This is a genomic window from Streptomyces sp. NPDC031426, from assembly GCF_055581585.1.
Genome location: NZ_JBVIJE010000021.1, coordinates 1 through 56,623, shown reverse-complemented (window position 1 = coordinate 56,623; position 56,623 = coordinate 1). Strand labels below are relative to the sequence as shown.

Here is a 56,623-nt window from a genome sequence, read left to right as displayed (position 1 = left end):
ACGAGGGCCTGGTGGCCCGGATCGTCGCCGACTTCGCGGAGGACCACGACCCGCATCTGGAGCGGGTGTGGATCGCCGAGCTGGGCGGGCGCCCGGTGGGCTGCGTGATGTGCGTACGGGACGACGCACCCGGTACCGCGCGGCTGCGGCTGCTGCTCGTCGAGCCGGAGGCACGCGGGCACGGCATCGGCGACCGGCTGGTGCGGGCCGTGGTCGACTTCGCGCGCGGGGTCGGCTACCGCGACCTGGTGCTGTGGACCAACGACGTGCTCAGCGGCGCCCGCCGGATCTACCAGCGACACGGCTTCGTCCTCGTCGCGGAGAAACCGCACCGCTCCTTCGGCAAGGATCTCGTGGGCCAGGACTGGCGACTGGATCTGCACGAATCGGACGGCTGACAAGTCACGAATCGGACGGATGACGAGTAGGGTCCGGGCCATGAAGCTGGCGTTCTCCACTCTCGGTGTCCCCGGCCTGCCCGTCCCTGAGGTCCTGTCGCTCGCGACCGCGCACGGCTACCACGGCGTCGAACTGCGCGCCCATCCGGAGGAGCCGGTCCATCCCGGCCTCTCCCCCGCCGAACGCGCCGCCACTGCGGCCCGGTTCAAGGAGGCCGGGGTCGAAGTGCTGGGCCTAGCCGGGTACGCGCGCGTGGCCGCGCCCGGTGACGACGCACCCGTACTGGCGGAGATCCGGGATCTCCTCCATCTCGCCCACGACCTGGGCGCGCCCTTCGTCCGGGTCTTCCCCGGCGCCGACCCCGACCGCCCCCGCGAGGAGTCCGACGCGCTGGCCGCTCGGCGGCTCGGCACCGCCGCGGAGGACGCCACCGCGCTCGGGGTGCGGATCCTGCTGGAGACGCACGACTCGCATCGCACCGGCGCCGACGTGATCCGGGTGCTGGGCCCGGTCGGGCACCGGCAGGTGGGCGCGCTGTGGGACGTCATGCACACCTGGCTGGGCGGCGAGCAGCCCGCCGACACCTATGCGGCGCTCGCTCCGCATCTGGGGTATGTGCAGGTCAAGGACATCGCGTCGGCCGACGACACAGGGCCGCTGCCGCTGGGCTCGGGGGTGCTTCCGCTCACCGAGTGCGTGGATGTGCTGTGCCGGCACGGGTGGGACGGGTGGTTGTGCTGGGAGTACGAGAAGCGGTGGTACGGGTCGGCCGCGCCGCTTGCGGGGTTGTTGGGGGCGGGGCGGGAGCATTTGCTGCGCCTGCTGGGTGAGGCGGCGTAGGTTCACTGCGGCTACGGGCTCGGGGGGTGTCGGCCGTTGCCGGGTGCGGGCGCGTGGTGGCTGGTCGCGCAGTTCCCCGCGCCCCTGACGGGGCGCTGCCCCGCCCCGGTTAATTCGGTGGCCGGAGTTCAGGTGCCCGGTTAGCCTCCCCCGGTGATCCAGCCGCTCATCGACATACGGCCCCTGCGCGCCTCGTCCCTCTTCCGGCGGCTGCTGGTCGGGCGGACCGTGTCCACGCTCGGTGGGTTCATGACCATGGTGACGGTCATGTACCAGGTGTGGGACATGACCCGCAGCACGGCGTGGACCGGTGCGGTGGGGCTCGCGCAGGCGGTGCCGCTGGTGGTGTTCGGGCTGTTCGCGGGCGCCTGGGTGGACCGGGCGGACCGGCGGCGGATCTTCCTGACGGCGACCGTGGGCCAGGCGGCCTGTTCCGCGCTGCTGGCCGTGCAGGGCTTCACCGGGCATGTCCCGGTGGCGGCGGTTCTCGCGCTGGTCGCCGCGCAGTCGGCGTTCGGTGCGCTGGGCGCCCCGGCGGCCGGGGTCTTCGTACCGCGGCTGCTGCCGAAGGACCAGGTGGCCGCCGGTCTGGCCCTGAACCAGGTCACCGGCCAGTCGATGATGCTGCTCGGCCCGGCCCTGGCCGGTGTGCTGCTGGGCTGGCTGGGCATGGGCACCTGCTATCTGCTGGACGCCCTCAGCTTCGGCGTCGCCTTCTACGGCGCCTTCGGACTGCCCGCGCTGCCGCCGCAGGGCGAGCCGTCGCGGGCGGGCCTGCACGGGGTGCTGGACGGGCTGCGGTTCCTGGCCGGGCACCCGGTGGTGCGGGGCGCGCTGATCACCGACCTCGCCGCGACCGTGCTGTCCTTCCCGGTGAGTCTGTTCCCGCTGGTCAACGCCGAGCGGTTCGGCGACGACCCGCGCACGCTCGGCCTGTTCCTGTCGGCCCTGGCGGTGGGCGGTGTCATGGCCACCGCCCTGTCGGGGGCGGTGACCCGGCTCGGCCGGCCGGGTCCGGTCATGCTGGGCGCGGCCGCCGTCTGGGGTGCCTCGCTGGTGCTCTTCGGGCTGACGACCAACCCGTGGCTCGGTCTCGCCCTGCTCGCCGTCGCGGGCGCCGGGGACGCCATCTCGGTCGTCTCCCGGTCCACGATCGTGCAGACCCGCACCCCGGACGCGCTGCTCGGCCGGGTCACGGCGGCCGAGCAGATCGTCGGACAGGCCGGCCCCAGCCTCGGCAACGTGCGCGGCGGCCTGGTCGCCGGCTGGACCGACGGCGCGACCTCACTCATCACCGGCGGCCTGCTGTGTCTGCTCGCGGTGGGCGCGGTCGCCACGACGACACCGGAACTGCGGGACCGGGCACCGGGTCCGGCCGAAGAGGCCGCCGCCGAGCACGCCTGAACGGGGCTCACATGCCGGTTCCGACGTGCCGTGAGCGGCGTCGTGCCGGGTCACGGCGGCCGAGCGGATCGTCGGACAGGCCGGCCCCAGCCTCGGGCGGCCTGCTCGCCGGCTGGACCGGCGGCGCGACCTCACCGATCACCGGCGGCCTGCTGTGTCACATCCCCGGTTCCGGGCGCGCCACGAGGGGAGTCGTGCCGTTCAGGCACCACTCCAGCGCCGCCGGCCAGGGGCCGTACCCGGCGTCGAGGTCGAGGGGGGCGGCGCCGGGGATGATGTCGGCGCGGAGGCCGAGGGGCTCGGCGTGGCGGCGCTGGGCGCCCTCCGCGCAGTACGGGTCGGCGTCACCCGCGTCCCGCTGCGCGAACTGGCCGCCGGACCATGGATCGTGGGCGCGGCCGAGAGCTGCTGCGGCGCGGTGGCCCGCGCGGCGTGCGCGGCGGCGGGCTTCGCCCCGGACATCCGCCACGCGGTGAACGACTGGAGCGCCCTGACCGCCCCGGTGGAGACGGGCGCCGGGGTGGCCCTGGTCCCGCGCCTGGTCCGCCCGCTGTACGCCCACCGCCGCCTCGCCGTACGACCGGTGGCGGGCCGACCGCCGTCCCGGAACGTGTTCGCGGCGGTGCGGACGGGGGCCGAGGGGGATCCGGTGCTGGGCGCGGTGTGCGATCAACTCCGGCTGTCTGCGGCGCGGTTGACCTCGGTCGACGGACCGGTGCCGACGACGGACTGAGCGCAGGCGGCTCCCCTTCCTTCACAGCCGCCGCGCACAGCCCACCGGCCTGCTCCCGCCCAGTTGGACGTACAAAGCCGTCGACGCCGGGCAGTCCACCCGGTCGGGGACGGCCTTCGTGATCCGGTAGGCGGGTTTCCGGCGGCCCGAGCCGTCGCACGCCGTCTCGCGGACCTGGCCCTTGCCGGAGTCGTACACGCAGTCGCCGGGGATCGTGCGGGGGCCGCCCCCGCCGCCGGGGTCGCCCGGGTGCGGGGGCTCCAGGTTGCGCATGCAGGCGTAGCCCTGGGGGACCGCGCCGTCGCCGTCCTCGTCGGCGGTCGCGGACCGGGCGCTGATGTGCAGCACGAAATCGGTGGTCGCCGGGCACAGGGGGCCGTCGGCGGAGGCGCCGTCGTAGCGGGCGACGACCCTGGCCACCGCCCGCTCGCTCGCGCAGGGCACCTCGGTGAAGCCGGTCGTGCCGAAGGAACTGCACTCGCCGACCGCGAGGAACTCGGCGCCGTAGCCGCCGCTCGCGGCCGGCGTGGGGCGGGCGTCACCGACGGGGGTACCCGGCGTGCCCCGGCAGCCGGACAGCAGCGCGGCCGGTAGCAGGAACGCGAGGCACGCGGCCCTCACGGCACCTTTCCCACGCATGGCCATCCCCCCTGACACCCCGGTCCAGCGTGGCCCTTGGCGGCGCGGCCACGCCAGGCATGCGGGAGGGTTTCCCCCAGTTGGGGGTATTGCGCCCGGTGTGTGGCGTACGGCTAGTACGTCAGTCCGTACCCGATCGGGTACAGCACCTGCGTGGGGTCGTCGGCCCGCTGCACCGGCACCGGCAGCTTGCCGCGCGGGGGCACGCGTCCGGCGATCACCCGGGCGGCGGCGCGCACTTCGACGTCCGTCCAGCCGTAGGAAGCCAACGCGGCCTTGACGGAGGGGTACTGGGCCACGTCGTAGGGGTTGCGGACGGCCAGTGCGGCCAGTGGCTTCCCCGTGGACAGCAGCTGTTCCACCAGGGTGCTCTGGGCGTTGCCCGCCGTCACGTTGTAGGTCGCGACGACCACCGCGTCCGTGTTCTGCGCGGCCGTGACCGCCTGGGCGATGGTCGCGGCGGAGGGTGCGGTGCCGGTGGACAGGGCCGTGGTGGTGAAGCCCAGCTCGGTGAGGGCGGCGGCCAGCACGCGGGTGGGCGGGCCGGTGGTGCCGGAGGGGGAGGCCGGGTCCGCACCCACGACCAGGAGGCGAGGCTCGGTGCGCGGGGAGAAGGGAAGGACGTGGTCCTCGTTGACCAGGAGGGTCGTGGTGCCTTCGGCGATCCTGTCGGCGGCGGCCAGGTGCGCCTCGGTACCGACCCCGCGGAGATCCGTCCGGCCGCCGCGCCGGTCGTCGAAGAGGCCGAGCCGGGCCTTCAGGCGCAGGATACGCAGGATCGATTCGTCCAGGCGGGACTCGGTCAGCTCGCCGTTCTGGACGGCCTTCAGTACGGCGTTCCAGGCCAGGTCGAGGGACGGCGGGTTGAGCAGCTGGTCCACGCCGGCCTTCAGCGCGAGCACCGGCACCCGGTCGTCGCCGTACTTGGTGCGCACGCCCTCCATGCCGAGGGAGTCGGTGATCACGACCCCGTCGTAGCCGAGTTCGCCGCGCAGGATGCCGGTGAGGATCGGGTGGGAGAGGGTGGCCGGGTCGCCGGAGTCGTCGAGGGCCGGGAACTGGATGTGCGCGGTCATGATCGAGTCGATGTCCGCGGCGATCGCGGCCCGGAAGGGTACGGCGTCCAGCTTCTCCCACAACTCGCGGCTGTGGGTGATGACCGGGAAGCCGGTGTGGCTGTCGGTGGCGGTGTCGCCGTGCCCGGGGAAGTGTTTGGCGGTCGCCGCGACCCGGGCGGCCTGATAGCCCCTCACCTCGGCGGCCACCAGCGCGCCGACGGCGTCCGGGGCGGCGCCGAAGGACCGTACGCCGATGACCGGGTTGGCCGGGTTGACGTTGACGTCGGCGTCCGGGGAGTAGTCCTGGTTGATGCCCATCGCGCGCAGTTCGGCGCCGGAGATCCGGCCGAGGGTGTGCGCGTCCGCGTGGGAGCCGCCGGCGCCGATCGCCATGGCACCCGGGAAGAGGGTGGCGGGCTTGCCGACCCGGCAGACCGCGCCGTGCTCCTGGTCGGTGGCGATGAGCACCGGCAGGCCGCGCGGCTGGGACAGGGAGGCCTGCTGGATGCCGTCGGAGAGGTCGGCGATCTGGTGCGGGTCGCGGGTGTTGTGGGCCCAGGCGAAGTAGATGATCCCGCCGACGCGGTACTCGGCGATCAGCTCGGCGGCCGTGCGGACGCCGATCTCGTTGAGGTTGGCGTCGATGTCGGCCTGGTCGGGGGCGGTCGCGGAGTGGCCGTAGACCCGCATCACGAAGAGCTGGCCGACCTTCTCCTGAAGCGTCATCCGGGAGATCAGGGCGCGCAGCCGGCGGTCGTCGCCGGGCGTGGCGGCGCGGGCGGCCGTCGGCACGGTCAGCGCGGCGGTGAGGCCCGCGGTCGCGGCGAGGACGGCGCGTCTGGAGGGCCTTGCGGTGCCTCCGGTGCTTCCCGTGCTGTTGTCGCTTCCCGTGCTGGTGTCGGGCACGTGCGCTCCTTCCGGAGGAGAACCGCTGAAGGAAACTTCCGAGGAGTCACCAATATCCAGGAAGTTTCTTTCCGTCAAGGGAATGCACGGTAACCGCGAAGGGGCCGCCACCGGCGCAAGGGAGGGGGGCGCGCCGGTGGCGGCGGGCGGCCGGCCGTGCCGCGGCGAAGAGGGTGGGTCGGCGTTCGCGGTCAGTCGCGAGGGGCCGACACCACGGCACGGAAGACTCGTCCGGCAACCCGCGCGTTGGACGAGCGGCGATACGGGGCGGTTCCCCGCGAAGCGAGCCGAGCGGCCGGCTTGCCGTCAGCAGAGGATCCAGCCGGAGCTGACCGAACCATGCGGCCCCACCGCGCCCTTGACCCACACGCAGCGGTGGCCGGCGTGGACCGTCACCGGCCCCGCGTGGTGCCGGTAGGTGCCCTCGTCGACGACCGGGCGGTTGCCACGGGCCTGGACGCTGACGGACATCGTCTGGGCGGGGCCGGGATGCCGGGCCACGGTGACGGCGCAGACGTACCCGTCGCTCTTGTAGACATGGGTGACCCCGCTGCTGAACGGCAGGGCCCGCACCTCGTTCCCGGCGCAGCCGCCGACCGTGCTCGCCTGGGCGGTGCCTGACGTCACGAGGGCGAGCGTCCCGCTCGCCGCCAGCAAGGCCGTACCGAGCGCCAGACGTCGGCGTATCGCACCAATGTCCACTGTCGTCCTCCCCGTACCACGGTCGTGTCTCATCTTGCGGCCGTACTGATGTACGGACGCACGACGTATGCCGGATGGTTGCACGACCGTCAGCGGGACGCGGTGACCGGCTCCTCCGGTTCGGGGCGGCCGACGAAGGTGCGCCACAGTTCGGCGTACCGGCCGTCGCGGGCGAGGAGTTCGTCGTGGGTGCCGTCCTCCGCGACCCGGCCGTGGTCCATCACCACCACCCGGTCGGCGCGTGCCGCCGTGGTCAGCCGGTGGGCGACCACCAGTGTCGTGCGGCGGCCCGCCAGGCGGTCGGTGGCCTGGTTGACCTGGGCCTCGGTGGCCAGGTCCAGAGCGGCCGTGGCCTCGTCCAGCAACAGGATGTCCGGGTCGACCAGTTCGGCCCGGGCCAGTGCGATCAGCTGGCGCTGGCCCGCCGAGAGGTTGCGGCCGCGCTCGGCGACCTCGTGCAGATAGCCGCCCTCCAGCGTGGCGATCATCTCGTGCGCGCCGACCGCCCGCGCCGCCGCCTCGACCTCGGCGTCGGTGGCCTCCGGTCGGCCGTAGGCGATGGCGTCCCGGATCGTGCCGGGGAACAGGTACGCCTCCTGCGGGACGACCCCGAGCCGGTGCCGGTACGACGTCAGGTCCAGGGCGCGCAGATCCGTGCCGTCGACCGTGACCCGCCCCGCTGTGGGGTCGTAGAACCGCGCGGCCAGCTTGACGAGGGTCGACTTGCCGGCGCCCGTCTCGCCGACGAAGGCCACCGTCTGCCCGGCGGGAATCGTCAACTCGATGCCGGTGAGCGCCTCTTCGTCGTCACCGTACGCGAAGTGCACGTCCTCGAAGGCGATGTCGCCCCGCAGGGACCGCACTTCCCGGGGCTCGTCCGCCGACCTCGTGGACGTCGGCTCGCGCAGCAGCTCCTGGATGCGGCCCAGGGAGACGGTGGCCTGCTGGTAGCCGTCGAAGACCTGGGACAGCTGCTGGACCGGCGCGAAGAACAGGTCGATGTAGAGGAGATAGGCGACCAGGGCGCCGGTCGTCAGGGTCGCCGCCTCGATCCGGTGCGCGCCCGCGATCAGCACGCTTGCCGCCGCCACCGACGACAGCAGCTGCACGAACGGGAAGTAGACGGAGATCAGCCACTGGCCGCGGATGCGGGCGTGCCGGTAGCTGTCGCTGCGCTCGGCGAACCGCCGCCCGCCGTCCCGCTCGCGCCGGAAGGCCTGCACGATCCGCAGGCCGGCGACGGACTCCTGCAGGTCGGCGTTGACCACCGAGACGCGTTCCCGGGCGAGTTCGTACGCCTTCACGCTCGCTCGGCGGAAGAAGAAGGTCGCGACGATCAGCGGGGGCAGGGTGGCGAAGACGACGAGCGCGAGCCGGAGGTCGATCACCAGCAGGACGCCCATGATGCCGAAGAAGGTGACGACCGAGACGAACGCCGTCACCAGCCCCGTCTGGAGGAAGGTGGACAGGGCGTCGACGTCCGTCGTCATCCGGGTCATGATCCGGCCGGTCAGCTCGCGCTCGTAGTAGTCGAGCCCGAGCCGCTGGAGCTGGGCGAAGATCTTCAGCCGCAGCGTGTACAGCACCCGCTCGCCGGTACGGCCGGTCATCCGGGTCTCGCCGATCTGCGCCGCCCACTGGACGAGCACGGTGACCAGGCCCAGCAGGGAGGCCGCCCAGACCGCGCCGAGGGCCATCTTCGTCACGCCCGCGTCGATGCCGTGCCGGATCAGCACCGGCAGCAGCAGGCCCGCGCCCGCGTCCGTGGCGACCAGCAGCAGGCTGAGCAGCAGGGGCAGGCCGAAGCCGTGGAGCAGGCGGCGCAGGCCGTAGGAGTCCTCCGGGAGGACCGCCCGGGCCTCGTCGATGCCGGGGGTGTCGATGGCCGGGGGCAGCGCCTCCACCTGGGCGAGGAGTTCGGGGGTGGCGGGGGTGCCGGAGAGCGCCTGGTCCTTGGGCGTGCGGTCGCCGGTCCACAGCCGGGGGGTGACCCCCCGCTCGGCGTCGAACTCCGCGTCCAGCTCCTCGCGGACGGAGGTGTCCTCCTGGGGCAGGGCGGGCTCGGCGTGGCCCGGGGAGACCCCGCCCAGCTCGTCCGGGTCGGTGAGCAGCCGGCGGTAGAGGGCGGACCGCTCCTGGAGTTCCTCGTGCGTGCCGAGGTCGGCGAGCCGGCCGCAGTCCAGGACGGCGATGCGGTCGGCGAGGTTGAGGGTGGAGCGGCGGTGCGCGATGAGCAGGGTGGTACGGCCCTCCATGACGTGCTTGAGGGCTTCGTGGATCTCGTGTTCCACGCGGGCGTCGACGGCGGAGGTGGCGTCGTCGAGGACGAGCAGCCGCGGGTCGGTGAGCAGGGCGCGGGCGAGTGCGACGCGCTGGCGCTGGCCGCCGGAGAGAGTCAGGCCCTGCTCGCCGACCTTGGTGTCGTAGCCCTCGGGGAGCTCGGCGATGAAACGGTCCGCCTGGGCGGCGCGGGCGGCGGCCTCGATCTCCTCCTGGGTGGCGTCCGGGCGGCCGTACGCGATGTTGTTGCGCACGGTGTCCGAGAAGAGGAAGGAGTCCTCCGGGACGAGCCCGATCGCGGCCCGCAGGCTGTCCAGGGTGAGCTCACGGACATCGTGGCCGCCGATCAGGACCGCGCCGTGGGTGACGTCGTAGAAGCGCGGCAGGAGCAGGGAGAGGGTGGACTTGCCGGAGCCGGAGGAGCCGACGACGGCGAGGGTCTCGCCGGGCCGGATCTCGAAGCTCAGCCCGTCGAGGACCTTGGCCCCGCTGCCGTAGCCGAAGGACACGTCGTCGAACTCGACGGTCGCGGGCGCGTCGGCCGGGAGGGTCCTGGTGCCCTCCCGGAGCGTCGGCTCGGTGTCGATCAGCTCCAGCACGCGCTCGGTGCCGGCGCGGGCCTGCTGGCCGACGGTGAGGACCATCGCGAGCATCCGGACCGGGCCGACCAGCTGGGCGAGGTAGCTGGAGAAGGCGACGAAGGTGCCGAGCGTGATGTGCCCGCGCACGGCCAGCCAGCCGCCGAGGGCGAGCATGACGACCTGGCCGAGGGCGGGGACCGCTTGGAGAGCGGGGGTGTACTTGCTGTTCAGCCGGATCGTGCGCAGCCGCCCCGCGAACAGCCTGCGCCCGACCTCCCGGAGCTTGCCGGTCTCCTGCTCCTCCTGCCCGAAGCCCTTCACCACGCGTACGCCGCTGACGGCGCCGTCGACCACGCCCGCCACGGCGGCGGCCTGGGCCTGGGCGTACCAGGTGGCGGGGTGGAGCTTGCTGCGGCTGCGCTTGGCGATCCAGCCGAGCGCGGGCGCGACGGCGAGGGCGACCAGGGTCAGCGGCAGCGACAGCCAGGCCATGATCACCAGGGACATCAGGAAGAGCAGGACGTTCCCGATGGTCATCGGGAGCATGAAGAGCAGGCCCTGGATCAGCTGCAGGTCGCTGGTGGCCCGGCCGACGACCTGGCCCGTGGACAGCTCGTCCTGGCGGCGCCCGTCGAGGCGGGTGATCGTGCCGTACATCTCGGTCCGCAGGTCGTGCTGGACGTCGAGGGCGAGACGGCCGCCGTAGTAGCGGCGGATGTAGGTGAGGGCGTAGACGAGCAGGGCCGCGCCGATCAGGGCGCCGGCCCAGGGAGCCATGGAGCGGGTGTGGTTCCCGATCACGTCGTCGATGATCACCTTGGTGATCAGCGGCACGACGGCCATGACGGCCATGCCGGCGAGGGAGGAGCCGAGGGCGAGGATCACGTCCTTGGGGTATCGCCAGGCGTAGCTCGCGAGTCGTCTTGCCCATCCCCGTTGCGGTGACACGCGGGTGCCTTCCTGTCGACCTGCTCTACCGGAAGGCACCAACGCGCAGGTGTGCGGATTTCATCCCTCCGCAACAAAACGAAGGGGAAGCTCAGACCCGTACCCGGAGGTAATAGAAACGGGTCGTCTGGGCCGGGTTCTGGTTGTCGTCGCTCACCAGCAGTACCCGCAGGCGGCCGGCACGGTCACGGCCGGTGATCGTCATGCCCTCGATGTTGTCCAGCAGGGGATTGGGCTGGGGCTGCCTGGCCGTGGCGCCCAGCGACGGGCAGGTGGCGATGTCCGTCAGCAGGGTCTTCTTGATCAGGTGGACGGACGGCTGTCCGGTCAGGTTCTCGATGCCGCGGGTGTCGGTCGCGTGGCGGAGGTCGGCCAGGTAGAGGCGGACGGTGTTGCCGACCCCGGAGGTGAAGCCGCGTTCCAGGACGAGGAGGCCGCCGTCGGGCGTGGCCTGGACCTCGGGGACGCCGAGGCCGGCGTCGGTGCGGTAGGCGTACTGGGCGGAGAGGCGGAAGTGGCCGCCCTTTGTGCGCTGCCAGGTCTGGAAGCGGACGATCCCTGTGGAGTCGCCCGAGATCGCGTCCTCCATCGAGGCCAGCAGGGTGTGGCCGCCGGGCAGCAGGGTCAGGCCCTCGAAGGTCTGGTTGGCGGTGGCGCGGCCGGCCGGGGCGACCAGGAGGGAGGAGGGGACCGGGAGCCGGTCGAGGATGCGGCCGTCGCGGGAGTAGCGGCGGACGGACGGCTCGGTCTCGGAGGTGACGAGGCGGGTGCCGTCCCTGTCGATGACCAGGCCCTCGGAGTCGAGGTCGGCGCCCTTCTCGTCGGCGAGGTGGACGGCGGACCTGGGCTGGAGGGTCCGCGGGGCCAGGCTGAAGAGGGAGGAACGGTCCTCCAGGGCGGCCAGGGAGCCGTCCCGGTCCACCGCGAGCGCGGAGAAGTTGCCGACGAAGGTGCCGTCGTACGTCGTCTTGTCGAGCGCGTCGGAGAAGCGGTCGATGGAGACGGTGGGCGAACAGGCGTTGTCACTCGTCGTGTCGGCGCTTGCGGGCCCGGCGGCGGTCAGGGAGGTGGCCGCCGCCAGGCCGGCGGTCAGGGCGGCGAGTACGGTTCTCAGGCGCATGCCCGTCACCGTAGGCCGGGCGGGTGTCCTGCGCGAGACCGGCTCGTGAACCGGCTTTCGCGGGTCAGCCCTGCGGCGGCACCGGGACCAGGGCCTCGCTGGGCCGGCTGGTCGGGGCGTAGAGCGCGGTCGCGGAGGTGGTCGGCACGAGGTCCTTGTGGATGACCTTGGCGACGTTCTGGATGGTCGTGACGCCGTAGTCCATGGTGCTGTTGTCCTGCGTCAGCACCGAGATCATGTAGTCGTGGCCGGCGCCGTTGAAGGTGCCGAGGCTGTGCACCCGCCAGCCGTGCGTGGCGCGCTGCAGCCAGCCGTTCTTGACGTGCACGGAGACCGTGGACGGCGCGCCCGCCGGGGTGCCCCAGCGCTGCGCGGAGATGACCTCGCCCATCAGCTTCAGGATGTAGGCGCGGGAGTTGTCGCTCAGCACGCTGTTCTTCGCGGTGACGAGCTTGAGCAGCTTCTGCTCGTCGGTGACGTTCTCCTGGGTCAGTCCCCAGTAGCCGTTCGCTCCGGGCACGGTCTTCGTCATCCCGGCGGCGGCGAGGAAGCCCTTGATCTTGGTGAGGCCGAGCTGCTTCCACAGCGCGGTCGTCGCGTCGTTGTCCGACCGGGTGATCATGGCCCTGGTGAGCGTGACCTCACGGTCGGTCAGATGGCGGTTGTGCTTCTTGGCGTCCCACAGCAGCGTGGCGAGCACGGTGACCTTGACGGTGCTGGCCGAGTCGTAGGAGCTGGTGGCGCGCAGGGTGCAGGTGGTGCTGGTACTGCGGTCGTACAGGCCCAGCGCCACGGTGCTTCTGCGGTTGGTGAGGGCGGCCGTGATGTCCTTCTGCAGCTTGGCGGCAAGGCCCGCCTTGGCGGACGTACAGCTGACGGTGGGCGTGGCCGCGGCGGCGGGGGTGACGGCGGTGACGGCGGTGACCGCCGGTATGAGCAGGGCGGCGGCAAGCGTGCCGGCACGCCTTGATGTCCGGGGATTCATGCACCAGTTGACGCACCAGACTGGCCGAAAGTTGTACGCCTGTTCCGGCGGAGGGAGTTCGAGAGGCCCGGCACGTGGCAATGATTCGCTCATGCCGGAGAAGAAGGAAAGCGGATACGTACGGTCGGGGCGGCTGTTCGCGGCGCTGACGGTGCTGCGGTTCGCCGCCGGGGAGGACAACGAGCTGCTCACCCCGGACGGTTACGCCCGGAAACACCACCCACAAGGACGCATGGACGAGGTGAACGGGGACTTGTACAGGATCCTGACGAAGGCTCGCAAACGGGGCGGTGAGCACTGGAAAGTCGCAGCCGCAGCACTCCGGTCGATACCGGACTTCCTGGAAGAGGGAATCGTGCCGCCAGGCCCCATGGCCAACCGGGCACTGGTCGAGCACAAGGCGGGCTACGACGCTCAGATCGCCGTATTCCGCGACAGGTTCTCCCAGCTCCTTGCCTGACTCTCACCGACCCACAGCTTCCCCCCAGGTGCACCACAGCGCGCGCCCATCGCCGCTCTGCATGGTGCAGTGGTGACATCCGCCACCCATCCCCTCCCCCACACGACGACCGCTACCCCGCCTCCGGCGGCGCCGGACACCGTACCGCCGGAGCGCGCGCCCCGCTGGTCACCGCCCGCGCTGCTCGCGATCCTGCTGCTGGCCGCGGTGCTGTACACCTGGAATCTCTCCGGCTCCGGCCTCAACAGCTTCTACAGCGCGGCCATCTACAGCGGCACACAGAGCTGGAAGGCGTGGTTCTTCGGCTCGCTCGACGCCGGGAACTTCCTCACCGTCGACAAACCGCCGTTCGCCAACATGGTCATGAGCCTGTCGTGCCGGATCTTCGGCTTCGGCACCTGGCAGATGATGCTGCCGGAGGTCGCGGCCGGGCTCGCCACGATCTGGATCCTGCACTCGTCCGTGAAGCGGGCGTTCGGCCATGCGGCGGCCGCGGTGGCCGCCCTGGTCCTCGCGCTGACCCCGATCACGGTCGCCATCAACCGGGACAACAACCCCGACACGATCCTCGTCCTGCTGATGGTCGGCGGCGCGGCGCCGGCCCTGCGCGCGGTGACGAACGGCCGGCTGCTGCCGCTGCTCGGCTCAGCGGTGTGCTTCGGCCTCGCCTTCAACACGAAGATGCTGGCGGGGTACATCGCGGTGCCCGCCGTCTGCGCGGTCTACCTGCTCGCGGCACGCCCGAAGCTCGTGCAGCGGATGGTGAACCTGCTGATCGCGGGCCTGGTCCTGGCGGTCTCCAGCTTCTGGTGGGCGATCGCCGTGTCCCTGGTCCCCGCCTCCGAGCGGCCGTACATCGGCGGATCCACGGACGGCACCGCCTGGAACCTGATCACGGGCTACAACGGCCTCGGCCGGATCTTCGGCGGCGAGGGCAACGGCGGGGGCGGGGGCGGCGGAGGCGGCTTCTCCGGCTCGGCGGGTCTCGGCCGGATGTTCAACGACATCCTCGGCGGCCAGATCTCCTGGCTGCTCCCCTTCTCCGCCGTGGCGTTGGCCGCCGGCCTGATCCTGTGCGGCCGCGCCCCGCGCACCGACCTCACCCGGGCCGCGCTCATCCTCTGGGGCGGCTGGACGGTCCTGCACTACGTCACCTTCGCGACCGCCGAGGGCACGATGCACCCGTACTACACGACCGCCCTGGCTCCCGGCATCGCGGCGCTGTGCGGAGGCGGCGGCGTCATGCTGCTGCGCGCGTTCCGCACCGACAAGCGCTGGACGTGGGTGCTGCCGGCGGGCCTCGCCGTAACGGCCGCCTGGTCGATCGTGCTGCTGCGCCGGGCGTCCGGCTGGCACACCTGGCTGTGGCCGACCGTCGGTGTGGTCATGGCGGCGGCGATCGCCGGCCTGCTGGTCCTCCGCTCCGGGGGCCGGGTACGGCTGCTGGCGGCCTCTGTCGCGGCGGCGGTGGTCGCGGCGCTCGCGGGCCCGGCGGCGTACGCCTGGTCGGTGCCGTCCGGTTCGGTTGGCGGCATGGGCGGGACGAACCCGACGGCCGGCCCCTCGACGGGCGGCGGCTTCGGCGGCGGCCCTGGCGGGGGCGGCTTCCCCGGCGGTGAGCTGCCGCGCCAGAACGACGCCCAGGGCGGCGGGAACGCCGAGGCGGGCGGCGGCATGCCCGGCGGCGGAACCGCGCCCGGCGGATCGGCGAGCGGCGCGCCCGGTGGCGCCCCCGGCGGGGAGATGCCGGGCGGCGGACAGGCCGGTGGCTTCCCGGGCGGCGGCCAGAACGGTGAACTCCCCGGCGGCCAGGGCACATCGGGCGGTACGACGGCCCCGGGCGGCACCGGCGCCCCGAACGGCGGCTCGGGAAGCACGAGCGGCCGTATGGGAGCGGGCATGCGCGGCGGCATGATGGGCGGCGGCTCCGGAGGCGCGAACAGCGAACTGATCGCGTACCTGAAGAAGCACCGGGACGGCGCCACCTGGCTGCTCGCGGTCTCCAACTCGCAGAGCGCGGCCCAGATCGAGCTGAGCGCGAGGGTACCGGTCATCTCCATGTGGGGCTTCACCGGCACGGACAAGGCGATGACCGTCGCCAGGCTCGAAGAGCTGGTGAAGAAGGGCGAACTGCACTACATCCAGCTCGGCGGCGGCATGATGGGCGGCGGCCCCGGAGGCGCCACCAACAGCGTGTCGTCCCAGGTGACGGCCTGGGTGAAGAAGCACGGGACGAAGGTGAAGGAGAGCGCGTACAGCAAGACTTCGAGCTCTTCCTCCACCACCGACCAGTCCACGATCTACCGCCTGGACCCGTCGGACGCCAGCTGAGCCGCACGCCCACCCAGCGCGCCAAGGGCCTCGACGACCTTTGGCGCGCTGCGCCGTCGACGCCAACGGCGACGATTGGCAGATCCGTTCCACCCCAGCCGCTCGGTCACCTGCACTTTCACCTGACGCCCCTGGCACAAGCCTGCCAATCACGGCGTCCCGTACCTGCTCGGCAAGCGGGTGTCGCCAGAAGTACTCCTTCTCCGCCTGCCGCGCACGCCCGACGGGCCTGGGGTACTCGTCTGGGAGAACTCCGACCAGGCGGTGTCCCTTCGGGCAGGTCTTCGTCAGTGACGGACGAGCCCGGGCGGCGCCGCGCGCTCACTGGCCCAGGTGCGTCGGTGCGAACATTCGCAGCACCGCCGGGAGGACGACCACTGAGGGGCCCGGGGCCGCCAGCGCCTTCGCCAGGTCCTCTTCCAGGGTGTCCGGGGTCGTGCGGACCCCGGGCACGCCGAAGGACTCCGCCAGGGCCACGTAGTCCGGGCGGGTCAGTTCCGTCGCCGTCGCCTGGCCGAAGGTGTCCGTCATGTACTCGCGCAGGATGCCGTAGCCGCCGTCGTCGACGATCAGCCAGGTGACGGGGAGGTCGTACTGCCTGGCCGTCGCCAGCTCGGCGATGGAGTACAGGGCTCCGCCGTCGCCCGAGACGGCAAGGACCGGGCGCGTCGGGTCCGCCGCCGCCGCCCCCAGTGCCGCCGGGAAGCCGTAGCCGAGGCCGCCGGCGCCCTGCGCGGAGTGCATGAGGTTCGTGCCCCGGGGGTCGAAGGCCGACCACGCCCAGTACGCCAGGATCGTCATGTCCCAGAAGGACGGGGAGCCTGCGGGCAGGGCCCGGCGAACGGAGCCCAACACCTCCTGCTCCAGGGTGAGTTCCTGAGACGCGATGCGCTCACCGACTCGGCGCAGCAGCTCCCGCACCCGCACCGGCGCCGACTCGTCCGTCCGCTCCTGAACCGTCTCCAGCAGGGCCTGCAAGGCAAGTCGGGCGTCCGCGTGGATGCCGAGGGCCGGGTGGTTGGACTCCAGCTTGCCGAGGTCGGCCTCGATCTGGATCACTCGGCCGCGAGGCTTGAACGTGTGGTAGTTCGAGGAGAGTTCGCCCAGACCCGAGCCGACCACCAGCAGAACGTCCGCGTCCTCCAGGAAGTCCGTCGTGTGCCGGTCCTCCAGCCAGGACTGCATCGACAGCGGGTGCTCCCACGGGAACGCGCCCTTGCCGCCGAACGTCGTCACCACCGGCGCCTGAAGCTTCTCGGCCAGCCCCCTCAGCTTTCCCGACGCGTCCGACCGTACGACCCCACCGCCCGCGATGATCGCCGGGCGCTCGGCCCGCGACAGCAAGTCGGCCGCCACCGCCGTCAGTTCGGGGCGCGGGACCAGGTCCTGAGGCGTCGCGTCCGGGGCCGTCACCACCGGCAGGGCGGTCGGCGCGAGCAGCACGTCCTGCGGGATCTCCACCCACACCGGGCCGTGCGGTGCCGTCAGTGCCGACTTCCAGGCCGCCGCGATCGCGGACGGGACCTGGGACTGGGTGCGGACCGTGTGGACGGACTTGACCACACCGCGGAACGAGGCAGCCTGGTCGGGAAGTTCGTGGAGGTAGCCGTGGCGGCCGCCGCCCAGGCCGGCCGTCGGGATCTGGCTGCTGATCGCCAGCACGGGAGCCGAGGCGGCCGCCGCCTCCTGAAGCGCGGCCAGCGACGTCAGCGCGCCCGGCCCCGTCGACAGCAGCAGTGGTGCCGCCTCGCCCGTGATCCGGCCGTACGCGTCCGCCGCGAAGCCCGCGTTGTTCTCCACCCGCAGACCGACATAGGTCAGGGAAGAACGCCGTAGAGCGTCGAACATGCCCAGCGCGTGCTGGCCGGGCAGGCCGAAGACCGTCGTCGCGCCGAGCCCGGCCAGCGTCTCCACGACCAGGTCTCCGCCGTTGCGGCCGGGCGGGGGGTTCAGCGCGGCCGCCGTCTGCTGATCGGTCGGGCGGAGTACCAGGTCGTGGTCGTGAGTCACTGCTCTCGGTCCCCTAACGAGAATCAGGCGGTGCGGGCCGCCGCGATCTGGCGGCTCATGATGGTGGTCAGTTCGTAGGCCGTGTGCGAGGCCGCGACCGACGTGATCTCCGCGTGGTCGTACGCCGGCGCCACCTCGACCACGTCCGCCGAGACGAGGTTGCAGGACGCCAGGCCGCGCAGGATCTCCAGCAGCTCACGGGAGGTCATGCCGCCCGCCTCCGGCGTACCGGTGCCGGGCGCGTGGGCCGGGTCCAGGCAGTCGATGTCGATGGAGATGTACAGCGGGCGGTCGCCGATACGCTGGCGCAGCTGGTCGGCCACCTCGTCGGCGCCCCGGCGGTAGATGTCGGCGGACGTGACGATGCCGAAGCCCATCTTCTCGTCGTCGGTGAGGTCCTGCTTGCCGTACAGCGGGCCGCGGGTGCCGACGTGGGAGAGGGCGGAGGTGTCGAGGATGCCCTCCTCCACCGCGCGGCGGAACGGGGTGCCGTGGGTGTACTCGGCGCCGAAGTAGGTGTCCCAGGTGTCCAGGTGGGCGTCGAAGTGCAGCAGGGCGACCGGGCCGTGCTTCTTCGCCACGGACCTCAGCAGGGGCAGGGCGATGGTGTGGTCGCCGCCCAGGGTCATCAGGCGGGCGCCGGTGCCGAGCAGCTCGTCCGCCGCGGCCTCGATCGTCTCGACGGCCTCGTTGATGTTGAACGGGTTCACGGCGATGTCGCCGCCGTCGGCGACCTGGGCCAGGGCGAAGGGGGACGCGTCCTGCGCGGGGTTGTACGGGCGCAGCAGCCGGGACGCCTCGCGGATGGCGTTGCCGCCGAAGCGGGCGCCCGGCCGGTACGAGACGCCGGAGTCGAACGGCACGCCCACCACGGCGACGTCGGCGGTGCCGACCTCGTCCAGGCGGGGCAGCCGGGCGAAGGTGGCGGGGCCGGCGTACCGCGGGATGCGGGAGGAGTCGACGGGGCCGCGGGGCGTCTCGTTCCTGCTCATGGTCAAATGCCTTCTTTCTTGCGCTTCGTCGCGCATGTACTGCTTTCCCTATGACTCTACTGGTGAGCCGGGACCGGTTCGGACGCGAGTTCGGGGGTACGGCCGGCGAGGCGCTCGCGCCAGGTGGCGAGAACCGTCTCGTCGGTGGGCTTCGTCGCCAGGGAGACGAGGAGGTAGGCGGCGAGGGAGGCGAGCAGGCCGTAGTAGACGGGCTCGTTGGCCAGGATGCCGTAGCCCGCCATCAGGCCGATGACCGCGAGGCCGCCGACGATCACGGAAGCCAGCGCGCCCTGCACCGTGCCGCGCTTCCACAGCAGGCCGCCGAGGATCGGTACGAGCAGGCCGCCGACGAGGAGGTTGTAGGCGACGGTCAGCGCCTCGACCACGTTGTTCAGCGCGATCGCGGTGCCGATCACCGCCACACCCATGATCAGGATGAAGGCGCGGTTGCCCTTGACCTCGTCGTGTTCCTCGCCGTCCCGCCGTACGGCGCCCTTCAGCCGCGACCAGATGTCGTTGTTGGCGACCGTGGCGCAGGCGATCAGGGCGCCGGAGGAGGTGGACATGACGGCGGCGAGGGCGGCGGCCAGGACCAGGCCGCGCACGCCGACGGGGAGTTCGTCCTTGACGATGGTGGCGAAGGCGTCGTCGGGGCTGCCGAGCTTGGGGTAGAGCACCTTGGCGGCCGTGCCGATCACCGCGCCGGCGAGGGCGTAGGCCAGACAGTAGGTTCCGGCCACCGTGCCGCCCCACTTGGCGGTCCGGTCGCTGCGGGCAGTGAACACGCGCTGCCATATGTCCTGGCCGATCAGCATGCCGAACGTGTAGATCAGGACATAGGTGAAGATCGTCTGGCCGCCGATGCCCAGCGGGTCGAAGTACGAGGTCGGCAGCTTGGCCTTCATCTCGGAGAAGCCGCCCGCCTTGACGACCGCGATCGGCAGGAGCAGGAGCAGCACGCCGATGGTCTTCACCACGAACTGGACCATGTCGGTCAGCGTGATGGACCACATGCCGCCGAGGGTGGAGTAGGCGACGACGATCGAGCCGCCGAGGATGATCGCAACGGTCCGGTTCATGTCGAACAGGACGTCGAAGATCGTGGCGTAGGCGATGGTCGAGGTGACGGCCAGCATGAGGGTGTACGCCCACATGACCACGCCGGAGATGACGCCGGCCCGTCCGCCGTAGCGCAGGTCCAGCATCTCGGAGACGGTGTAGACCTTCAGGCGGGCGATGCGGGCGGAGAAGAACACGGACAGGGCGAGCAGGCCGAGGCCGATGGTGAAGACCATCCACGCGCCGGAGAGGCCGTACTGGTAGCCGAGGCCCACGCCACCGATGGTGGAGGCGCCGCCGAGGACGATCGCCGCCATGGTGCCGGAGTACATGGCAGGACCCAGGCGGCGGCCCGCCACCAGGAACTCGCTCTTCGATTTGGCGCGGCGCATGCCCCACCAGCCCATCGCCAGCATGCCGGCGAGATAGACGACGATCACTGTGTAGTCGACGGCCATGGGGCCCTCCTTCGCGCACATTCCGGTGGCGTGTCGTGCAGATGCGGTGGGGACGAGCCGGCAACAGATCGCGGGGACATCCGCCCGTACCCGCGGCTGCCGGTCTGCCTTGACACTAGGTGGCCGGAAAGCGACTGCGAAGTGTACGTTCCATCCATATGGACGCGGTCGGATGGAGGGAACGCACACCATGTCGGAAACGACTGCCCCGGTGACCCCGGCCGTCCCGCCGACCCCACCGGTACCGCTCTCCGCCCTGCTGGCCCGTGAGGATCTCGCCCTGCGCCAGATCGCGGGCCCGTCCGGTCCGTCGATCGTGATCCACTGGGCGCACACCTCGGAGATGGCCGACCCGTACCCGTATCTGCTGGGCGGCGAGCTGCTGCTCACGGCCGGGGTGCACATCCCGGAGGCGGCCGGTTCGGGCACCTACTTCGACGACTACGTCTCCCGGATCGTCGCGGCGGGCGGCGCGGCCCTCGGCTTCGGCCTGGCCCCGGTGCACGACACGGTCCCGCGCGCGCTGGTCGCGGCGTGCGACCACTACGGCCTGCCCCTCCTGGAGGTGCCGCCGCGGACCACCTTCTCCGGGGTGGCCCGCGCGGTGTGGCAGCTGATGGCCCAGGCCCGGCTGGCCGAACTCCGCCGGGTCACGGAGGCCCAGCAGAGCCTCGCCGCGGCGGCCTCCCGCCCCGATCCGGTCCCCTCGGTACTGCGCCAGCTGGCCCAGCGACTGACCGGGCACGCGCTGCTGTACGGCCCCGACGGCAACGAGATCGCGGCGGCGGGCCGGAGACCGGCGGAGGGGGTGCGGGGGGCGCTCGCGGAGCTGTCGGGCGTGGTGCGGCCCACCGGGCGTACGGCGCCCAGGGCCACCTCCGCCACCGACACCGTCGGCGACACCCACCTGGCCGTCTACGCCCTCGGTGCCGGGGAGGGGTTCGTGCTGGGGGTGGCCACCGCCCGGCGCGACCCCGGCGATCACACCATCGCCTCCGTCGCCGCCGTACTGCTGTCCCTGCTGACCGGTGAGCACCACAGCGGCGCCGGTGCCGGGCGTTCCTCCGCTCTCGTACGGCTGCTGCTCGGCTCCCCGCCCGAGGAGGTGGCCCCGCTGCTCGGCGCGGGAAAGTGGCTGGTCGTGCACGCCCGGCCGGAGACCCAGGTGCCCGATGCCGTCGCCGCGTCCGCGCTCGGGGCCGCACTGGGGTCGCCGCTGGTCGATCTCGGGCGGGATGTCGTACGGGTGCTGGTGCCGGGCGGGCGGGTGCCGGAGCCGCAGCAGGGGTGGACGATCGGGGTGAGCGCGGCCGTGGACCCGCGGGAGTGGGCGGCGGCCGACGCTCAGGCGGGGCGTGCGCTCGCGCGGGCCCGGGCCACCCGCGCTCCGCTGGTCCGGCACGGCGCCCGGCCGGGCCTTGAGGATCTGGTGCCGCGGGCGGACGCCGAGGCGCACGCCCGGGCGCTGCTCGCCCCGCTCGCCGGCCGGCCCGAGCTCGCCGAGACCCTGCGCAACTGGCTGGCACTGCACGGCAGTTGGGACCGCACGGCGGTGGCGCTGGAGGTGCACCGCAACACCGTGCGGCAGCGCATCGCCCGCTGCGCCGCCCTGCTGGACACCGACCTGGACGACCCGGACGTCCGCATGGAGTTGTGGTTCGCGCTGCGGCGCGGCTGACAATTCCCTTTGCTCGAAAGCCCGGGGTGCCGGGCGGCGGCACGCATGTCTGCTCCCTGAGCTCAAGTGAACGAAAGTACGAGCCAGTCGGCCCCGAGATCGGATAGGGGACGATCACGACGGGTGCGGGGCGGCGACGGGGAGGAGCGCTGCCGCACAATGGAGGCATGCCGATACCCGGGACACCCAGCCGCGCCCAGCTCGTCGACCACCTGGTGAGGACCCGTATCGCGGGGGACGTCGCCACACCCCGCGAGAACAACCTCTCCCACTACCGTCAGCTCGCCAACGGTGTCCGTAACTTCTGGCTCGGCCTGGAGCTGGGCGACCGCTGGACGGACGAGCAGGACGTGCTCGCGGTGATGGCCGAGCGGGTCGGCGTCAACGACGATCCCGAGTACCGGTACGGGCAGGACACGATCGACCCCGAGCTGACCGTGGACGCGCTGGAGCGGATGGCGGCGCGGCTGCGCAAGGCGGCCGAGGGGCGCCAGCGGGTGCTGTTCGCCACCGGGCATCCGGGCGGGCTGCTGGACGTGCACCGGGCCACGGCCGCCGCGCTGCGCGCCGCCGGCTGCGAGATCGTGGTCATCCCGGACGGGCTGCAGACGGACGAGGGGTACGTCATGCAGTTCGCGGACGTGGCGGTGCTGGAGCACGGGGCGACGCTGTGGCACACCCACTCCGGGGAGCCGATGCGGGCCATTCTGACCGGACTTGAGCGCGAGGGACGCCCGCTGCCGGACCTGGTCGTCGCCGACCACGGGTGGGCCGGGTACGCGGGGCAGCACGGCCTGGACTCGATGGGATACGCGGACTGCAACGACCCGGCGCTGTTCCTCGCCGAGTCCGAGGGCACCCTCCAGGTCGTCGTACCGCTGGACGACCATGTCGTCAGCCCCCGTTACTACGACCCACTGACGGCGTACCTGCTGGCGGAGGCGGGACTTTCCTGACCTCCCGCGCTCCCGGCACGGCACTGTGCGGCCCCGCGAGCGGAGCCGCACAGTGTGGCGCGATGGGCGCCGCGGGTCAGTTACCGCCCGCCGCCGCCCCACCCCCAGCCGCCCCCACCCCAGTTGCCGCCACCCCAGTTGCCCCAGCCCCAGTTGCCGCCACCCCAGTTACCCCAGCCCCAGTTACCCCGGCCCCAACCGCCGCCCCAGCCCCAGCCGCCACGGCCGTGGCGGTGGTGGCGGTGGTGCCAACCGCCGCAACCGCAGTCGACGACCCGGCTGTGGACAGTGAGGCTGTGCTGTGCGGGGGCCGCCGAGGCGGTGCCCGCCGTGCCGATCGCGGCTCCGCCCGCCAGCAGGAAGCCTGCAGTGGACATGACGACATACCGCTTCACGCGCTGTGCTCGCATGGGAAGTTACCCTTCTGTCTCCATCATCTCCCGTGCCTCCGTGGGGAAGACGCGGTGTGGATGGCCGGCGCCGTGCTCACTGATCGGTGAAGGCACGGCGCGCTCTTCAGGTGTCACCGCAGCGGATTCACTGTGTGGCCGTCGCCGCCGACGTCTGCCCTTCCGGGAATCCGGAAGCCGTCGGCCGGTTACGCCATGTGCTGCGGCTGTCACTCATAGAGATTAGTACCGCACCCGTCACTCGGCACCTCGAGGCAACTTCAGTCACGCGGGACGCGGACCACACCCTCCTGGATGACGGTGATGGCGAGCTGTCCGTCCTGTGTGTAGATACGCGCCTGGCCGAGGCCGCGGCCGCCGTGCGCGGAGGGCGACTCCTGGTCGTAGAGCAGCCAGTCGTCGGCGCGGAAGGGGCGGTGGAACCACATGGCGTGGTCCAGGGAGGCGCCCACGACGTCCCCGACCGCCCAGCCGCCCCTGCCGTGCGCGAGCAGCACGGAGTCGAGGAGGGTCATGTCGGAGACGTAGGTGGCGAGGACGACGTGCAGCAACGGTTCGTCAAAAGCAGAGTCCAGCTTGCCGTTGGTACGGAACCACACCTGCGAGTGGGGCTCGCGCGGCGCGCCGAACTGCCCGTACGGCGGCTCCTCCACGTACCTGAGGTCGATCGCCTCGCGGGCTTCGATGAACTTCTCGACGACCTCGGGGGCGAGGTGGCCGTAGCCGCGCAGCCGCTCCTGCGAGGTGGGCAGGGTCGCCGGGTCGGGCGAGGCGGGCATGGGCGCCTGGTGCTCCAGACCCTCCTCCTGCACCTGGAAGGACGCGGACAGGTGGAAGATCGGCTTCCCGTGCTGGACGGCGACCACGCGACGGGTGGTGAAGGACCGGCCGTCGCGGATGCGGTCCACGGTGTAGACGATCGGCGCGCCGGGGTCGCCCGGGCGCAGGAAGTAGGCGTGGAGCGAGTGGGCGGGGCGGTCCGCGGGGACCGTACGCCCCGCGGCGACCAGCGCCTGCGCCGCGACCTGCCCGCCGAAGACGCGGGGTACGACGGCGGAGCGGGACTGGCCGCGGAATATGTTCTCCTCGATCTGCTCAAGGTCGAGCAGATCGAGGAGATCCTGGAGTGCCTGGCTCATGGCATCTAGTTGTACAGGCCAGTGATTGCGGCGACGACAGGTCCGCCTTACAGGCCCATGTCCTTCGCGATGATCGTCTTCATGATCTCGCTGGTGCCGCCGTAGATGCGGTTGACACGGTTGTCCGCGTACAGGCGGGCGATCGGGTACTCGTTCATGTAGCCGTAGCCGCCGTGCAGTTGGAGGCAGCGGTCGATCACGCGGTGGGCGACCTCGGTACAGAACAGCTTGGCGGAGGCGGCCTCGGCGGGGGTCAGCTCGCCGGCGTCCAGGGCCTCCGTCGCGCGGTCGGCGACGGCCTCGGCGGCGTCGACCTCGGCCTGGCAGGCGGCCAGCTCGAACTTGGTGTTCTGGAAGTGGGCGACCGGCTTGCCGAAGACGGTGCGCTCCTGGACGTACTGCTTGGCGAACCGGACGGCGGCCTTGGCCTGCGCGTAGGCGCCGAAGGCGATGCCCCAGCGCTCGGAGGCGAGGTTGTGGCCGAGGTAGTAGAAGCCCTTGTTCTCCTCGCCGAGGAGGTCCTCGACCGGCACCTTGACATCGACGAAGGCCAACTCGGCGGTGTCGGAGGTCTTCAGGCCCAGCTTGTCGAGCTTGCGGCCGACGGAGTAGCCCTCGGACTTGGTGTCCACGGCGAACAGGGAGATGCCGTGGCGGCGGTCCTCGGCGGTGGGCGCGGAGGTGCGGGCGCACACGATCACGCGGTCGGCGTGGACGCCGCCGGTGATGAAGGTCTTCGCGCCATTGAGGATGTAGTGCGTGCCGTCCTCGGAGAGCTTGGCGGTGGACTTCATGCCCGCGAGGTCGGAGCCGGTGCCCGGCTCCGTCATCGCGATGGCCCACATCTCCTCGCCGGTGACGAACTTCGGCAGGTAGCGCTTCTTCTGCTCGTCGGTGGCGAGCATCTTGATGTACGGCAGGGCGAGCAGCACGTGCACACCGGAACCGCCGAACTGGACGCCCGCGCGCGCGGTCTCCTCGTACAGGACGGCCTCGAACTTGTGGCTGTCCAGACCCGCGCCGCCGAACTCCTCGGGCACGTTGATGCCGAAGATGCCCAGCTCACCGAGCTTGTAGTAGAAGTCCCGCGGCGCCTGGCCGGCGGCGAACCACTCGTCGTAGACCGGCACGACCTCGGCCTCGATGAAGGCGCGCAGGGTCTCCCGGAACGCCTCGTGATCCTCGTTGAACACCGTACGGCGCACGCCGCCCACCTCCAGGTACCTGTCTAAGCGCTTGCTCAGACTCGAAGATACCGGCGAGTACGACGACGCGTCCAGGGTGACCTTGGCCACGGCCCCGGTCAGTCGCCCTTCCCGTACCGGCGGAACTCGGAGGTCTTCACCCTCCAGGGGCCGAACGCAACCGAGTCCCCGAAGATGTACGGCTCCGTGTGGGCGTAACGGCCCTTGACCGGGTCGGAGTGGACCTCGACGGTGCCGGTGCACGGGTCGACGATCATGTAGTGGGCGATCCCCATGGCCGGGTAGTCATCGAGCTTCTCACCGAAGCCGGGATGCGGGTTCGGCGAGAGAACCTCGACCACCGCGAGCACCTGCGCCGCGTCGACGGCGAACCCCTCCTCGTCCAGGAGGGCCTCGGGGATCACGACGACGTCCGGCCGACGCATACGGCCCATCGCCGGATACTCGATCTCAGGGCCGTTCACGCAGACGCAGCCCCGGATGAGTGGCCCGGACCTGCTGGTCGAGCTGGTCGCGAACGCGGCGCAGCAGACCGTGTCGGCGCAGCGACGGCCATCTCATGGCCGGCAGCGGACCGGACGGTCCGATCTCGACACTCCAGGATCCTTCGAGTCGCTCGGACCAGGCATCCAGCTCCTCGGCGATCGCGCGCACCTTCGCGTACTCCACGCCCGGAGGGTAGTGAGCAGCCGCAGGCTGCCGCGTCACCCCTCCCCCGCCGCCGCGAACGCCCCCCGCGCCATCCGGTGCAGCAGGGCCGCCGTGGCCCCCCGGCCAGGGAGCGTGCCCGCGCGGCCCAGGTGCGGGGTGGAGTTCAGCAGGCCGAAGACCGAGTGAACGGCCGAGCGGGCCGACGGCTCGGACAGCCCCGGGTAGACCTCGCGGACCACCTCCACCCACAGCTCGACGTACTGCCGCTGGAGCTGGCGCACCAGCTTGCGGTCGCTGTCGCGGAGGCGGTCCAGCTCGCGGTCGTGCAGGGTGATGAGGGGACGGTCGTCCAGGGCGAAGTCGATGTGGCCCTCGATGAGGGAGTCCAGGACCGCCGTGGGCCGGCTGTCCCCGTCGGCCTCAGCCAGGCGGCGCTTGGCGCCCGTCAGCAGCTGGCCGCTGATGCCGACCAGCAGCTCGGCGAGCATCGCGTCCTTGCCCGGGAAGTGCCGGTACAGGCCGGGGCCGCTGATGCCCACCGCGGCGCCTATCTCGTCGACGCCGACGCCGTGGAAACCGCGCTCGGCGAAGAGCCGGGCGGCCTCCTTGAGGATCTGCTGGCGGCGGGTCGGGGCGTCGGTTCTGGTGACCATGCAGGCAATTCTAGACAGCGAGGTTAGCGGTCGTTAACCTGAAGGAAATGGTTAACGCTCATTAACAGCGGATCACGGGTTCGATCACCGGGTGAGGGGACCGCAGGATGCACGAGGCACCGGAGCTGACGACCGCGGCAGATCCCGCGTCGGAGGCCTGGCGGGCCAATGAACAGGCTCATCTCGCACTCGTCGAGGAGCTGCGCGGCAAGCTGGCCGCGGCGGCCCTCGGCGGCGGCGAGAAGGCACGCGCCCGGCACACCGCGCGGGGCAAGCTGCTGCCGAGGGACAGGGTGGACACGCTGCTCGATGCGGGGTCGCCGTTCCTGGAGCTGGCGCCCCTCGCGGCCGACGGGATGTACGACGGGCAGGCCCCGGCCGCCGGGGTGATCGCCGGGATCGGGCGGGTCAGCGGGCGCGAGTGTGTGATCGTCGCCAATGACGCCACGGTGAAGGGTGGGACGTACTACCCGATGACCGTGAAGAAGCACCTGCGCGCCCAGGAGATCGCCCTCGACAACCGCCTGCCCTGCGTCTACCTCGTGGACTCGGGCGGTGCCTTCCTGCCGATGCAGGACGAGGTGTTCCCGGACCGGGACCACTTCGGGCGGATCTTCTACAACCAGGCCCGGATGTCCGGCGCCGGGATCCCGCAGATCGCGGCCGTGCTCGGCTCCTGCACGGCCGGTGGCGCCTACGTCCCGGCCATGAGCGACGAGGCCGTGATCGTCCGCAATCAGGGGACGATCTTCCTCGGCGGGCCGCCCCTGGTGAAGGCCGCCACCGGCGAGGTCGTCACGGCGGAGGAGCTGGGCGGCGGCGAGGTGCACTCCCGGATCTCCGGGGTCACCGACCACCTCGCCGAGGACGACGCGCACGCCCTCAGGATCGTGCGGAACATCGTCGCCACGCTCCCGGCCCGGCAGACCCTGCCCTGGGAGGTCCGGCCGGCGGCAGAGCCCAAGGTGGACCCGTACGGGCTGTACGGCGCCGTCCCGGTCGACTCCCGTACCCCCTACGACGTACGCGAGATCATCGCCCGTATCACCGACGGCTCCCGTTTCGCCGAGTTCAAGAGCGAGTTCGGGCAGACCCTCGTCACCGGTTTCGCGCAGATCCACGGCCACCCGGTCGGGATCGTCGCCAACAACGGCATCCTCTTCTCCGAGTCCGCCCAGAAGGGCGCGCACTTCATCGAGCTGTGCGACCAGCGCGGGATCCCGCTGGTGTTCCTGCAGAACATCTCCGGGTTCATGGTCGGCAGGGACTACGAGGCGGGCGGAATCGCCAAGCACGGCGCCAAGATGGTGACGGCGGTGGCGTGCACGCGCGTGCCGAAGCTGACGGTGGTGGTCGGCGGGTCGTACGGCGCGGGCAACTACTCGATGTGCGGCCGGGCCTACTCCCCCCGCTTCCTGTGGATGTGGCCCAACGCCAAGATCTCCGTGATGGGCGGCGAGCAGGCCGCCAGCGTCCTCGCCACGGTCAAGCGCGACCAGCTGGAGGCCCGGGGAGAGGCCTGGGCCGCCGAGGACGAGGAGGCCTTCAAGGCGCCGATCCGCGCGCAGTACGAGCGCCAGGGCAACGCCTACTACGCCACCGCCCGCCTCTGGGACGACGGCGTGATCGACCCGCTGGAGACCCGTCAGGTGCTGGGACTCGCCCTGACGGCCTGCGCCAACGCGCCTCTGGGAGACCCCCAGTTCGGCGTCTTCCGGATGTGAGGAGGGGAACCGTGTTCGACACAGTGCTGGTCGCCAACCGGGGCGAGATCGCCGTACGCGTCATCCGTACGCTCCGCTCGCTGGGCGTGCGCTCGGTGGCGGTCTTCTCCGACGCCGACGCCGACGCGCGGCATGTCCGGGAGGCCGACACGGCGGTACGGATCGGGCCCGCGCCGGCGGCCGAGAGTTATCTGTCCGTCGACCGCCTGCTGGACGCCGCCGCCCGCACCGGCGCGCAGGCCGTCCACCCCGGGTACGGCTTCCTCGCCGAGAACGCGGGCTTCGCGCGTGCCTGCGAGGAGGCGGGGCTGGTCTTCATCGGTCCGCCGGCGGACGCGATCGCGCTCATGGGCGACAAGATCCGCGCCAAGGAGACGGTGCAGGCGGCCGGGGTGCCGGTGGTGCCGGGTGGCCGTGACCCCGAACTGGCCGAGGCGGCCCACGCGCTGGGCGCGCCCGTGCTGCTCAAGCCCTCCGCCGGCGGTGGCGGCAAGGGCATGCGGCTGGTGCGGGACATGACCGTGCTGGAGGAGGAGATCGCCGCCGCCCGCCGCGAGGCCCGCGCCTCCTTCGGCGACGACACCCTGCTGGTGGAGCGGTGGGTCGACCGGCCCCGGCACATCGAGATCCAGGTGCTGGCCGACGGGCACGGGAACGTCGTCCACCTCGGCGAGCGCGAGTGCTCGCTGCAACGGCGCCACCAGAAGATCATCGAGGAGGCGCCCTCGGTCCTGCTGGACGAGCGGACGCGTGCGTCGATGGGCGAGGCGGCCGTACAGGCGGCCCGCAGCTGCGGGTACCGGGGCGCGGGCACGGTGGAGTTCATCGTGCCGGGCGGGGACCCGTCCTCGTACTACTTCATGGAGATGAACACCCGCCTCCAGGTGGAGCACCCGGTCACCGAGCTGATCACCGGCCTGGACCTGGTGGAGTGGCAGCTGCGGGTCGCGGCCGGGGAGAAGCTGGGCTTCACACAGGACGAGGTGACGCTGACCGGGCACGCGGTCGAGGCCCGGATCTGCGCGGAAGACCCCGCGCGCGGCTTCCTGCCCTCCGGCGGCACCGTCCTGCTGCTGAACGAGCCGCAGGGCGACGGCGTCCGCACCGACTCCGGGCTCAGCGAGGGCACCGAGGTGGGCAGCCTGTACGACCCGATGCTGTCCAAGGTGATCGCCCACGGCCCCGACCGGGAGACCGCGCTGCGGAAGCTGCGGGCGGCCCTGGCGGAGACGGTCACGCTGGGCGTGCAGACCAACGCGGGCTTCCTGCGGCGGCTGCTGGCCCATCCGGCGGTCGTGACGGGGGACCTGGACACCGGGCTGGTGGAGCGCGTGGTGGACGAGCTGGTCACCACGGACGTGCCGGAGGAGGTGTACGAGGCGGCCGCGGCCGTACGCGCGAAGGCGCTGGAGCCCCGCACGGACGGCTGGGTCGACCCCTTCTCGGTGCCGAGCGGCTGGCGGCTCGGCGGCACCCCGAAACCGCCCGCCTTCCACCTCCGGGTGCACGACCCGGTGACGTACACCCCGCGCGGCACCTCGGCCGTCGCCGGCGCCACGGTCTCCGTCACCCTCGACGGCGTCCGGCACACCTTCCACCGGGCCGGTGAGTGGGTCGGCCGCGACGGCGACGCCTGGCAGGTGCGGGACCACGACCCGGTGGCCGCGTCCCTCAGCCGGTCCGCGCACGCGGGTGCCGACTCCCTCACCGCGCCCATGCCGGGCACGGTGACCGTGGTCAAGGTGGCCGTCGGTGACGAGGTGGCCGCCGGGCAGAGCCTGCTGGTGGTGGAGGCGATGAAGATGGAGCACGTCATCTCCGCACCGCACGCCGGCACGGTCGCCGAGCTGGACGTGACCCCGGGCACGACGGTCGCGATGGACCAGGTGCTGGCTGTGATCGCACCGCACGAGGAGGTGGCTTGATTGACGGCCGAGCAACTGCCCATGGTCGTACCGGCCTCGGACCTGCCCGCGCGGGTGCGGATCCACGAGGTCGGCGCGCGTGACGGGCTGCAGAACGAGAAGCGGACCGTGCCGACCGAGATCAAGGCGGATTTCATCCGCCGGCTCGCCGACGCGGGCCTGACGACGATCGAGGCGACGAGCTTCGTGCACCCCAAGTGGGTGCCCCAACTGGCCGATGCCGAGCAGCTGTTCCCGCTGCTCGGCGGGCTCGAAGGGGTCGAGCTGCCGGTGCTGGTGCCCAACCAGCGCGGCCTGGACCGGGCGCTGGCGCTCGGCGCCGACCGGATCGCCGTGTTCGCCAGCGCCACCGAGTCCTTCGCGAAGGCCAACCTCAACCGCACGCTGGACGAGTCGCTGGCCGTGTTCGAGCCGGTGGTGCGGCAGGCCAAGGACCGGGGCGTGCATGTGCGCGGCTATGTGTCCATGTGCTTCGGCGACCCGTGGGAGGGCGCCGTCCCGCTGCACCAGGTGGCCCGCGTCTGCACGGCCCTGCGGGACATGGGCTGCGACGAGCTGAGCCTGGGCGACACGATCGGCGTCGCCACCCCCGGCCATGTGCTCGAACTGCTCTCCCTGCTCAACGAGAAGGGCGTGCCGACGAACATGATCGGCGTGCACTTCCACGACACCTACGGCCAGGCGCTCGCCAACACCCTGGCGGCCCTCCAGCACGGCGTCACCACCGTGGACGCCTCGGCCGGCGGGCTCGGCGGCTGCCCGTACGCGAAGTCCGCCACCGGCAACCTGGCCACCGAGGACCTCGTCTGGATGCTGCACGGACTCGGCATCGAGACCGGGGTCGACCTCGGCCGTCTGACCGCCACGAGCGTGTGGATGGCCGCCCATCTGGACCGGCCCAGCCCGTCCCGTACCGTCCGCGCTCTCTCCCACAAGGACCAGTGATCAGCATGGACCACCGTCTCAGCCCCGAGCTGGAGGAACTCCGCCGTACGGTGGAGGAGTTCGCGCACGACGTCGTGGCGCCGAAGATCGGCGACTTCTACGAGCGGCACGAGTTCCCGTACGAGATCGTCCGCGAGATGGGCCGCATGGGCCTGTTCGGGCTGCCGTTCCCGGAGGAGTACGGCGGCATGGGCGGCGACTATCTGGCGCTCGGCATCGCCCTGGAGGAACTGGCCCGGGTCGACTCGTCCGTGGCGATCACCCTGGAGGCCGGGGTCTCGCTCGGCGCCATGCCCCTCCACCTGTTCGGCACGGAGGAGCAGAAGCGCGAGTGGCTGCCCCGCCTGTGCTCGGGCGAGATCCTGGGCGCCTTCGGCCTGACCGAGCCGGACGGCGGCAGCGACGCCGGGGCGACCCGCACCACGGCCCGCCTGGACCCGGACACGAACGAATGGGTGATCAACGGCACCAAGTGCTTCATCACCAACTCGGGCACGGACATCACGGGCCTGGTGACGGTGACCGCCGTGACCGGCCGCAAGCCGGACGGCAAGCCGCAGATCTCGGCGATCATCGTCCCGTCCGGCACCCCGGGCTTCACGGTGGCGGCGCCCTACTCGAAGGTCGGCTGGAACGCCTCCGACACCCGCGAGCTGTCGTTCGCCGATGTCCGGGTCCCCGCCGCCAACCTGCTCGGCGAGGAGGGCCGCGGCTACGCCCAGTTCCTGCGCATCCTGGACGAGGGCCGGATCGCCATCGCCGCGCTCGCGACCGGCCTGGCCCAGGGCTGTGTGGACGAGTCGGTGAAGTACGCCAAGGAGCGCCAGGCCTTCGGCCGGCCGATCGGCGCCAACCAGGCCATCCAGTTCAAGATCGCCGACATGGAGATGAAGGCCCACACGGCCCGCCTGGCCTGGCGTGACGCGGCCTCCCGGCTGGTCGCGGGCGAGCCCTTCAAGAAGGAGGCGGCCCTGGCCAAGCTGTACTCCTCCACCGTCGCCGTCGACAACGCCCGGGACGCCACCCAGATCCACGGCGGCTACGGCTTCATGAACGAGTACCCGGTGGCCCGCATGTGGCGCGACTCCAAGATCCTGGAGATCGGCGAGGGCACCAGCGAGGTCCAGCGGATGCTGATCGCAAGGGAGTTGGGGCTGTCGAGCTGAGATGGCTCCGCTCTCGCCGCATCAGACGAGGGCGCGGCGCAGTGCGGCGCGGACGATGCGGCGGTGGAACGGGCGCACCGGCCGAAAGTAGAGCCGGCCCAAGGCGTTGTGAAAGTGGACCACGGTGGCCAGGGTGAGAGTGGCGCCATCGGTGTGGACCGAACCGCGGAAGTCGAGGTGGCGGTCGTCCACACCGATGATCACCTCGCGCTCGGTCGCCAGCAGACACGGGAATGGCATCGATGCGCGGTGGTCGCCGCGGCGCAGACCGAACGGGCGGACGAGCGCGTCGCGCAGCCTCATCAGCCGCCGGACCCATGGGGGCAGGTCACTGAAGAGCCGCCGAGCCCACTCCTCCGGATTGGTGCTGCTGCCCGGTGGGAGGCCGACGGCAAAGGCGTCCTGGTAGTCCACACGCGGCAGTTGCGCGGCGAGGGCCGAGTCGGCGGGGAGCGGCACTTCCAGGGTGGCGTCCATGCTCCATACGCTAGCGTATGGAGCATGGCCCGCACCGAGAAAGCCCGATTCACCGCCGAGGACTGGCTCCTGGCCGCGCTCGCCGTGATGACCCGCGGCGGCGTACGAGCGGTCAGGGTCGAGTCGCTCGCCGCCGAACTCGGCGCCACCAAGGGCAGCTTCTACTGGTACTTCGCCAACCGCGACGCCGTGGTCACCGCGGCCCTGGAGCACTGGCTGCGCGAAACCACGGAGGGTGTCGCCCGGTCGCTGGCCGGCCTTCCCTCTCCCGAGGACCGGCTCCGGGCCCTGCTCGGCACCGTCTTCGCCGCACGGGACACAGCCCCGGCCACGGTTGAGCCGCTCGGCGAACGGCGCGCCGGGCAACCGTGGCACGGGCTGGAGGTGGCTCTGCAGGCGGATGTGGACTGTGCCGAGGTACGCGCCGTGCTGGCCGAGGCCGGCCGGAGGCGGCTGTCGATCCTGCACGGCCTGTTCGTGGAGTGCGGGCTCAGTGAACCCGAGGCCGTACGAACCTCGCTCTCCGGCTATGCGGCCTACCTAGGGTTCCTCCAACTACTGCGAACCGACCCGGATTTGGTCCCGTCGGGAGCGAAGCGCGAGGCCTACGTGGAGTCGCTGACGGCCCTGCTGCTGGGCCGGTGAACGGCCGACGGCCCCGTCACGGACAGCAGCGGGCGGTCACCTGCGAACGCCCGCGCGCCGGACCCAGCCGCCGGTACAGCAGAGCGAACCCCCTGTGTGCCGGTGGCAGGGTCAGGGCGGCCGAGAGCAGGGCCGCGAGCGCGAGCCCGCCGGCGTCACCGCCAGGCCCGCCAGCCCGGCCAGGCCGACACCCTCTCGACATCAAGCAAGGTTAGGCTAACCTACCTTCGAACTTGTCCGGCGGGCGTTCCGCCCCGTTCGAAAGCAGTCATGCCCATGCCCCATGCCCGTGCCTCCCACCTCACTCGCCGCGGCCTGCTCGCCGCGGGCGGCGCCCTCGGACTCGGCGCCGTGCTCGCTGCCTGCGGGGACGAGAAGGGGAAAGACGGTGGCTCCGGCGCAGGGGCACAGTCCGGCAAGTCCGGCCCCTGGAGCTTCGAGGACGACCGCGGTACGACCGTGAAGCTCGACAAGGTCCCCGCGGACATCGTCGCCTTCACCGGCGTCGGCGCCGCGCTCCACGACTACGGCATCCAGGTCAAGGGCGTCTTCGGTCCGACGACGACCAAGGACGGCAAGGCCGATGTCCAGGCCGGCGACATGGACGTCAGCAAGGTGACGGTCCTCGGCAACACCTGGGGCCAGTTCAACATCGAGAAGTACGCCTCGCTCGCGCCGGACGTGCTGATCACGACGATGTTCGACGACGCGGGCACCCTCTGGTACGTCCCCGAGGAGTCGAAGAAGAAGATCGCCCAACTGGCCCCCGGCATCGGCATCTCCGTCTACGACCGCCGGCTCACCCGGCCGCTGCAGCGCATGTGGGACCTGGCCGAGTCGCTGGGCGCGGACATGAAGGCCGCGAAGGTGACCGACGCCAGGAAGCGGTTCGAGGCCGCGGCCGCCCGGCTGCGCGCCGCCGCCAAGGCCAAGCCCCACATCAAGGTGATGGCCGGCAGCGCCAGCGACCAGCTGTTCTACGTCTCCGGCAGCAACCTCTCCATCGACCTGGAGTACTTCAAGGCCCTCGGCGTGAACTTCGTCGAGCCGCCGGAGAGCGCCAAGAAGCAGGGCGGCGGCTGGTACGAGTCGCTGAGCTGGGAGAACGTCGACAAGTACAAGGCCGACATCATCATGATGGACGACCGCTCGTCGGCGCTCCAGCCGTCCGACATCACCAAGCCGACATGGAAGCAGCTGCCCGCAGTGAAGGCCGGGCAGGTCATCGCCCGGTCTCCCGAGCCGATTCTGTCGTACGACAAGTGCGTGCCGCTGCTGACGAGTCTGGCGGAGGCCTTGGAGAAGGCCAAGAAGGTCAGCTGACCGACCTGACGCTATTTCAGGAGCCCTTATGACGACGGCCGTAGCCGCCCCGTTCCGATTCTTCTCCCTGCAGGTCGTACGGACGAGGCGGCTGGGGCCGTCGCTCGTTCGCGTCACCTTGGGCGGGACCGATCTGCACGCGTTCCACTCCGACGGGCGCGACCAGTCCCTCTCGCTGTTCCTCCCGCACCCGGGTCAGCCGAAGCCCGTCGTACCCCTGGACCTGGGGGACGGCTGGTGGCAGGCCTGGCGGGAACTGCCCGACGACGTACGGGCCGTGCTGCGTTCGTACACGCTCCGGTGCCTGCGCCGCGACCCCGACGAGATCGACATCGACTTCGCCCTGCACACCCCCGCGGGCCCCGCCTCCCGCTGGGCCTCCCGGGCCACTCCCGGCGACCGGGTGCTGCTGCTCGGCCCGGCGATCGCCGACAACCGCGCCATCCGCTTCCGCCCGCCCGAGGACACCGACCTGGTCGTCCTGTGGGGCGACGAGACCGCCGTACCGGCCGCGACCGCCATCCTCGAAGCCCTCCCGGCCGGCACCCGCGTCCGGGCCTGGCTGGAGGTGCCGCAGGCCGGTGACATCCAGGACGTGCGCACGGAGGCGGACGCTGAGATCACGTGGCTCGTACGGCATGACGTCTCCCCCATGGCCGTCGACGCCGTACGAACCGCTCAACTGCCCGCCGCCGAGCGGCCGTACGTGTGGATCGCCGGTGAGTCGGGGCGGGTCAAGGCGCTGCGGCGGCACTTCGTCGGCGAGCGCGGGGTCGACCGGCGACGGGTGACCTTCGTCGGGTACTGGCGGCAGGGGATGACCGAGGAAGAACTGCGGGCCGCGGAGTAGCTCCAGCGCGCCTTGATCCAGAAGACTTAGGTTAGGCTAACCTAAGTCAAAGCGGTTCCCCTTCGAACCCGCACGGACTGTCCCCACGGAGGACCCCCGCATGCGCTCGCACCTGCTCAATGGCCTCACCGCGGAGCACTACCGCAGCTCCGTGACCGAAGGAGTCGAGCGGGTGGCGGCCAAACTCGCCACCACCGACCGTCCGTTCACCGGCGTCACCGTCGACGCCCTCTCCCCCCTGATCGACGCCATCGACCTGGACCGCCCGCTCGGCACCACCACCGCCGCCCTGGACGAGCTGGAGGAGGTCTACCTCCGTGACGCGGTCTACTTCCACCACCCCCGCTACCTCGCCCACCTCAACTGCCCGGTCGTCATCCCCGCGGTACTCGGCGAGGCCGTGCTCTGCGCGGTCAACTCCTCCCTCGACACCTGGGACCAGTCGGCCGGCGGCACCCTCATCGAGCGCAGGCTCATCGACTGGACGGCCGCCCGGATCGGCCTCGGCCCCGCCGCCGACGGTGTGTTCACCTCCGGCGGCACCCAGTCCAACCTCCAGGCGCTGCTGCTGGCGAGGGAGGAGGCCAAGACCGACTCGCTCGCGAAACTGCGGATCCTCGCCTCCGAGGTCAGCCACTTCAGCGTGCAGAAGTCCGCCAAACTCCTCGGGCTGGGCCAGGAGGCGATCGTCCCCGTCCCCGTCGACCGCGACAAGCGGCTGCGGACCGTCGCCCTCGCCCATGAACTGGAGCGCTGCCGCCGGGACGGCCTCGTCCCCATGGCCGTCGTCGCCACCGCCGGCACCACCGACTTCGGCTCCATCGACCCGCTCCCGGAGATCGCCGAGCTGTGCGCCCAGTACGGCGTGTGGCTGCACGTCGACGCGGCCTACGGCTGCGGGCTGCTCGCCTCGCTCAAGCACCGGGACCGTCTCGCGGGCATCGAACGCGCCGACTCCGTCACGGTCGACTACCACAAGTCCTTCTTCCAGCCGGTGAGTTCGTCCGCCGTGCTGGTCCGGGACGCGGCCACCCTGCGCCACGCCACCTACCACGCGGAGTACCTCAACCCGCGCCGCATGGTGCACGAACGCATCCCCAACCAGGTGGACAAGTCCCTGCAGACGACCCGGCGTTTCGACGCCCTCAAGCTGTGGCTGACGCTGCGGGTGATGGGCGCGGAGGGCATCGGGCGGCTCTTCGACGAGGTCTGCGACCTGGCGGCGGAGGGCTGGCGGCTGCTGGCCGCCGACCCGCGCTACCACGTCGTGGTCGAGCCGGCCCTCTCCACCCTGGTCTTCCGCTACATCCCGGCGGCCGTCACCGACCCGGCCGAGATCGACCGCGCCAACCTCTACGCCCGCAAGGCCCTGTTCGCCTCCGGTGACGCCGTGGTCGCGGGCACCAGGGTCGGCGGCCGTCACTACCTGAAGTTCACCCTGCTCAACCCCGAGACACGGGCGGCCGACATCGCCGCCGTCCTCGACCTGATCGCCGGCCACGCCGAGCAGTACCTGGGAGAGTCCCTTGACCGCGCGTCCTGAAGCCGGCCCGGCCCACGACTTCGTGGGGATCGGGCTCGGCCCCTTCAACCTCGGCCTCGCCTGCCTCACCGAACCCATCGCCGGCCTGAACGGGATCTTCCTCGACTCCAAGCCGGACTTCGAGTGGCACGCCGGGATGTTCCTGGACGGCGCCCATCTCCAGACCCCGTTCATGTCGGACCTGGTGACCCTCGCCGACCCGACCTCGCCGTACTCCTTCCTCAACTATCTGAAGGAGAAGGGAAGGCTGTACTCGTTCTACATCCGCGAGTCGTTCTATCCGCTGCGGGTCGAGTACGACGACTACTGCCGCTGGGCGGCGAACAAGCTCGGCAGCGTCCGCTTCGGCACGACGGTCACCGAGGTGACGTACGAGGACGAGCTGTACGTCGTCCGCACGCAGACCGGCGAAACGTTCCGCGCCCGGCACCTGGTCCTGGGCACGGGGACGACCCCCTACGTCCCGCAGGCCTGCCGGGGGCTGGCCGGCGACTTCCTGCACTCCTCCCAGTACATGCGCCGCAAGGCGGAGCTGCAGGCGAAGAAGTCCATCACGATCGTCGGCAGCGGCCAGAGCGCGGCCGAGATCTACCACGAGCTGCTCGCCGAGATCGACGTCCACGGCTACCAGCTCAACTGGGTCACCCGCTCCCCGCGGTTCTTCCCGCTGGAGTACACCAAGCTGACCCTGGAGATGACCTCCCCGGACTACATCGACTACTTCCGGGCGCTGCCCGAGGAGACCCGCTACCGGCTGGAGAAGCAGCAGAAGGGCCTGTTCAAGGGCATCAACTCGGATCTGATCGACGCGATCTTCGATCTGCTCTACCAGAAGGACGTCGAGAGCGGCGACCGCCCGGTCCCCACCCGCCTCCTCACCAACTCCAGCCTCACACAAGCCAGTTATGACGACGGCGGCTACACCCTCGGCTTCCACCAGGACGAGCAGGACAAGGACTTCGAGATCCGCACCGAGGGCCTGCTGCTGGCCACCGGCTACCACTACGAGCCCCCGGCCTTCCTCGCCCCCATCCGCGACCGCCTGCGCTTCGACGGCCACGGCCGCTTCGACGTCGCCCGCAACTACGCCACCGACGTCACCGGCCGCGGCGTCTTCCTGCAGAACGCGGGCGTCCACACCCACAGCATCACCAGCCCCGACCTGGGCTTGGGCGCGTACCGCAACGCGTACATCGTCCGCGAGCTGCTCGGCACCGAGTACTACCCGGTCGAGAAGACGATCGCCTTCCAGGAGTTCGCCGTATGACTTTCACCTTCCGTGCCGTCGACCCGTTGAAGGACGGCGAACTCCTGCACTCCTGGGTCACCCATCCCAAGGCCTCCTTCTGGATGATGCGGGACGCGAAGCTGGAGGACGTCGAGCGGGCCTACATGGAGATCGCGGCGGACGAGCACCATCACGCGCTGCTCGGGCTGCGCGCCGGGGAGCCCGTGTTCCTGATGGAGAAGTACGACCCGGCACGCCGGGAACTGGCCGGCCTGTACGAGGCACGGCCCGGTGACATCGGCATGCACTTCCTCACCCCGGCGACCGGCACACCCGTCCACGGCTTCACCAGGTCCGTCATCACGGCGGTGCTTGCCCACCTCTTCGAGGACCCCGCGGTGCAGCGGATCGTGGTCGAACCGGATGTACGCAACAAGGCCGTGCATGCCCTGAACGCGGCCGTCGGTTTCGTGGCCGAGCGGGAGATCCAGAAGCCGGAGAAGAAGGCGCTGCTGAGCTTCTGCACACGCAAGCAGTTCGCCGCCGCGACGGGGGCGACGGCATGACCCTCGCCGACGCCGTGGCCCACCTCTCCCCCGAGCGCTGGGCGACCGCCAACCGTCTGCTCATACGCAAGGCGCTCGCGGAGTTCGCGCACGAGCGCCTGATCATGCCGGAGGCCCTCGACGGCGGACGGTACGTCGTCAGCAGCGACGACGGCCTGACCCGCTACCGCTTCACCGCCACCCGCCGCGCCCTCGACCACTGGCAGATCGACGCCGACTCGATCACCCGCCACCGCGACGGCGCCGAGCTCCCACTCGCCGCTCTGGACTTCTTCATCGAGCTGAAGGAGTCCCTGGGCCTGAGCGACGAGATCCTGCCGGTCTACCTGGAGGAGATCTCCTCCACCGTCTCCGGCACCTGCTTCAAGCTCACCAAGCCCCGCATCACCTCGGCGGAGCTGGCGGGCAGCGGCTTCCAGGCCGTCGAGACCGGGATGACCGAGGGCCACCCCTGCTTCGTGGCGAACAACGGGCGGCTCGGGTTCGGCGTCCACGAGTACCTGTCGTACGCCCCGGAGGCGGCGAGCCCCGTCCGGCTGGTGTGGCTGGCCGCGCACCGCTCGCGGGCCGCGTTCACGGCGGGTGCCGGGATCGAGTACGAGTCGTTCCTGCGGGAGGAGCTGGGCGAGCCCACGCTGACCCGCTTCCGCGCCACACTCACCGGCCAGGGCCTGGACCCCGCCGACTACCTCCTCATCCCGGTCCACCCCTGGCAGTGGTGGAACAAGCTCTCCGTCACCTTCGCGGCCGAGGTGGCCCGCCGGCACCTGGTCTGCCTCGGCGAGGGCGACGACGAGTACCTGGCCCAGCAATCCATCCGGACCTTCTTCAACACCTCCCACCCGGAGAAGCACTATGTGAAGACGGCCCTGTCCGTCCTCAACATGGGCTTCATGCGCGGGCTGTCCGCCGCCTACATGGATGCCACACCGGCGATCAACGACTGGCTGGCCCAGCTGATCGAGAACGACCCCGTGCTGAAGTCGACGGGCCTCACGATCATCCGGGAGCGGGCGGCCGTCGGCTACCGGCACGTGGAGTACGAGCAGGCCACCGACCGCTACTCGCCGTACCGCAAGATGCTGGCCGCGCTGTGGCGGGAGAGCCCGGTGCCCTCACTTGAGGACGGCGAGTCGCTCGCGACCATGGCCTCCCTGCTGCACGTGGACCACACCGGCGCCTCCTTCGCGGGCGCGCTGATCGAACGGTCGGGCCGCACGCCGACGGAATGGCTGCGGCTCTACCTCCGCGCCTACTACACCCCGCTCCTGCACAGCTTCTACGCCTATGACCTGGTGTTCATGCCGCACGGCGAGAACGTGATCCTGGTGCTGAAGGACGGGGTGGTGCGGCGGGCGGTCTACAAGGACATCGCCGAGGAGATCGCGGTGATGGACCCGGACGCCGTGCTGCCGCCGCAGGTCGCGCGCATCCGCGTCGACGTGCCCGAGGACAAGAAGCTCCTGTCGATCTTCACGGACGTCTTCGACTGCTTCTTCCGCTTCCTCGCCGCGCACCTCGCCGCCGAGGGGATCCTGGCGGAGGACGCCTTCTGGCGCACGGTCGCCGAGGTCACCCGTGAGTACCAGGACGCGCGGCCGGAGCTTGCCGACAAGTTCCGCCGGTACGACCTCTTCGCCCCAAAGTTCGCGCTGTCCTGCCTGAACCGGCTCCAGCTGCGCAACAACCGGCAGATGGTGGACCTCACCGATCCCTCCGGCGCGTTCCAGCTGGTGGGCACGCTGAAGAACCCCATGGCGGGCCTCTGACGGCAACCCCTGATGTCCGACTTAACCCCTTTTGACGCAAAGTCTCGGCATTTCCCCATTTAATCCATTGAGTCGTTTTACTTGCGCCACGTGACTCAGTTCACTTACGAAGCTTCCTAGGATCGCGAGCGGCCCTTAACTTCCAGATTCCCCAAAGACTCGGCCATGGTCGACATCGCAGAGCAACTAGCCCGGTTAGTAAATAGGGCAATTGCCGATTTATTCCCGGCGGATTAAGAATGTTCCCGCCGCAGCGCACCGCTAAACGAAATGCAGTGCTGTTTGCCGAGGGGAACCGGCAACTGCGGTGATCAATTCCCCGGAAAAGGACCGCTCCATGCCCCGTCATGCCCGCAAGCCCTCATCCCGGGCCCGCCGCTTCCTCGCCGGCGGCGCCGTCACCACCGGCACGCTCGTCCTGGCCTGCACGGCCACCGGCGCCGCTCAGGCCGCCACCGCCGCGCCCACCGGCAAGACCGCCTACACCGTCCATGCCGGCGACCACCTGGCCTCGATCGCCCGGTCCCTCCATGTGCCGGGCGGCTGGCAGGCCATCGCCTCGGCCAACCACCTCGCCAGCCCCTACATCATCCGGACGGGACAGGTTCTCACCCTGCCCGCCGGGTCGGCCTCGGCCACGACGGTCAAGACCGCCACGGCCAAGACCACGACGGTCAAGACCGCCACGGCCAAGACCGCCACGGCCTCCACCGGGACCTACACCAACAACCTGGACGGCTGGATCAAGCATTCCCTGGCGATCATGGCCAAGAACAACATTCCGGGGACCTACAACGGCATCCACCGCAACATCATGCGGGAGTCCTCCGGCAACCCGAAGGCCATCAACCTCTGGGACTCCAACGCCGTCAAGGGCACCCCGTCCAAGGGCCTGCTCCAGGTGATCCAGCCGACGTTCGACGCGTACCACGTGCCGGGCACCTCGTCGGACATCTACGACCCGGTCGCCAACATCACCGCCGCCTGCAACTACGCGTACCACCGCTACGGCTCGATCGACAACGTCAACAGCGCCTACTGACAGCGAATTTCCAAGCGGTCAGACATGCAATTCGGTTGACAGCCACACCTGCCCCTGAATTGCACTGGCAAAGATCCAAGGATCAAGGACGGGCACCCCGGAGTACGGTTCTCCGGGGTGCCCGTCGTTTTGGCTTCAGTGGGTGATCAATTCTTCGGCCAGGGGACCTGCGGTGAGCGGTAATAGGTGATGCCCAGGGCGTCCCAGCGGGGGGCCTGGGCGGCCAGGCGGAGTTTGTAGGTGTTCCACTCGTGGGTGGCCGCCGGGGACCAGGCCAGTTCGGCCGCGCCCGGGAGGCGGGGGAACGCCATGTACTCCATGTCGGCCGACGTCTTCAGGGTCTCCGACCACAGGGGGGCCTCCACGCCCTGGATGGCCGAAGCCGGGGCGCCGGGGAGGTAGTTGCCGGGGTTCCAGTCGTACGACCGCTGGACCTCGACGTAACCGGCCCACTTCGTGCCCAGCCTGGTGCCGCTGGTGTACTTCATGTCGAGGTAGAGACGGTCCGCCGGGGACAGGATCAGGCCCGTGCCGTTCTTGGCGGCCTCGGCGACCTGGGCCTTCTCGGCCGTGCTGGTGCCGTCCAGGCCCCAGTACTGGGCGAGGGCGCCCTTGGCCGGGTGGGCGCCGGTGAGCTGGTGCCAGCCGATGACGGTCTTGCCGTACTTGGCGACGATCGGCTGCACCCGGTCCATGAACTTCACGTAGTCGGGGTGGCTGGTGGAGTGTGCCTCGTCGCCTCCGATGTGGAGGTAGCGGCCGGGGGTGAGGGCCGCCAGCTCCTGGATGACGTCGTCCGCGAAGGTGTACGTGACGTCCTTCGGCACACACAGCGAGCTGAAGCCGACCTGTGTGCCGGTGTACAGCGGAGGTGCCACGCCGTTGCAGTTGAGCTGGGCGTAGGAGGCGAGGGCCGCGTTGGTGTGGCCGGGCATGTCGATCTCGGGGACGACCTCCAGATAGCGGGAGGCGGCGTAGGAGACGATGTCGCGGTACTCGGCCTTGGTGTAGTAGCCGCCCTTGCCGCCGCCGACCTCGGTGGAACCGCCGTAGCCGGCGAGGCGCGGCCAGGAGTCGACGGCGATGCGCCAGCCCTGGTCGTCGCTGAGGTGCAGATGCAGCTCATTGATCTTGTACATCGCCAGTTGGTCGATGTACCGCTTGACCTGCGCGACGGTGAAGAAGTGCCGGGAGACGTCCAGCATGGCGCCCCGGTAGGAGTAGCGGGGGCGGTCCTCGATGGTGCCGCCGGCGATCTGCCAGGGGCCAGGCTGGGCGGTCTTCTTCTCGGCTGCCGCCGGGAGCAGCTGGCGGAGGGTCTGTACGCCGTGGAAGAGGCCGGCGGGGGCACTCGCGGTGATGGTGACGCCGGCCGGGTCGCTGTGCAGCCGGTAGCCCTCGGCGCCGAAGTCGCCCTGGGCGAGGTGGAGCTGGATGCCTCCGCCGCCCTGGCCGGTGGTGATCGGCAGTCGATAGCCGGTGGAGGGCCGCAGGATGCCGGTGAGGTAGGCGCCGATGCCGCGGACCGAGGCGGCGTCGTCGACGTGGACGCCGGTCGCCCAGGTGATGCGGTACGGGCCCCCGCCGGGCTCGGCCGAGGCGGGCGCCGGGACGATCCGGTCCAGCGGTGTCGGGGCGGCCGCCTGCGCCGTGGGGGCCGCGCCGAGGGTGAAGCCCCCGGCCGCCGCCAGAAGCAGTAGTGATCCGAGGATGCGAGGTGTTCGGGGAGTCGTGCTGTGGTTCCGTCTCACATGCGCTCCCTTCAGATGTGGTCGAGACCACTCTCCCGCAGATCCGGTGAAACAATCCCTCCATGGCGGAAATCATCCAGAAGGACGGCACCTGGACCTTCGACGGCGATGCCCTGCGGCTCACCCCCGGGCGGGACAAGAACGTGAGCCTGTTCCGCCGCGAGCTGGGCGAACTCGTCGTACCGCTGGGGGCGTTGGCCGGTGTCTCCTTCGAGCAGGGGCGGCGGTCGGGGCGGCTGAGGCTGCGGCTGCGCGACGGCGCCGATCCGCTGACGCAGGCCACCGGCGGCCGGCTCACCGAGCCGAACGACCCGTACCAGCTGACGGTGGAGTCCGACCGGTGCGGCGTCGCCGAGTACTTCGCGGACGAGGTGCGCAACGCCCTGCTGCTGGACGGGGTTTCACCGGATCCGGTCGACGGGTACCTGCTGCCGGGGCCGCCGCTGCCAGTGTCCGCCTCCGCCGGGGACGGCACGGCGGGCTTCGACGGGGAGCGGGTGCGGCTGGAGTGGAACTGGAAGACGGAGGAGGCGAAGTCCTCCGGCGGCCCCCGCACGATCCCCCTCGCGGACGTCACCGGCGTGGAGTGGCAGCCCGCGGCCGGTCTGGAGAACGGCCATCTGCGATTCCTGGTGCGGGGCGCGCCGGTGTCGGCGCCGCCCAAGTACGACCCGAACGCGGTCGAGCTGTGGGGGTTCAAGAAGGATCCGCTGATGGCGCTGGTGGCCGCCGCCGTACAGGCGCGGCTGCCGCATCCCGCGTCCTCCGCAGACGAGGACGCCATACGCCCGCGGCCCGTGCCCCTCGGCGAGGAGCCGGCCGCCGAGAACGACCATGACGCCCTGCTGCGGCGGCTGCGCGAGCTGGGTGAGCTGCGGCGCGACGGGGTGCTCACCGAGGAGGAGTTCGCCCTCGCCAAGCAGGCGGTCCTCAAGCGCATGTGAGAGCGCGTGTGAGGACCGTCCGCGGCCCGGCTCAGGGAGTTACTTGGCCGTGCGGGACACCGTGAAGTGGTCGATGCGGTTGCCGGTCTCGGCGATGCCCGACACCTTCAGCGTGGTCTGGCGGCCCTTCGGCGCGGGGCAGACGTCCACGCGCAGGAAGGAGTAGTTCAGGTAGCGGACCCGGGACCAGGTGACGGTCTCGTTGACCTTGCCGTCCTTGGTGTTGATGAAGGACGCGACCGAGTCGACCTCGTGCTCGTTGCCCTCGTAGGAGTCCGGGGCGCTGAACGCGTACAGGCTGCGGCCCGCCGCGCCCGCGGTGACGTAGACCACGCCCTCGGTCTCGGAGTAGGCGGTGCCGCCGATCGGGAGCTTCTTGGTGACCTGGCCGCCCTTGATGACGTCGGTGCGCTCGTACTGGTGGTTGTGGCCGTTGATGACCAGGTCCACCTGGTACTTCTCGAACAGCGGCACCCACTCCTGGCGCACGCCCCCCTCCGAGGCGTGCGCCGTGGAGGTGCAGTACGCGCAGTGGTGGAAGAACACGACGACGAAGTCGACGTCGTCCGACGACCGGTACTTCTTCAGCTGGGCCTCGAACCACGTGGTCTGGGTTCCGCCGGAGATGCCCAGGTTCGCCGGGATCTCGAAGGAGACGTCGTTCGGGTCCAGCGAGATGACCGCGGTGTTGCCGTGGACGAAGGAGTAGACGCCGGGCAGGTTCTTCGCGTCGGGGCCGTTGTCCGGGAGGGTCCAGCGGGCCTCCTCGCCGCCGTAGCCGTTGGGCGAGTACCAGGCCTCCATGTCGTGGTTGCCGTAAGAGACCATCCACGGGATCTGCTTGGCGACCGACTCGGTCTGGTACAGGAACTGGTCCCAGGTGCGCGAGTCGAAGCCCGTGTCGGTGGCCTTGCCCTGGCCGGCCGGGTCGCCGTACGCGATGTCGCCGGCGTGCAGGTGGAAGGCCGGGTTCTGGCCGAGGATCAGGCTGTCGTTGGCCAGGGCGTGGTAGCTGACGCCCTGGTCGCCGAAGGCGGTGAAGGTGAACGGCGCCTTGTGGGCGGGGGCGGTGGTGAAGGTGCCCAGGGTACCCGCGAGGCGCGGCTCGGCCGGGTCGAAGCCGTCGTGGCCGACGCCGTAGTAGTAGGTCCGGCCGGGGCGCAGGTGGGTGAGCTTGGCGTGCAGGTAGTACTGCGTGTGGTCGCCGCTCGCGCCGACGCCGGCCGGGGTGTAGAGGCTGCGGACCTCGGCCTCGATCTTGCGGGAGAGGTCCCAGGGCTGCGCGCCGATACGGATGAACGGTTTCTTCACGGCGACCGGGACCTGCCAGGAAACGGTCATCTCCGTGCGCGGGTCGCTGCCGTAGGCGAGGTGGCGGCCGAAGGGGGCGACGAGGGCGCCGTCGACCGTCTCGGTGGCGGGGGCGGCGGCCTGTGTCGGCACGGCCGCCTGGGCGGTGGCGCCCGGCACGAACGCGCCACCGGCGACGGCGCCGAGCGTGACGGCACCGCCTCTGATCATGGTGCGCCGGGAGAATCTGGCGCGCAGGTACTCGTGCTGCTCGGCCATGCTCATGCGCTCGGCCAGCTTGTCGGGTACTCCCATACGAGGAATGTCCATGGCGTCCGAAACTCGTGGGTCCGGACGACGAGACGCAAGACACAAAGTGGACAGCCCGCGAACAGAGATCCAACAGCCCCGTACCAGGCCTCTGCCCGAAATCGGGCACGATTCTTGCGAAACCGGCGGCGGTACTCCAGGATCTACGGGTGCACGACGAACTTGTTGATCATCTGTCGCGGTCCACACCCCTGAGCCGGGGCGAGGCGCTGCGGGTGATCCAGGACGTGCTCGCCTTTTTCGACGAGACGACCCAGGATTTCGTCCGTCGCCGCCACCGCGAGCTGCAGGCCCAGGGCCTGGTGAACGCGGAGATCTTCGAACGGATCGAGGCGGACCTGAAATACCGGGCGGTGGCACCGCCGGAGCTGACGCTCAGGCAGCTGCGCCGCATCGTCTACGGCTGAGAACCGGCCGGGACCACGGGCCGAGGGATACGGGATACCTATATATGTGCGGAATTGTCGGATACATCGGGAAGCGTGACGTCGCCCCTCTCCTCCTGGAGGGCCTGCAGCGGCTGGAGTACCGCGGCTACGACTCCGCGGGCATCGTCGTCACCTCCCCGAAGACGCCGGGGCTGAAGATGGTCAAGGCCAAGGGCCGGGTGCGCGACCTGGAGGCCAAGGTCCCGGCGCGTTTCAAGGGCACCACCGGCATCGCCCACACCCGCTGGGCCACCCACGGCGCCCCCTCCGACGTCAACGCCCATCCGCACATGTCGGCCGACAACAAGGTCGCCGTCGTGCACAACGGCATCATCGACAACGCCTCCGACCTGCGTCGCAAGCTGGAGGCGGACGGCGTCGAGTTCCTCTCCGAGACCGACACCGAGGTCCTCACCCACCTCATCGCCCGCTCCACCGCCGAGAAGCTGGAGGACAGGGTCCGCCAGGCGGTCCGGCTGATCGAGGGCACCTACGGCATCGCGGTCCTGCACGCCGACTTCCCCGACCGGATCGTGGTGGCCCGCAACGGCTCCCCGGTCGTCCTCGGCATCGGCGAGAAGGAGATGTTCGTCGCCTCCGACATCGCCGCGCTGGTCATGCACACCCGCCAGATAGTGACGCTGGACGACGGCGAGATGGCCACCCTCAAGGCCGACGACTTCCGCACGTACACCACCGAGGGCACGCGCACCACCGCCGAGCCCACCACGGTGGAGTGGGAGGCCGAGTCGTACGACATGGGCGGCCACGACACCTACATGCACAAGGAGATCTTCGAGCAGCCCGACGCCGTGGACCGCGTGCTGCGCGGCCGCATCGACGACCGCTTCTCCACCGTGCACCTCGGCGGCCTCAACCTGGACGCCCGCGAGGCACGGCAGATCCGCCGCGTGAAGATCCTCGGCTGCGGCACCTCGTACCACGCGGGCATGATCGGCGCCCAGATGATCGAGGAGCTGGCCCGTATCCCCGCCGACGCCGAGCCGGCGTCCGAGTTCCGCTACCGCAACGCGGTCGTGGACCCCGACACCCTGTACGTGGCCGTCTCCCAGTCCGGTGAGACCTACGACGTCCTCGCCGCCGTCCAGGAGCTGAAGCGCAAGGGCGCCCGGGTCTTCGGCGTCGTCAACGTGGTCGGCTCCGCGATCGCCCGCGAGGCGGACGCCGGTATCTACGTGCACGCCGGCCCCGAGGTCTGCGTGGTGTCGACCAAGTGCTTCACCAACATGACGGTCGCCTTCGCGCTGCTCGCCCTGCACCTGGGCCGCACCCGTGACCTCTCGGTCCGCGACGGCAAGCGGATCATCGAGGGCCTGCGGAAGCTGCCCGAGCAGATCACCGAGATCCTCAAGCAGGAGGAGCAGATCAAGGAGCTGGCCGAGCGGTACGCCGACGCCCGCTCGATGCTCTTCATCGGCCGCGTCCGGGGCTACCCGGTGGCCCGCGAGGCCTCCCTGAAGCTCAAGGAGGTCTCCTACATCCACGCCGAGGCCTACCCCGCCTCCGAGCTGAAGCACGGCCCACTGGCCCTGATCGAGCCGGCCCTGCCCACGGTCGCGATCGTCCCCGACGACGACCTGCTGGAGAAGAACCGCGCGGCCCTGGAGGAGATCAAGGCCCGCAGCGGCAAGATCCTCGCGGTGGCCCACCAGCACCAGGAGAAGGCCGACCAGACGATCGTCGTCCCGAAGAACGAGGACGAACTCGACCCCATCCTGATGGGCATCCCGCTCCAACTCCTGGCCTACCACACGGCGAAGGCCCTGGGCCGGGACATCGACAAGCCGAGGAACCTCGCGAAGTCGGTGACGGTCGAGTAGGAAGTTCACGCGACCACCGAAGCGACAATTGAGCAACCCCCGCGGCGAGCAACCACGTCCGCGAGAGCGGCGCCGGCTTAGGCGCAAAATGGGGACCCCCACGTGTGCCACCGAGCACGTGGGGGTCCATTCGGTGCCGCTGCGGATCAGCCGGTGGCCGTCACCCCCCGGCCGGCGGCACGCCGAGGAAGCGCTGTCGGCCAGTGCGCGACCGCGGCTGTCGCCGCGTACCAGGCCACCGCACCGGACACCGCGGCCACCCAGCCGCCCGCCTTGGCCAGAGACGAACTGTCGGCGAAGACCGCGACGGCCAGCACCAGCATCGCCAGGAACAGCAGCCCGTGCATGACCTGTCCGAGGCTGTCCCCGCCCGCGAGGGTCAGGGTGAGCGCCACCAGGGCGAAGAGAAGCAGGAAGAGCCCGGCCGCGTCGGCCGAGCCGTGGCCGGCGACGGCCCAGGTGAACCACAGCGCTCCGAGGGCCACAAAGCCCGTACCGGAGGCGCTGTCACCGCCCCGGAAGGCCAGCAGGCCGACGAGGAACAAGGCAACTCCGCCCACGTAGTGGGCCACTGAGACGGCGTCGGACGCCGCTACGCCGTGAATGACGCCGGTCGTACCGAGCCCGAACGCCAACAGGGTGATTCCCAGGGCGAGTCGGCCGACCACGGTAGTGCTTCCCGTTCCCGCAGAGACTTCGTTGTCCACGGCGGGCTCCCTTCATGCAGTGCTGTTGCGCGGTGACCGATATATGCCCTTCACAAGGGCACAAACCACCTCTACGCGCGAGTAGTTTCGCGCTGCACAAAGGGAGTTGAGAGGCTCGGAGAACCAGGATCAGGGAATGACGATCACCGGTCGCTGCGCCCGCTTGGCGAGCCGCCCGGCGACGGAGCCGAAGATGCGGCCGACGATGCCGTGCGTGGACCCGACGACGATCGCGTCCGCCTCGTACTCCCGCCCCACCTCTTCGAGTTCGTGGCAGATGTCGCCGCCCCGCTCGACCAGGATCCACGGCACCTCGGCCAGATAGTCCGCGCAGGCCAGCTCGAGGCCGAGGACCTCGGTGCGGTGGTCCGGCACGTCGACGAAGACGGGCGGCTCACAGCCGGCCCACACGGTGGTGGGCAGCCGGTTGGCGACATGGACGATGATCAGGCCCGAGTGCGAGCGGTGGGCCATGCCGATGGCGTAGGCGAGGGCGCGCTCGCTGGAGGTGGAGCCGTCGAAGCCGACGACGACTCCGTGCCGGAAGGCTGGGTCGCAGCTGGGGCGTGGCTCTTCCGCCGCCTGGGGATCGGCCGCCGTGGGATCGGCGACCGGCCGCTTGCGGTCCGCGGGTTCGAAGAATTCGTGACCGGCCATGGCTGTCTCGGCGTTGTGATCCTTTATGGGTGGGACGACAGTGTGCGGCGGAGCTGTGTCCGGGAAACATCTTCCCAACCCCATACCCCCAAGGGTACGGCGGCACGCCTTCCGAGCCCAGATCCCGCGCACGCTCCGTAAGCGGTCCCCCGACGTCCGTAGGGGTTCACCGGAGCATGCACGAGCCGCGCCCGTAACGCAATGGTTGCTGCCCCGTACAGGCGGTTTGCACAGGATCAACAGATGTACGACCGGTGACCGAGTGGTCGAACAGGCGTTGAACGGGATGAGCCACCGCCACAGGGAGTAGGAGTCATGCCCGGTCGTCGATCCACCTCCGAGCCGCCGCCCGTGCCGGACACCGTGAGCGATGTGATCCGCTGGGCCGCCTTCAGCTGCGTCCTCGTCCCCGTGGTCCTGGTCTGGTACGGCACCTCGCTGGCCGGCGCGGCGGGGGCCGCCCTGGGCCTGGCCGCCGTCACGGCCGCGTGCCGCTTCCTGCTGCGCCGCTCGGAGCGCTGTGCGGCGCGTTGCGCCGAGCAAAGAGGCGGACGTCACACCCGCCGACAGACACCGGTCGACTGACCTGTTTTCGTACCCCCGAACGCTTCTTTTCAGCCAACTTCTGAATGCCGCCCAAGAGGGGTCCCGACCACCCTCCAACCCCCGTTCGACCTGCACGGAAAGGGTCTACGGGCAGCTGTGCACCCTACGCGGTTTGGCCACTGCCACAAGGCGCACTTCCCTGCGCGCTCCGCGAGTGCAACGCTTCGTGATCGAATGCTTCACGCCAAGTTGTCATGTCGACAATCTGGGGCGTGTGGAACTGGTCACCGCCCGACCGCGGGAACCAGTAGATTCGATCTTGACTGTCTTACGGCGGGGGACTCGTGCAGGACCGAGGGGAAACGTGCAGGAGCGACACAACCGAGGAGCCGCGACCACCGAGGGGGGCTTAGCAGTATGAGCCACGACTCCACTGCCGCGCCGGAAGCCGCAGGCCGGAAACTCTCCGGGCGACGCCGCAAGGAGATCGTCGCGGTGCTGCTGTTCAGCGGCGGCCCCATCTTCGAGAGTTCCATTCCGCTGTCGGTGTTCGGGATAGACCGCCAGGACGCCGGCGTGCCGCGCTACCGACTGCTGGTGTGCGCCGGCGAGGAGGGCCCGCTGCGGACCACAGGGGGCCTGGAACTCAGCGCACCGCATGGACTGGAGGCGATCTCCCGCGCCGGGACGGTCGTCGTACCGGCCTGGCGCTCGATCACCGCGCCACCGCCGGAGGAAGCGCTCGACGCGCTGCGCCGGGCGCACGAGGAGGGTGCCCGCATAGTCGGGCTGTGCACCGGTGCCTTCGTCCTCGCGGCGGCGGGCCTGCTGGACGGCCGCCCGGCGACGACCCACTGGATGTACGCGCCGACGCTGGCCAAGCGCTATCCGTCGGTGCACGTCGATCCACGGGAACTCTTCGTCGACGACGGTGACGTCCTGACATCGGCGGGTACGGCGGCCGGAATCGATCTCTGTCTCCACATCGTGCGGACGGACCACGGCAACGAGGCGGCCGGCGCGCTGGCCCGCCGGCTGGTGGTCCCACCGCGCCGCAGCGGCGGTCAGGAGCGCTACCTCGACCGGTCTTTACCGGAGGAGATCGGCGCCGACCCGCTCGCCGAGGTCGTCGCCTGGGCGCTGGAACACCTCCACGAGCAGTTCGACGTGGAGACCCTGGCGGCACGCGCCTATATGAGCCGCCGCACGTTCGACCGCCGGTTCCGCTCGCTGACCGGCAGCGCGCCGCTGCAGTGGCTGATCACCCAGCGGGTGCTGCAGGCGCAGCGGCTGCTGGAGACGTCGGACTACTCCGTGGACGAGGTCGCGGGCCGCTGCGGCTTCCGCTCCCCCGTCGCGCTGCGCGGGCACTTCCGCCGCCAGCTCGGCTCCTCCCCCGCCGCCTACCGGGCCGCCTACCGGGCCCGCAGGCCGCAGGGCGAGAGGCCGGCCGACACGGAGCCGCCGATGCCGCCGTCCGGCCAGCCGGGCCCGCCCCCGGGCCTCGCGGGCCCCGGACCGGTGGGCCACGCACCCATGCTGCACCCGGACCGGGACAGCGGGGTACCGATACAGAGCCGCCGCCAGACAGCGGGCGCGGTAGGACTGCTGCCGGGGCCGCGGAGCGGTAGCTGAGAAGAGGGGGCGGGCACATCCCGCCCCCTTTTTTTCAGCTTGCAGGACGGAAGCGCCCCGTAGGGGCGCGGGGAACTGCGCGACCAGCCACGACGGACCCGCAGACGAGCGACGGCCCCTCTCGGCACTTCCTGCGGAGCACAGGGGCACCCAAAAGCTCAGGTCCGCTTTAGGGTGGTCGCATGAACGATCGCATGGTGTGGATCGACTGCGAGATGACCGGCCTCTCGCTGTCCGACGACGCTCTCATCGAGGTGGCCGCCCTCGTCACCGACTCCGAGCTGAACGTACTCGGCGAGGGGGTGGACATCGTCATCCGCCCGCCGGACCAGGCGCTGGAGACGATGCCCGAGGTGGTGCGTCAGATGCACACCGCGTCCGGCCTGCTCGCCGAGCTCCCGAACGGCACGACCCTTCAGGACGCCGAGGAGCGGGTCCTCTCCTATGTGAAGGAGTACGTGAAGGAGCCCGGCAAGGCCCCGCTGTGCGGCAACTCCGTCGGCACCGACCGCGGCTTCCTGCTGCGGGACATGCCGACCCTGGAGGACTACCTCCACTACCGGATCGTCGACGTGTCCTCCATCAAGGAGCTGGCCCGCCGCTGGTACCCGAGGGCCTACTTCAACAGCCCGGAGAAGAACGGCAACCACCGGGCGCTCGCCGACATCCGCGAGTCGATCGCCGAGCTGCGCTACTACCGCGAGGCAATCTTCGTCCCGCAGCCCGGCCCGGACTCCGACACCGCGAAGACGATCGCCGCCAAGCACGTCCTGCCCGCGCAGTAGTCCCCCGGGGTACGGCTCGAGGTGCGCCGCGCGAAAACGTGTGCGCGAGCACCCCTTCGGACCCTGTAGACTTCTTCTCGGCCGGTCGGGGAAACGACGAGTTCCACCGCCGGTCGTGGTGGGTGTAGCTCAGCTGGTAGAGCACCTGGTTGTGGTCCAGGATGTCGCGGGTTCGAGTCCCGTCACTCACCCCACGAGACAGGCCCGTGACCTGCGGAAACGCAGGTCACGGGCCTGTCTGCCGTTTGGCCACGGCCGAACCGCGGCCCATCCACCCGCGATCCGAATCGTCCGGGAAGGAGCGATATCTCGCCGAGGGCACCGGACTGTCCCATGCCTTCAGTGACGCCCTGCGCGTCCGCGTGGCACCGGGGGCGTGATCCGGGTCGGGTCGCCGTCGACCTGGCACTGTGCGCGACCAGAGCACGGTGTTCGGCCCCGTTGCTTCCACCCCCACCGCCTGGCGGCTGCTCGCCGGCATCGACCCCCGCCGCGCACGCGGGCGGGCGCGAACTGCCCGGTCTGGTCCTGGACATCGACGCCACCCTCGTCACCTGCCACTCCGAGAAGGAGCACGCGGCATCGACCTACAAGATGGCTTCGGCTACCACCCGCTGCTCAAAGGTCAGGATCGGACCGGTGACGAGATCGAGCGTGTGCAGATCTGCTCCGGCTTCGGCGTCATGAAGAAGGCGTCGGGAGAGTCGTTCGCCGGTGCTCGTCTTACCGTCGGGCGCAACTCTGGGCGGTACTCGCCCCAGCGCGGGCGTCTTCACCCCATCCCGGCAAGATCCCAGCACGGGAAAACTAGGGGGCCGACCCCGAAGAGTCGACCCCCACGGGTCTTGGTTGCGGCGCTCAGTCCTCCTTGTAATACCAGTTCTCCGGCTAATACCAGTTCTCCGGCGCGATCATCCCGAAGGGGTTGACCGGACCGAAGCCGCCGATCTTCCGCGAGACCTCGAAGAGCCGGATCGGGAAGTTCGGGGTGAAGATCACCGGAACCTGCTCGGCGATGTAGTTCTGGTAGTCGTACAGCGCCTGCAGGTCGTCCGTTGTCACCGAGCGCTCGATGAGCTCTCGCCGCTGGGGTGGTGGTACACCCAGCCACCGTTCCAGCAGCAGATCTCCCAGAGGCACGGGGAGTCCGGTCCGGGCACGCACGGTGCGTTCGCGGATCGACAAGTGTGAGGCCGACGACCTCGCGGCCGAAGACCTCCTCCGCCTCCACATGGGAGCGCAGCGCGGTGCGGAAGCCGGTACCGGCGAGCACCCGGTCGCCGGTGAACAGGTAGTCACCCTCGCCCTCGTTGACGTGTTCGGCGTCGTGCACCCGGTAGCCGTGCTCGGCGAGCCAGTCGCGGTACGCCGGTCCCTCGGCGGCGCGCTGCTCGTGGCGGAACTTGGCGGAGAGCACGGTGCCGTCGATGACGGTGGCGCCGTTGGCGGCGAAGACCATGTCGGGCAGGCCCTCGATGGGGTCGATCAGCTCTGGGGCTGTCGTGCTGGGATCGCGCTGGGACGGCCCTCATCAGATCCACCTGGGCGGGTGGTGAATGATCCATGACAGAAGCGAGTGGTCACCGGACAGAAGGGACCTAGTCTGCCCTTACGCCGCGCCCAGGTTGTGGAGTGGTCGGCGCATGCTCCCTTCTTCGATTCCCGAAAGGGTGACAGTTGGCTGGCATCACCGTCATCCCTGGCGACGGCATCGGTCCTGAGGTGGTCGAATGTGCGCTCAAGGTGCTGGATGCGCTTGATACCGGCCTGTCGATCGATGTCCTCGATCACGTCGACGCAGATCGCTATCATCGTGACGGTCAGGCGCTGAGTGAGGCGGATCTGTCCCGCATATCCGCGAGTTCCGCCGTCTTGCTGGGGGCCATCGGACGGCCCGATGTGGAGGACACCGACTATGTACGCGGTGTTCTGCTGCGTCTACGGCACAGCTTCGATCTCTATGCGAACTGCCGACCGGTTCGGCTGCTGCACGACCGGCTCAGCCCGCTGCGGGATCCGGCGCGTCGCATGCTGGACTGTGTGATCGTCCGCGAGAACACAGAGGGTCTGTATAGCGGCATCGGTGGCAACCTCCGTGTGTCCTCGCCCCAGGAGGTGGCCATCGACGCAGACGTCAACACATGGCACGGTGTCTCCCGGATCCTGGACTTCGCGTTCTCGACGGCGCGGCGCGAGGTCTGTCTCGTGGACAAGGCCAACGCGGTGCGGGCTGGAGGACGCTTGTGGCAGGAGTGCTGGCGGCGCGCCGCGGAGTGCAATCCCGGGACGGCCACCAGGCACCTCTATATCGATGCCGCCGCGATGAAGCTCGTCACTGAACCGGACCACTTCGATGTGATCGTGGCGAGTAACTCGTACGGTGACATTCTCAGCGACCTGGCGGCCGCGCTGGCCGGCGGGATCGGTCTGGCGCCGTCGGCGAGTCTCAACCCCGAGACCGGTTTCGGCTTGTTCGAGCCGGTACACGGCTCGGCTCCGGACATCGCGGGAAAGGGCGTGGCGAACCCCTTCGCGTGTCTGCTCACCACGGCCCTGCTGATCCGGCATCTGGGTCACGAGGCCGGGGCGGCCGCGATCGACGCCGCAGTCGCCGGATCGATCGCGGCCGGGCGGGTCACCCCTGACCTGGGGGGTTCGCTGAGTACCCGGCAAGTGACCCATGCGGTGCTGGCCTCGCTGTGAGCGGCGGTACCTGCGCTCAGGGCGCCGGGTACTCCTCGGGGTCCTTGCTGGAGCTTGTGCGGACGACCTCGGCGACGCTGAGTTCGAAGAATTCGTACCACTTCTCCCGGCCGAGCTGCTGGGCATCCTGGTGCTCGGGGTCGTTGCGCCACTTCTCCAGGGTCTCGGGGTTCCGCCACCACACCAGGGCCAGCCGTTCGCCGTCCTCGGCCACGTAGTTCTTGAGATGAACCAGGTCGTCGCCTGCCATTTCCCGCACCCTTTTCGCCAGGTGCTCTTCAGTCGTTCCGTATGTGTCGTCGACCTGCTCGGAGAAGCGCGACCTGAAGACGACGAGAATCACTGTGCCCTCCCGGCAATTTCCTCATGTTTGAACACCCTTGATGCGCGACACAGGCTCACTGGGCCGTGACGGACGCACGTATCTGCGGATCGGGCAGGTCGACGGCAGTGGAGCCGTACCGGCTGATGATCCGCCGGGCCTGACTGCGCAGTCGTCTCTCCTCGGCGAGTGCGGAGCTGTAGCTCTCCTCGCTGAAGGCGCAGCGCTCGTAGAGCGGCACGAACCTGTCCGGCATCAGGGCCACCAGCCGCCGGGCCACGGCCTCTTCGGCTTCCTGCCGGGGGTCCGGCAGCCGGGACATCGTGCGGTAGTGCTGGTAGGAGATGTCGGCTATCGCGTCACCGTCGTTCTTCCGGGACCGCTGGTAGTCCGTGAGCGCCCGCTGCCAGTCGCCCTCTCGGTCCAGGCAGCTCACGAGCGTGCGGACGTCCTCGAAGGCACAGTTCATGCCCTGTCCCATGAAGGGGGCCATGGCATGGCAGGAGTCACCGATGAGCACGGCCCGACCACCCGAGGTCCAGGTGTCGCAGCGGGTGAGCCGCACGGCGGAGACCGGTTTGGTCGCTAGTTGCTCCTCCAGATCCGGAATGCCGGCGGCCAGGCCCGGAAAGACGTCGGCGAACTGCCGGGCCAGCGCACGACCACCGGCCGCGGCGGCATAGGAGGGCCGGGGGCCGTCCTTTCGGAAGAACACCGAACCCGCGAACAGCGGGGAGGAGACCAGGGGGAATGCCCCGAAGAGGGCGTCACCGGCCGGCCAGTAGTGCATAAGACCTCGTCTCATTTGGTGAGTCTGCGGTAGCAGATGAGGCTGCAGGCGATGGCGGTGAAGGCCATGAAGTGTTCGGCTTTGCGCTCGTAGC

The 56,623-nt window shown here is 70.5% G+C and carries 50 protein-coding genes, 1 tRNA gene and 1 pseudogene (1 of these 52 cut by a window edge); 28 read left to right on the top strand and 24 right to left on the bottom strand.

Translation table 11 applies throughout. The annotated features are described in order from the left end of the window. From ACZ5NH_RS32830 to ACZ5NH_RS32815, 4 genes are all read left to right on the top strand, one after another. A protein-coding gene (locus ACZ5NH_RS32830; protein ID WP_468780437.1) for a bifunctional helix-turn-helix transcriptional regulator/GNAT family N-acetyltransferase crosses the window boundary here: on the top strand, positions 1-398 show its 3' portion. Its footprint begins 532 nt before the window's first position; the window shows 398 of its 930 coding nt (coding positions 533-930); the start codon falls outside the window, past its left edge; the stop codon is at positions 396-398. Positions 399-438: 40 nt separating this feature from the next. Continuing rightward, positions 439-1,239, top strand: a complete 801-nt coding sequence (locus tag ACZ5NH_RS32825; RefSeq protein WP_388627638.1) for a sugar phosphate isomerase/epimerase family protein — start codon at positions 439-441, stop codon at positions 1,237-1,239. A gap of 153 nt (positions 1,240-1,392) precedes the next feature. Continuing rightward, positions 1,393-2,643, top strand: a complete 1,251-nt coding sequence (locus ACZ5NH_RS32820) for an MFS transporter (RefSeq protein WP_468780435.1) — start codon at positions 1,393-1,395, stop codon at positions 2,641-2,643. A 304-nt stretch (positions 2,644-2,947) separates the two neighbouring features. After that, entirely contained in the window at positions 2,948-3,376 is a 429-nt protein-coding gene (locus tag ACZ5NH_RS32815) for a LysR substrate-binding domain-containing protein (RefSeq protein WP_468780433.1), read from the top strand. Between the two features lie 21 nt (positions 3,377-3,397). On the opposite strand, the gene ACZ5NH_RS32810 is transcribed toward ACZ5NH_RS32815, so the two are convergent. The 6 genes from ACZ5NH_RS32810 to ACZ5NH_RS32785 all read right to left on the bottom strand — a co-directional run bounded on the left by ACZ5NH_RS32810 (position 3,398) and on the right by ACZ5NH_RS32785 (position 12,595). Then, positions 3,398-3,997 carry a hypothetical protein gene (locus ACZ5NH_RS32810; protein WP_388627632.1) on the bottom strand — a complete coding sequence of 200 codons (600 nt, stop codon included), beginning with the start codon at positions 3,995-3,997 and terminating at the stop codon, positions 3,398-3,400. Between the two features lie 131 nt (positions 3,998-4,128). Next, positions 4,129-5,979, bottom strand: coding sequence for a glycoside hydrolase family 3 protein (locus tag ACZ5NH_RS32805; protein ID WP_468780431.1), 1,851 nt, complete (start codon positions 5,977-5,979; stop codon positions 4,129-4,131). A gap of 306 nt (positions 5,980-6,285) precedes the next feature. After that, the gene (locus ACZ5NH_RS32800) at positions 6,286-6,681 is read right to left on the bottom strand and encodes a hypothetical protein (RefSeq protein WP_451552008.1); all 396 of its coding nucleotides are present in this window, start codon (positions 6,679-6,681) and stop codon (positions 6,286-6,288) included. A gap of 89 nt (positions 6,682-6,770) precedes the next feature. Then, a complete protein-coding gene (locus ACZ5NH_RS32795; protein ID WP_468780429.1) occupies positions 6,771-10,490 on the bottom strand; it encodes an ABC transporter ATP-binding protein in 3,720 nt (1,239 codons plus the stop codon). A gap of 91 nt (positions 10,491-10,581) precedes the next feature. Beyond that, on the bottom strand, positions 10,582-11,610 hold the full coding sequence (locus ACZ5NH_RS32790) for an esterase-like activity of phytase family protein (RefSeq protein ID WP_468780427.1): 1,029 nt from the start codon (positions 11,608-11,610) through the stop codon (positions 10,582-10,584). Between the two features lie 64 nt (positions 11,611-11,674). Beyond that, positions 11,675-12,595: a serine hydrolase gene (locus ACZ5NH_RS32785; RefSeq protein WP_468780425.1), complete on the bottom strand. Its 921-nt coding sequence runs from the start codon at positions 12,593-12,595 to the stop codon at positions 11,675-11,677. 91 nt (positions 12,596-12,686) lie between these two features. On the opposite strand from ACZ5NH_RS32785, the gene ACZ5NH_RS32780 reads away from it, so the two are divergent. Next, positions 12,687-13,055 (top strand): hypothetical protein, encoded by a 369-nt coding sequence (locus ACZ5NH_RS32780; protein WP_468780423.1) that lies wholly within the window; start codon positions 12,687-12,689, stop codon positions 13,053-13,055. Positions 13,056-13,127: 72 nt separating this feature from the next. Beyond that, positions 13,128-15,386, top strand: coding sequence for a glycosyltransferase family 39 protein (locus ACZ5NH_RS32775; RefSeq protein ID WP_468780421.1), 2,259 nt, complete (start codon positions 13,128-13,130; stop codon positions 15,384-15,386). A 321-nt stretch (positions 15,387-15,707) separates the two neighbouring features. On the opposite strand, the gene ACZ5NH_RS32770 is transcribed toward ACZ5NH_RS32775, so the two are convergent. From ACZ5NH_RS32770 to ACZ5NH_RS32760, 3 genes are read right to left on the bottom strand one after another with little or no spacing between them, the layout of a single operon-like run. Next, positions 15,708-17,396, bottom strand: coding sequence for a thiamine pyrophosphate-binding protein (locus ACZ5NH_RS32770; protein ID WP_468780419.1), 1,689 nt, complete (start codon positions 17,394-17,396; stop codon positions 15,708-15,710). A 23-nt stretch (positions 17,397-17,419) separates the two neighbouring features. After that, entirely contained in the window at positions 17,420-18,388 is a 969-nt protein-coding gene (gene speB / locus ACZ5NH_RS32765; RefSeq protein ID WP_468780417.1) for an agmatinase, read from the bottom strand. A 56-nt stretch (positions 18,389-18,444) separates the two neighbouring features. Next, positions 18,445-19,905, bottom strand: a complete 1,461-nt coding sequence (locus tag ACZ5NH_RS32760; protein ID WP_388627614.1) for a sodium:solute symporter family protein — start codon at positions 19,903-19,905, stop codon at positions 18,445-18,447. A 172-nt stretch (positions 19,906-20,077) separates the two neighbouring features. On the opposite strand from ACZ5NH_RS32760, the gene ACZ5NH_RS32755 reads away from it, so the two are divergent. Together ACZ5NH_RS32755 and ACZ5NH_RS32750 are read left to right on the top strand one after the other, a co-directional pair. Then, entirely contained in the window at positions 20,078-21,583 is a 1,506-nt protein-coding gene (locus tag ACZ5NH_RS32755; protein WP_468780415.1) for a PucR family transcriptional regulator ligand-binding domain-containing protein, read from the top strand. 167 nt (positions 21,584-21,750) lie between these two features. Then, positions 21,751-22,539, top strand: a complete 789-nt coding sequence (locus ACZ5NH_RS32750) for a phosphatase (RefSeq protein WP_451003737.1) — start codon at positions 21,751-21,753, stop codon at positions 22,537-22,539. 80 nt (positions 22,540-22,619) lie between these two features. Here the strand turns inward: ACZ5NH_RS32750 and ACZ5NH_RS32745 are convergent, their stop codons facing one another. The 6 genes from ACZ5NH_RS32745 to ACZ5NH_RS32720 form a co-directional block, all read right to left on the bottom strand. Continuing rightward, on the bottom strand, positions 22,620-22,949 hold the full coding sequence (locus tag ACZ5NH_RS32745; protein ID WP_468780413.1) for a hypothetical protein: 330 nt from the start codon (positions 22,947-22,949) through the stop codon (positions 22,620-22,622). A gap of 260 nt (positions 22,950-23,209) precedes the next feature. Then, positions 23,210-24,088: an acyl-CoA thioesterase gene (locus ACZ5NH_RS32740; RefSeq protein ID WP_388627606.1), complete on the bottom strand. Its 879-nt coding sequence runs from the start codon at positions 24,086-24,088 to the stop codon at positions 23,210-23,212. Between the two features lie 47 nt (positions 24,089-24,135). Beyond that, positions 24,136-25,293, bottom strand: a complete 1,158-nt coding sequence (locus tag ACZ5NH_RS32735; RefSeq protein WP_388627604.1) for an acyl-CoA dehydrogenase family protein — start codon at positions 25,291-25,293, stop codon at positions 24,136-24,138. A gap of 98 nt (positions 25,294-25,391) precedes the next feature. Then, positions 25,392-25,727 carry a Uma2 family endonuclease gene (locus ACZ5NH_RS32730; RefSeq protein WP_468780410.1) on the bottom strand — a complete coding sequence of 112 codons (336 nt, stop codon included), beginning with the start codon at positions 25,725-25,727 and terminating at the stop codon, positions 25,392-25,394. A 16-nt stretch (positions 25,728-25,743) separates the two neighbouring features. Next, positions 25,744-25,962: a hypothetical protein gene (locus tag ACZ5NH_RS32725; protein ID WP_468780408.1), complete on the bottom strand. Its 219-nt coding sequence runs from the start codon at positions 25,960-25,962 to the stop codon at positions 25,744-25,746. Between the two features lie 35 nt (positions 25,963-25,997). Continuing rightward, on the bottom strand, positions 25,998-26,597 hold the full coding sequence (locus ACZ5NH_RS32720; protein WP_388627601.1) for an SACE_7040 family transcriptional regulator: 600 nt from the start codon (positions 26,595-26,597) through the stop codon (positions 25,998-26,000). A 107-nt stretch (positions 26,598-26,704) separates the two neighbouring features. Between ACZ5NH_RS32720 and ACZ5NH_RS32715 the strand changes: the two genes are divergently transcribed. The 4 genes from ACZ5NH_RS32715 to ACZ5NH_RS32700 are packed head-to-tail and all read left to right on the top strand — an operon-like array spanning position 26,705 to position 32,357. After that, positions 26,705-28,321 (top strand): carboxyl transferase domain-containing protein, encoded by a 1,617-nt coding sequence (locus ACZ5NH_RS32715; RefSeq protein WP_468780406.1) that lies wholly within the window; start codon positions 26,705-26,707, stop codon positions 28,319-28,321. An 11-nt stretch (positions 28,322-28,332) separates the two neighbouring features. After that, complete coding sequence (locus ACZ5NH_RS32710; protein ID WP_468780404.1) at positions 28,333-30,246, top strand: acetyl/propionyl/methylcrotonyl-CoA carboxylase subunit alpha; 1,914 nt, start codon at positions 28,333-28,335, stop codon at positions 30,244-30,246. A gap of 21 nt (positions 30,247-30,267) precedes the next feature. Next, positions 30,268-31,191 (top strand): hydroxymethylglutaryl-CoA lyase, encoded by a 924-nt coding sequence (locus tag ACZ5NH_RS32705; RefSeq protein ID WP_468780569.1) that lies wholly within the window; start codon positions 30,268-30,270, stop codon positions 31,189-31,191. A gap of 5 nt (positions 31,192-31,196) precedes the next feature. Further along, on the top strand, positions 31,197-32,357 hold the full coding sequence (locus tag ACZ5NH_RS32700) for an acyl-CoA dehydrogenase family protein (RefSeq protein WP_468780402.1): 1,161 nt from the start codon (positions 31,197-31,199) through the stop codon (positions 32,355-32,357). A 21-nt stretch (positions 32,358-32,378) separates the two neighbouring features. Here the strand turns inward: ACZ5NH_RS32700 and ACZ5NH_RS32695 are convergent, their stop codons facing one another. Beyond that, entirely contained in the window at positions 32,379-32,834 is a 456-nt protein-coding gene (locus ACZ5NH_RS32695) for a DUF2867 domain-containing protein (protein ID WP_468780400.1), read from the bottom strand. A 24-nt stretch (positions 32,835-32,858) separates the two neighbouring features. Here ACZ5NH_RS32695 and ACZ5NH_RS32690 point away from each other — a divergent pair, with 24 nt between their 5' ends. From ACZ5NH_RS32690 to ACZ5NH_RS32655, 8 genes are all read left to right on the top strand, one after another. Further along, on the top strand, positions 32,859-33,479 hold the full coding sequence (locus ACZ5NH_RS32690; RefSeq protein ID WP_468780398.1) for a TetR/AcrR family transcriptional regulator: 621 nt from the start codon (positions 32,859-32,861) through the stop codon (positions 33,477-33,479). Positions 33,480-33,755: 276 nt separating this feature from the next. After that, complete coding sequence (locus ACZ5NH_RS32685; RefSeq protein ID WP_468780396.1) at positions 33,756-34,802, top strand: ABC transporter substrate-binding protein; 1,047 nt, start codon at positions 33,756-33,758, stop codon at positions 34,800-34,802. A gap of 28 nt (positions 34,803-34,830) precedes the next feature. After that, positions 34,831-35,652, top strand: a complete 822-nt coding sequence (locus tag ACZ5NH_RS32680; protein ID WP_468780395.1) for a siderophore-interacting protein — start codon at positions 34,831-34,833, stop codon at positions 35,650-35,652. Between the two features lie 100 nt (positions 35,653-35,752). After that, on the top strand, positions 35,753-37,195 hold the full coding sequence (gene desA / locus ACZ5NH_RS32675) for a lysine decarboxylase DesA (RefSeq protein WP_468780393.1): 1,443 nt from the start codon (positions 35,753-35,755) through the stop codon (positions 37,193-37,195). Beyond that, positions 37,179-38,462, top strand: a complete 1,284-nt coding sequence (locus tag ACZ5NH_RS32670; RefSeq protein ID WP_468780391.1) for a lysine N(6)-hydroxylase/L-ornithine N(5)-oxygenase family protein — start codon at positions 37,179-37,181, stop codon at positions 38,460-38,462. The genes desA and ACZ5NH_RS32670 overlap by 17 nt, the downstream gene beginning before the upstream one ends. Continuing rightward, entirely contained in the window at positions 38,459-38,989 is a 531-nt protein-coding gene (locus tag ACZ5NH_RS32665) for a GNAT family N-acetyltransferase (RefSeq protein ID WP_468780389.1), read from the top strand. The genes ACZ5NH_RS32670 and ACZ5NH_RS32665 overlap by 4 nt, the downstream gene beginning before the upstream one ends. Beyond that, positions 38,986-40,758, top strand: a complete 1,773-nt coding sequence (locus ACZ5NH_RS32660) for an IucA/IucC family protein (RefSeq protein WP_468780387.1) — start codon at positions 38,986-38,988, stop codon at positions 40,756-40,758. The genes ACZ5NH_RS32665 and ACZ5NH_RS32660 overlap by 4 nt, the downstream gene beginning before the upstream one ends. Before the next feature lie 337 nt (positions 40,759-41,095). Continuing rightward, the gene (locus tag ACZ5NH_RS32655; RefSeq protein ID WP_468780385.1) at positions 41,096-41,800 is read left to right on the top strand and encodes a LysM peptidoglycan-binding domain-containing protein; all 705 of its coding nucleotides are present in this window, start codon (positions 41,096-41,098) and stop codon (positions 41,798-41,800) included. Between the two features lie 146 nt (positions 41,801-41,946). On the opposite strand, the gene ACZ5NH_RS32650 is transcribed toward ACZ5NH_RS32655, so the two are convergent. Continuing rightward, positions 41,947-43,551: a beta-N-acetylhexosaminidase gene (locus tag ACZ5NH_RS32650; protein WP_468780383.1), complete on the bottom strand. Its 1,605-nt coding sequence runs from the start codon at positions 43,549-43,551 to the stop codon at positions 41,947-41,949. A gap of 62 nt (positions 43,552-43,613) precedes the next feature. Here ACZ5NH_RS32650 and ACZ5NH_RS32645 point away from each other — a divergent pair, with 62 nt between their 5' ends. Continuing rightward, positions 43,614-44,495 carry a DUF4429 domain-containing protein gene (locus ACZ5NH_RS32645; RefSeq protein WP_468780381.1) on the top strand — a complete coding sequence of 294 codons (882 nt, stop codon included), beginning with the start codon at positions 43,614-43,616 and terminating at the stop codon, positions 44,493-44,495. A gap of 39 nt (positions 44,496-44,534) precedes the next feature. Here the strand turns inward: ACZ5NH_RS32645 and ACZ5NH_RS32640 are convergent, their stop codons facing one another. Beyond that, entirely contained in the window at positions 44,535-46,100 is a 1,566-nt protein-coding gene (locus ACZ5NH_RS32640) for a purple acid phosphatase family protein (RefSeq protein ID WP_468780379.1), read from the bottom strand. Between the two features lie 164 nt (positions 46,101-46,264). Here ACZ5NH_RS32640 and ACZ5NH_RS32635 point away from each other — a divergent pair, with 164 nt between their 5' ends. Both ACZ5NH_RS32635 and glmS read left to right on the top strand, forming a co-directional pair. Beyond that, a complete protein-coding gene (locus ACZ5NH_RS32635) occupies positions 46,265-46,522 on the top strand; it encodes a hypothetical protein (RefSeq protein ID WP_388627575.1) in 258 nt (85 codons plus the stop codon). A gap of 44 nt (positions 46,523-46,566) precedes the next feature. After that, positions 46,567-48,384 (top strand): glutamine--fructose-6-phosphate transaminase (isomerizing), encoded by a 1,818-nt coding sequence (glmS, locus tag ACZ5NH_RS32630; protein ID WP_468780377.1) that lies wholly within the window; start codon positions 46,567-46,569, stop codon positions 48,382-48,384. Positions 48,385-48,530: 146 nt separating this feature from the next. On the opposite strand, the gene ACZ5NH_RS32625 is transcribed toward glmS, so the two are convergent. Both ACZ5NH_RS32625 and ACZ5NH_RS32620 read right to left on the bottom strand, forming a co-directional pair. Further along, positions 48,531-49,091, bottom strand: a complete 561-nt coding sequence (locus tag ACZ5NH_RS32625; RefSeq protein ID WP_468780375.1) for a GPR1/FUN34/YaaH family transporter — start codon at positions 49,089-49,091, stop codon at positions 48,531-48,533. A 129-nt stretch (positions 49,092-49,220) separates the two neighbouring features. Further along, entirely contained in the window at positions 49,221-49,748 is a 528-nt protein-coding gene (locus tag ACZ5NH_RS32620; RefSeq protein ID WP_388627570.1) for a universal stress protein, read from the bottom strand. Positions 49,749-50,063: 315 nt separating this feature from the next. Between ACZ5NH_RS32620 and ACZ5NH_RS32615 the strand changes: the two genes are divergently transcribed. The 4 genes from ACZ5NH_RS32615 to ACZ5NH_RS32600 all read left to right on the top strand — a co-directional run bounded on the left by ACZ5NH_RS32615 (position 50,064) and on the right by ACZ5NH_RS32600 (position 52,908). Further along, positions 50,064-50,333, top strand: coding sequence for a hypothetical protein (locus tag ACZ5NH_RS32615; RefSeq protein WP_450984837.1), 270 nt, complete (start codon positions 50,064-50,066; stop codon positions 50,331-50,333). A gap of 378 nt (positions 50,334-50,711) precedes the next feature. Beyond that, complete coding sequence (locus ACZ5NH_RS32610; RefSeq protein WP_451552037.1) at positions 50,712-51,929, top strand: helix-turn-helix domain-containing protein; 1,218 nt, start codon at positions 50,712-50,714, stop codon at positions 51,927-51,929. Positions 51,930-52,111: 182 nt separating this feature from the next. Beyond that, a complete protein-coding gene (gene orn / locus ACZ5NH_RS32605; protein ID WP_388627567.1) occupies positions 52,112-52,714 on the top strand; it encodes an oligoribonuclease in 603 nt (200 codons plus the stop codon). Between the two features lie 118 nt (positions 52,715-52,832). Beyond that, positions 52,833-52,908, top strand: a tRNA-His gene (locus ACZ5NH_RS32600). 694 nt (positions 52,909-53,602) lie between these two features. Here ACZ5NH_RS32600 and ACZ5NH_RS32595 read toward each other — a convergent pair. Continuing rightward, on the bottom strand, positions 53,603-53,854 hold the full coding sequence (locus ACZ5NH_RS32595; protein ID WP_468780372.1) for a hypothetical protein: 252 nt from the start codon (positions 53,852-53,854) through the stop codon (positions 53,603-53,605). A gap of 34 nt (positions 53,855-53,888) precedes the next feature. Further along, a pseudogene (locus ACZ5NH_RS32590) lies at positions 53,889-54,206 on the bottom strand (amidinotransferase); the annotation flags it as partial. A 185-nt stretch (positions 54,207-54,391) separates the two neighbouring features. Between ACZ5NH_RS32590 and ACZ5NH_RS32585 the strand changes: the two are divergent. Next, a complete protein-coding gene (locus ACZ5NH_RS32585; RefSeq protein ID WP_468780370.1) occupies positions 54,392-55,417 on the top strand; it encodes an isocitrate/isopropylmalate dehydrogenase family protein in 1,026 nt (341 codons plus the stop codon). A 16-nt stretch (positions 55,418-55,433) separates the two neighbouring features. Here the strand turns inward: ACZ5NH_RS32585 and ACZ5NH_RS32580 are convergent, their stop codons facing one another. Continuing rightward, positions 55,434-55,667: an antibiotic biosynthesis monooxygenase family protein gene (locus ACZ5NH_RS32580; protein ID WP_468780368.1), complete on the bottom strand. Its 234-nt coding sequence runs from the start codon at positions 55,665-55,667 to the stop codon at positions 55,434-55,436. 148 nt (positions 55,668-55,815) lie between these two features. Continuing rightward, positions 55,816-56,544, bottom strand: coding sequence for an FAD-dependent oxidoreductase (locus ACZ5NH_RS32575; protein WP_468780366.1), 729 nt, complete (start codon positions 56,542-56,544; stop codon positions 55,816-55,818). Positions 56,545-56,623 lie beyond the last annotated feature (79 nt).

What these genes read in the sequence shown, in the direction of transcription:
- ACZ5NH_RS32655 (WP_468780385.1), top strand. Translation starts at nt 41,096, where the DNA reads ATGCCCCGTCATGCCCGCAAGCCCTCATCCCGGGCCCGCCGCTTCCTC.
- speB (WP_468780417.1), bottom strand. Translation starts at nt 18,388, where the DNA reads ATGAGCAGGAACGAGACGCCCCGCGGCCCCGTCGACTCCTCCCGCATC.
- ACZ5NH_RS32705 (WP_468780569.1), top strand. Translation starts at nt 30,268, where the DNA reads ATGGTCGTACCGGCCTCGGACCTGCCCGCGCGGGTGCGGATCCACGAG.
- ACZ5NH_RS32645 (WP_468780381.1), top strand. Translation starts at nt 43,614, where the DNA reads ATGGCGGAAATCATCCAGAAGGACGGCACCTGGACCTTCGACGGCGAT.
- ACZ5NH_RS32715 (WP_468780406.1), top strand. Translation starts at nt 26,705, where the DNA reads ATGCACGAGGCACCGGAGCTGACGACCGCGGCAGATCCCGCGTCGGAG.
- ACZ5NH_RS32750 (WP_451003737.1), top strand. Translation starts at nt 21,751, where the DNA reads ATGCCGATACCCGGGACACCCAGCCGCGCCCAGCTCGTCGACCACCTG.
- ACZ5NH_RS32580 (WP_468780368.1), bottom strand. Translation starts at nt 55,667, where the DNA reads ATGGCAGGCGACGACCTGGTTCATCTCAAGAACTACGTGGCCGAGGAC.
- ACZ5NH_RS32685 (WP_468780396.1), top strand. Translation starts at nt 33,756, where the DNA reads ATGCCCCATGCCCGTGCCTCCCACCTCACTCGCCGCGGCCTGCTCGCC.
- ACZ5NH_RS32660 (WP_468780387.1), top strand. Translation starts at nt 38,986, where the DNA reads ATGACCCTCGCCGACGCCGTGGCCCACCTCTCCCCCGAGCGCTGGGCG.
- ACZ5NH_RS32700 (WP_468780402.1), top strand. Translation starts at nt 31,197, where the DNA reads ATGGACCACCGTCTCAGCCCCGAGCTGGAGGAACTCCGCCGTACGGTG.
- desA (WP_468780393.1), top strand. Translation starts at nt 35,753, where the DNA reads ATGCGCTCGCACCTGCTCAATGGCCTCACCGCGGAGCACTACCGCAGC.
- ACZ5NH_RS32575 (WP_468780366.1), bottom strand. Translation starts at nt 56,544, where the DNA reads ATGAGACGAGGTCTTATGCACTACTGGCCGGCCGGTGACGCCCTCTTC.
- ACZ5NH_RS32825 (WP_388627638.1), top strand. Translation starts at nt 439, where the DNA reads ATGAAGCTGGCGTTCTCCACTCTCGGTGTCCCCGGCCTGCCCGTCCCT.
- ACZ5NH_RS32695 (WP_468780400.1), bottom strand. Translation starts at nt 32,834, where the DNA reads ATGGACGCCACCCTGGAAGTGCCGCTCCCCGCCGACTCGGCCCTCGCC.
- ACZ5NH_RS32680 (WP_468780395.1), top strand. Translation starts at nt 34,831, where the DNA reads ATGACGACGGCCGTAGCCGCCCCGTTCCGATTCTTCTCCCTGCAGGTC.
- ACZ5NH_RS32755 (WP_468780415.1), top strand. Translation starts at nt 20,078, where the DNA reads ATGGAGGGAACGCACACCATGTCGGAAACGACTGCCCCGGTGACCCCG.
- ACZ5NH_RS32730 (WP_468780410.1), bottom strand. Translation starts at nt 25,727, where the DNA reads ATGGGCCGTATGCGTCGGCCGGACGTCGTCGTGATCCCCGAGGCCCTC.
- ACZ5NH_RS32615 (WP_450984837.1), top strand. Translation starts at nt 50,064, where the DNA reads ATGCCCGGTCGTCGATCCACCTCCGAGCCGCCGCCCGTGCCGGACACC.
- glmS (WP_468780377.1), top strand. Translation starts at nt 46,567, where the DNA reads ATGTGCGGAATTGTCGGATACATCGGGAAGCGTGACGTCGCCCCTCTC.
- ACZ5NH_RS32780 (WP_468780423.1), top strand. Translation starts at nt 12,687, where the DNA reads ATGCCGGAGAAGAAGGAAAGCGGATACGTACGGTCGGGGCGGCTGTTC.
- ACZ5NH_RS32620 (WP_388627570.1), bottom strand. Translation starts at nt 49,748, where the DNA reads ATGGCCGGTCACGAATTCTTCGAACCCGCGGACCGCAAGCGGCCGGTC.
- ACZ5NH_RS32640 (WP_468780379.1), bottom strand. Translation starts at nt 46,100, where the DNA reads ATGGGAGTACCCGACAAGCTGGCCGAGCGCATGAGCATGGCCGAGCAG.
- ACZ5NH_RS32610 (WP_451552037.1), top strand. Translation starts at nt 50,712, where the DNA reads ATGAGCCACGACTCCACTGCCGCGCCGGAAGCCGCAGGCCGGAAACTC.
- ACZ5NH_RS32790 (WP_468780427.1), bottom strand. Translation starts at nt 11,610, where the DNA reads ATGCGCCTGAGAACCGTACTCGCCGCCCTGACCGCCGGCCTGGCGGCG.
- orn (WP_388627567.1), top strand. Translation starts at nt 52,112, where the DNA reads ATGAACGATCGCATGGTGTGGATCGACTGCGAGATGACCGGCCTCTCG.
- ACZ5NH_RS32760 (WP_388627614.1), bottom strand. Translation starts at nt 19,905, where the DNA reads ATGGCCGTCGACTACACAGTGATCGTCGTCTATCTCGCCGGCATGCTG.
- ACZ5NH_RS32720 (WP_388627601.1), bottom strand. Translation starts at nt 26,597, where the DNA reads ATGGTCACCAGAACCGACGCCCCGACCCGCCGCCAGCAGATCCTCAAG.
- ACZ5NH_RS32785 (WP_468780425.1), bottom strand. Translation starts at nt 12,595, where the DNA reads ATGAATCCCCGGACATCAAGGCGTGCCGGCACGCTTGCCGCCGCCCTG.
- ACZ5NH_RS32665 (WP_468780389.1), top strand. Translation starts at nt 38,459, where the DNA reads ATGACTTTCACCTTCCGTGCCGTCGACCCGTTGAAGGACGGCGAACTC.
- ACZ5NH_RS32740 (WP_388627606.1), bottom strand. Translation starts at nt 24,088, where the DNA reads ATGAGCCAGGCACTCCAGGATCTCCTCGATCTGCTCGACCTTGAGCAG.
- ACZ5NH_RS32745 (WP_468780413.1), bottom strand. Translation starts at nt 22,949, where the DNA reads ATGCGAGCACAGCGCGTGAAGCGGTATGTCGTCATGTCCACTGCAGGC.
- ACZ5NH_RS32690 (WP_468780398.1), top strand. Translation starts at nt 32,859, where the DNA reads ATGGCCCGCACCGAGAAAGCCCGATTCACCGCCGAGGACTGGCTCCTG.